Origin of the sequence: Streptomyces sp. F001 (assembly GCF_004187715.1) — a bacterium.
GTDB lineage: Bacteria > Actinomycetota > Actinomycetes > Streptomycetales > Streptomycetaceae > Streptomyces > Streptomyces flavusporus.
Genome location: NZ_QZWF01000002.1, coordinates 448,133 through 505,803, shown reverse-complemented (window position 1 = coordinate 505,803; position 57,671 = coordinate 448,133). Strand labels below are relative to the sequence as shown.

Below are 57,671 nucleotides of genomic sequence, written 5' to 3'. Positions count from 1 at the left end.
GGGTGGCCTCGAAACGGGTGGCGGCGTAGCGGACGCCGCCGCACTGGCCGTAGAAGAACTGGTGCGGCACAGGCTGGACATGGACGAAGCGGGGAAAGCTGCGTTGGTAGGCCCCCGTCACGGCTGCCTTCACTTCGTTGCTGACGGTCAGATTGCGGCAGCCGTGGTCGTTTGCGGGCGTGGTGAGAGTTCCGGCGGGAGCGGGGGAGACAGCCTTGGCCGGAGCAGCGGAGGTGCGCGACGGCGCGGGCGTGGTGGTGACAGCTGTTGGGGGCGTGGTGATGGCCGGGCCGTTCGAAGGGGTGCCTGCCACCACAGAGGCATGCGCGGAAGGCGAAGAGGAGGAGAGGGCACCCGAGCCGGCGTGAGAACCCGACGCATCCTGGCATCCGGTCAACACCAGGACTCCGCCCATCACCGCCATCACCGACGTACCTCTGAGACCAGGCATGGCGGGTCCTCTCTTCGACCGACGAAGCTGATGAAGCCACGACCTGCGTGACCACCGTGACCAGGGTGTGTGCGGCGCCGTGCGGCCGGCCGCACGCTCGTTCCTAGACACACAGGACAGCTCCAGGGTTGCAAGGAGAGGCATGCGGGACAGTCTCGGTTCCATATACGCGTGCGTGCCCGGTGGTTCGCCTCGGCCGTCGTGTCCCGCCCACCTGTCGGGTCGCGGAGACCGCGCGACTGCACGAGGGGAGAACAGTCGGACCGTGATGGGCCGCGGTACCGGCGTGCGCAGTCGTGGCGGCCGCTCCTGATCGGCCCACGCGACGATGCGGACCGGCCGGCGCAGGCGCCGTGCCCACGCACGGCCCGGCCGCGGAGCGTGGACAACGGGGATGAGCCGGCGGTGAAGCTGGCACGTCGGTCCGCCTCGCGGCCGCTCCTGCCGACCTGACCTGCGTCATCCGCGCGCTGAGCCCTGCGAGAACCCCCGCGAACGCCACACACCACTAGTAGATTGTCGCTGCTAAGTATGGCTCTGATTGGTGGAGTTGACGGTCGGGCAGTCTCCCCTCGCCGCTTCACTTCGGCCGGGCGGGGGTGCCATGTCGTCACAGAAGAAGTATCCGGTTGCCTTGAGTGCTGAGGATCGTCAGGCGTTGGTGCGGGTGACCACGACGGGGGTCCGCAGCGCGTCGATGATCAGGCGGGCTCGGGTGCTGCTCGCGTTGGACAGGTCGGTCGGCGAGGTCGATCCGCGGGCGGTGATCGCGGCACGGGTCGGGGTCTCGTGCGAGTCGGTCCGCCTGATCTCGAAGCGGTACGCGGAGACCGGCGGCGATGTGTGGGCCACGGTCGGCCGGAAGGAACGCGCATGCCCGCCGGTGCCCTCCCCGGTGACCGGCGAGGTCGAAGCCCGGCTGATCGCGCTGGCCTGCTCGACGCCGCCCAAGGGACATGCCCGGTGGTCGCTGCGCCTGCTGGAGAAGCACGTCGCGCTGATCGAGGACATCCCGAACCTGGACCACTCCACGATCGGCCGGGTGTTAAAAAAACGGAACTGCGTCTCACCTGAAGAAGTGCTGGACCATCCCGCCCTCCGCGAATGCGGCCTTCGCCGCGGCGATGGAAGACGTCCTGGCGGTTTACCGCCGCCCCTGCGACCCGGCGCGCCCGGTGGTGTGCATGGACGAGAAGCCGTACCAGCTGCTCGGCCACGTCCGCGATCCGCTTCCCCGCGGCCCGGCCGTGACCGCCGCGAGGACAACGAGTACGTCCGCTCGGGGACCTGCTCGATCTTCTGCTGGGTTGCCGCTGCGCGATGGCGACGCGTGGATGCCCAGCCCCGCCGGACCAAGGTCGACTGGGCGCGCCAGGTCGAACACCTGCTGACCGTGGACTATCCCGACGCCGCCACGGTCGTGCTGGTGATGGACAACCTCAACACCCACACCATCGCCTCGCTCTATGAGGCGTTCGACCCGGGGAAAGCCTTCGCGCTGGCACAGCGCCTGGAGATCCACCACACCCCCAAACACGGATCCTGGCTCAACATCGCCGAGATCGAGCTCTCCGCGCTCACCCGCCAGTGCCTGGACCGCCGCATCGACGACCTCGCCGTGCTCAACGCCGAACTCGCCGCCTGGCAGCAGCAGACCAACAGCGACCAGCGCCAAGTCGACTGGCACTTCACCACCGACGACGCCCGCGTGAAACTGCGCCACCTCTACCCAACCGCACAGCAAAACTAAGTTGCGACAATCTACTAGGGGCTTTCGTTTGGATCACTGCTCTGCTTCTTGGGACAGGTGGCCAGAAGGGAGCGGCATGCGGTCGCGGCATGGCCCGCGGCGCCGGCCTGGGCTTGCGGAACTAATCGGTTTCCGCTGGCGTCATGTCGTTTGTGACACAGGGTGGGAGCACGATGGGTGAGGAGCCGACATGGGCAGAGCTTCTGCTGATCTTTGCTCTCGTGGGCGCTATCCCGGTCGTCGTCGGAGGAGCGGTACTCCTCTCACTTGTCGGGCTGACGATGTGGGTGACAGCGCCACTGCGACGGCGCAGGCGTGCAGGCTCCTCCACTGATGACTAGGGCCTGTCTGGCGGATCATGTCGCGGACGCGGGGCTTGGCACGCCCTCCCCCCACTCTCGACTTCGCTCGAGCGGGGGACCCCCATCGCGTCGACTCCCTCCTCCGCCTTGCAGCTGGACGCACCAAGCCCCGCTGACCCGCGCTGATCAGATGCCGTCTCTTTCCCGCGACCTGATCCGCCGGACAGGCCCTAGGCACCTTCCGTTTGGATCACCGGGCGGACCAGAGGAAGATGCCTGCGATATGGGGTGCTGATGGGCACGCACGATCGTGGAATCCACCGCGACCGCCCAGTTCAGGTCCTCATCGGCGTCGGCCTGGGCCATCAGCGCGACAAACACCCGCTCCCAGGTGCCGTTGAAGTTTCCCCAAGGCCGGGTAGTTAGCGTTTTCGCAGGTCACACAAGGGAGTTGAGAAAGTCCTGACACGGAGCAACGGAGCTCGTTGGTACAGGCAGTCGTCCAAGACAGCTTGTTACCGAAGGAGCTCCGTTGCCCGGTCATTGTGTCCTGCCGTCGCCGCTGGCGACCATCACCCGTACGGTCACTGTGGCCGCGGGCCGGTTCGCGCCGGGTCATCTGGGGGAGCTGACGGCGATCGTGCCGTTCGAGCTGGTCGACGCGGTCTTGTCGGAGACGAGGGTCGTGCAGCGGCGGCTGCGGGATCTGCCCTCGCGGGTCGGGGTCTACTTCCTGCTGGCGATGTGCATGTTCCCCGAGGTCGGCTACCGGCTCGTCTGGGCCAAGCTGACGGCCGGCCTGTCGGGGATGCCGGTTGTCCGCCCGAGCACGAAGGCACTCCGTGATCTGCGCCGCCGACTCGGCAGCGCGCCGGTGCGTGCGTTGTTCGAGGTGCTGGCCGGGCCGTTGGCCCGGCCAACCATGCCGGGAGTGCGGTTCGGCCCGTATCGGACAGTGTCGTTCGACGGCTGCAGCTCGATCAAGGTGCCTGACAGCGAACGCAACCGGGGCTGGCTGGGGCGGTGCCCCCACGGCGGGTATCCCCAGGTCGAGCTGATGACGCTGGTCGAGACCGGCACCCGGGCCGTCATCGCAGCGGTTTTCGGTCCCACCCGGGAGGGTGAAACTCCTACGCCACCAGGCTGTTGCACCATCTGAGCCCCGAGATGCTGGTGCTGTGGGACCGGGGCTTCGACAGCAACGACTTCCTCACCGCCGCGCACGCCACCGGCGCACAGGTCCTGGGCCGCATCCGCCAGCGCCGCCGCCCACCAGTCCTTCAAACTCTCGCCGACTCCTCCTACCTCTCGGTCATCGGCGGCGTCCCGGTGCGCATCATCGAAGCCCAGGTGAGTATCACCTGCACCGATGGCAGCACCTTCGAGGGCTCCTACCGTCTGGTGACCACGCTCCTGGACGCCCGCCGCTACCCCGCCGACCGCCTCGTGTGCCTGTATCACGAGCGTTGGGAGCACGAGAGCGCCTACTACGCCTTGCGCCACACCATCCTGCACGGGCGTGTCCTGCGCTCGCACGACCCGGCCGGCGTCGAGCAGGAGGTGTGGGCCGTGCTCGCCCTCTACCAGGTTCTGCGACGCACCATGGTCCAGGCGGCGGAGTCCCAGCCAGGCACCGATCCCGACCGCTGCGGGTTCACCGTCGCCCTCCAGACCGCCCGTGACCTGCTGGTATGCGCGGAAGGAGTCTTCGAGCAGGGCACCGGGGAGATCGGCCGACGCGTCCTGTCGGCGCTATCGCCCGCACGCCGGGGCCGCGTCAGCACCCGCAAGGTGAAGTCCCCCATCTCCCGCTACGCGGAAAGGAAACTGGACGGCCGCCCCGACGCCAGCAAGACCGTGACCTCGACGGTGATCACTCTCCTGCCGCCGCCGGCGCCGGAGCCCGCACTGCCCACGACCACGGTCCCCCAGTACGTCGGCCCCGGCCAGACCAGCAACCGCATGACACGTGTCCTGGCCATCCTGCAGGCAGAACCCGAACGGCTATGGCGCTCAAGGGAGATCGCCGAACTCCTCGGCGACGCCACCCTCGTCGCCACCTATCGACAACTCGCCCGCTGGACCGAGAAGGGAATGATCAAGAGGGTCCGCACCGGGCGCTACGCGGCAGTCACGCGGGAAACGGCCCCCTTGCGTGACCTGCGAAAACACTAACTACCCGGCCGACGGCCCGCATCCGCAACCGGTTGTAGACCCCGCGCCAGTTGCCGTACTTCGGAGGCAGGTGCCCCCAGTGCGTTCCCGTCCGGAACTTGAAGGCGATCGCATCCATCACCTCGCGATGATCACGCCACCGGCCGCCCGCCTCGGCGTGCGGTCCGGGAGTAACGGCTCGATTTGCGCCATTGCGCGTCAGTCAATGGCACATCCGGCCCAACGACCTGCTGATCCAAACGAAACTGACTAGCCATGACCGCCTCCAGCGGCCCACGACGGCGACGGCCCAGGACGCTCGTCCAGGAGGACGAGTGGTGCATCGAGGCCGTGGCACCGGGCCACGCACCCGGATCGGCGGACTGGCGACGACCGCTGCGATGGGGCTGATACGCATGAACTGACCTGCTGCTACGCCCCCTTCACAGCCACCGTCGCAGGGCGGACGCTCCAGTGGGACAGCCTCACCCACATGCCTGCCCCGTCAAGCAAGATCCGGACCATGCGCGGGCCAACTCTCCGCCTGCCGCGAAACCAACGCTCATTTTCCCTGGTCACGTCACCAACCAAGATGTACCACCAGCAGACGAAGAACCTGTCGGTGTCGTACTCGGCGAAGAATCCGGGCTCCTTCCAGACACAGAAAAATGGCGCCTGACCAGGGCAGATGCCCGCCAGGCGCCCTTCTGGGCGCACACCTGAACAGCGAGTCGAAACACGCGGCTTCGCCGGCTCCAGGGCGTGCTCGTCGTCGATGGCCCGGAGAGATGGGCCCCGGTGCCGGGGCGGGTTGTCGCCCCGGCACCGCCGCGTCACTCCTCGCCGCGCAGCCGGGCCGCCAAGGAGATCAGCGGCTCGGTCTCCTCGGTGTGGCCCAGGGCTGTCAGGCTGGAGACCGCCGCGTCGAGGCGGGTGAGGGCGGGGGCGGGGCGTTCCAGGTAGATGCCCTCCACAGCACCCGCGAGGCGGACGCACTCGGCCCACTCGCCGGCGCGGTCGTCATCCGGTCCCGGCTCGCCGAGCAAGGCGAGGGCCTTCTCCAGGGCGGCCAGGGCGTCCTCGTACTCGCCGGCGTAGGCGTTGACCCGCCCGTGTTCGTAGGCCAGGGCGGTGTCCAGGGAGCGGCCGTGGGCCTCGTATGCGGCGGCGCGGGCCTCTTCGGCGATCCGGCCGGCGTCGGCGAGGTAGGCAAGGGCGTCGGCCAGGCCGTCGGGGCCCTGATTCTGGGCCTGGAGGCGGGCGAGTTCGCGCAGGCAGTTGCTGAGCTGCTCGTAGCGCGGGGCCCGGGCGTGGGCGGCGAGTGCCTGGTCCGCGGCCTCACGGGCCCGGCCGAACTCAGCGGACTCGCCGAGGAGTACGGCCGTCTCCGCGGCGATCATGGCGTGGCTGCCCGGGTCGTCGTCCCAGTCGGCCGACTCGGCCGCGAGGGCGACGAGCTCCGCCGTGGCGGCCTTGAGGTCCTCCCCGGCGTGCAGTGCGCGAGCCCGGGTCAGGCGCAGCTGAGCGACGAGCCGGTCGTCCTGCTCTCCGGCGGCGATGTCCGGTTCGGCCAGCAGGGAGTCGAGCAGCGCAATGCAGTCCTCGACGCGGCCCAGGTCGAGGCTGAGCTGGGCCGCGTTGCTGTACGCGCAGAACGCGTCCGTCCGGCTGCCGCGGCGAAGCTCCAGCTCCGCGGAGCGCGTCAGGTGCCGCAGTGCCTCGTCGGGGCGGCCCAAGTACATGCAGGCCTCGGCCAGATCACCGTGGAGGCGGGCGGTGTCGACGGCGTCGGCCGGCCAGTCGGCGGCCAGTCGCAAGCCCTCGGTCAGGTCCGCGTGCGCGGCCTGCGCATCCTGGAGGCCGAGCTGGAGCCGACCGCGCAGTCCGAGTGTGCGGGGCAGGTGCCAGGCGGGGCCATGCGCCTTCAGCCGGTCGAGGAGGGCGTCGATCTCGGTGACCGCGGCCGGCAGATCGCCGGAGATGGCGTGGGTGCTGGCCCGCAGCAGCAGGGCACCGGAGATCTGCCCGGTGATGTCGTGCCGGGTGGCGAACGTGTGCAGCAGGTCCACCTCGGCGAAGACCGGCGCGGCGTGCTCCTTGCTCCCCGAGGTCTGCAGGCGCAGGCCGAGGGCGGTCGCCCGCAGCCGCAGCAGGCGGGCCTCCTGGTACGGGGCGAGGCCGGGCGTCTCCTCGTGCAGGCGGACCATGGACGCGTGGGCGGCGGTCAGCGCGGCGGCCTTCGCCTCGGCTCCGTCCGCGCCCTCCGCGGGGATTTCGGCGGTGGCGAGCAGGGCGCAGGCGCGGGCGAGCGCCGCGTGCCCCGGCTCTCCGGCGTCGTCGTACAGGGCCGCGGCCTCCTCGTGGAGGGCGGCGGCGTCGGCGAACTCGTCCTTCTCACCCGCCTGGCTCGCCTCGTCGGCCAGCAGGTCCGCGCGCAGTTGTACGAGCGGGCCCACGGCCGGGTCGTGAGGGTGGGTGTAGTCGCGGGCGGTGACGAGCGTGCGCAGCCGGGCCCAGCAGGCATGTGCGTCCGGATGCCCCTGCTCGTCCAACGTCCGTGCCTGGCGGATGAGTTCGGGCAGCGAATCGGGGACGGCTGCGGTCGTACGGGCGGCGGGCACGGCAACCGGGACGGCCGGGACCACCGCGTCGAGGCTGCGGGTGCGCAGGGTCAGTTCCAGAGCGTCCAGGAGCGGGGCACGGTCGAGGCGGGCCCTGCGGCGGTCGGTGTGGGCCGTGGTTCCGTTGCGGGCGTCGAAGCGGGCGGCGAGGTCGTCGGCGCGGCCGCGCACCTCGGCGCGCAGGCCCGCCACCGTCCAGGTGCGGCCCGCGTACCCGGCGGCGGGCAGTTCGCCGTGGCCGAGAAGCTCGACGCGCTGGAGGAGGACCTCCACGCCGGTGAGGAAGCCGAGCAGGTCCAGCGGCGAGTCGACCTCGTCGAAAAGGCTCCGGTTCTCGGCGAGCAGTTCCAGGCCGCGTGCCTCGTTGCCGGTCAGCGCGCAGAACTCCAGGTGCCGGCCGACCTCTTGGGACATCGAGGGGTTGCGGCGGCAGCTGCGGTAGCCGGCGAGGTGCAGTTCGCGGGCCCGGTCGGTGCGGCCGGTGCGCAGCAGGGGCAACAGCGCGTACGAGACGGAGCGGGCCGGCTCCTCCTGGCAGGATTCCTTCCCTGCCAGGACGGGCTCCCAGGCGCTCAGCGCCCGCTCGTCGTCGCCCGCCGTGAGGTGGTACAGGGCGCGCTCGCAGATCTCGCAGGCCTCGCAGTCGCTGAGCCGGGTGCGGGTGCGGCCCGCCCACAGCTCGTAGGCGAGGGTGGTGTCCTCGCCCACGTGGGCGGCGAGCTGGTACGCCTGTCCGTAGTAGGGCTGGAGGCCGAGATCGGCCTTCTCGTACCGGTCGCGCATCTCCGTCAGCCACTGGCGCAGGCTGGCCAGCGGTATCTCGGGCAGCTGGCGCAGGGCGTGGCCGACCCACTTGAAACGCCAGAACAGCATGTGGCGCAGGCGGTCGTCGAAGACGTCGGGCTGCTCGTCGAAGAGGGTGAGCAGGCGGGCGAAGACGACGGGCGACTTTCTGGGTTCGGAGCCGTAGGTGTAGGCCTCCTGGAGTTCGAGGAGCGCGTGGACGAGCGGGACGGGCTCTGCGAACTGCTCGGCGGCGTCGACGAGTTCCTCGGCGGTGACGGTGCGGGTTCGGCCGTAGGGGCGCCGGTCGTTCTCCTGGAGCGCCTGGTACAGCTCGTCCGTGTTCTGGGGATGGGGTGCGGTGGGCATCGTCAGCTGTCCTTGCGGAGGGCGTGGGCGAGAAGGTCGAGGAAGGAGCGGTTGATGAGGCTCGATTCGGCGGGCCTGAGCGGGCGCCGGGACAGCATCGCGGCCTGCCCGTAGAGGGCTTCGGCGCTGGTGCGGGCCAGTTCGGGCTCGTCGATGGCGACGGCGGTGCGGACCAGCGGGTTGAGCTGGTTGAGGATCAGCTGGGCCCGCGGTGCCTCCTGGCGCAGGGCGCCGAGGATGTCGCCCCACAGGCCGCCCTCCTGCTCACGGGCGAGCTGGGAGCGGGTGCGCTCGTGCCGGGCCTCGCGGCTGTCGACGAGGAGGGCGGGTGCGGAGGCGGGCTGGAAGGTGCGCAGCGCGACGTCGCAGTCGAAGACGGCGAGGGCGTCGCGGGCCTGGGCGAGATAGGCCGCGGCGGCCAGTTCCGTCTCCCGGTCGACGGGGTCGAGGTGGGCGGTGAGGGTCGCCGGGTCGAGGTCGGCGACGCTTGTCTCGGGCCTGATCTCGGGCAGCCGGTGGACCAGGTCACGATCGTAGGTGTAGCCGCCGTTGACGACGCCGAGCCCGGCGGCCGAGGCGATCGCCGCGACCTGCCGGAACTCCTCCACGCTGGACGTCACGAGCACGGTGCGATGGGTGCGCGCGAACTCGTCGAGGGTGGTGTGCCCGGCGGTGGTCTCGAACGGCAGCCAGGGCAGCAGCATCCGCAGGATCTCGTCGTCGTGCACCGCGAGCGACTTCACGGCCAGGTGGTGGGCCCGGAGGAAGCGGGCGAGCAGGTCCGGGTCGCTGGCGGCGGCCCGGGCGATCCACGCGCGCAGCCGCTCGGCGAGGGCGTCACGGACGGCGGCGAGGGTGTCGTCCTCGTACAGGGACTCGCGGGACGCCGTCGGGCGCAGGCTCTCGGCGTCGACGACGCAGCGGACGAAGAAGGCCCACTCGGGCAGGATCTCCTCGGCCTGCTCGGACAGCAGCATGCCCTTGACGTGCACGCGGTGGCCGTGGCGGCGCCCGGCCGGCACCGTCTCGGGCAGCACGCACGCGACACCCTTCAGACCCACGGCCGGCAGGTCCAGCTCGATGGTGTCCAGCGGCGTGAACCCGAAGACCTCCTCGCCGTACGCGGCCAGCGCACGGGATCGGGCTCCCGGCGTGGGGTACGTACGCGCCCAGGGTGCCGGCTCGGGGTTGACGGACGCGCCCGGGCCGCCTGTGCCGTCGTCGAAGGTCACCGGGTGGCGCAGCAGGGAGCCGAAGTGGCGGGCCAGCGCGTGCACGTGCGCCGGGCGGGTCCACTCGCCCGCGTCGGCGCGCGGTGTCAGCGTGACGGTGGTGCCGGGCCGGGGGCGGGCGGAGGCGGGCAGGGTGCGGACGGTGTAGCTGCCGTCGCCGCGTCCCCGCCACTCCACGGCGGGGGCGTCGGGAGTGCGGGCGGAGCGGCTCAGGACGTGGATCTCGTCCGCGACCAGGAAGCAGGAGAGCAGGCCGATTCCGAACTGGCCGATGAAGTCGCCGCGTTGCTCGGCCAGCCGTTCGGCGCGCTTGCTGCTGCGGCCGATGGTGGCGAGGAAGCTGTGCACATCGGCCTCGGTGAGACCGACACCGTCGTCCTCGACGCGGACCACCGAACCGTCGGCGTACAGGCGGACACCGAAGGCGGCGGCGGGGGCGGCCGGTTCGAGGCCGTGCCGGGCGGTCAGCGCGTCCACCGCGTTCTGCATGAGTTCGCGCAGGTAGACGCGGGGGCTGGAGTAGAGGTGGTGGGAGAGGAGATCGACGAGGCCGCGCAGATCCACCTGGAAGGTGCGGTCGGCGCCGGCCGGGTTCGTGGCGGTGTCGGGCAGAGTCATCGGGCAGTCCGGGGTGCAAGGAGGGGCAGTTGGCGTTCGGGACCGGCAGGCGGTGTGTGCTCGGGTGTGGCGGTGCCGGTGTGCTCGGGCACGGCGGTGCCGGTGTGCGCTCAGGCGCGGCGGTGCCCGCGCGCGAACTGCTTCTCGGGCTCCGCGAAGTAGGTCCAGGGCCACTCGGTGTACGCACCGTCCAGTGTCTGGAAGACACGCCGGACCGTGTGGCGCTCACCGGCCAGCGACAGGGCCATGGCGAACATGTTGAAGTCGTGCTGCCAGCCCGGGCGCCACACATAGGCGGGGTGGAGGATGCTGTGGTCCGCCGCCTCCCGCAACTGCGCCCGGATCTCGTCGGTTTCGAGGTAGTCCCCGCGCTCCGCCTCGACCCACTCCTCGATGTACGCCATGGCGATCACGCAGCCGAGGCGGTGCCCCTGCGGGGCGCGGGCGAACGCCTCCTGGGCGAACGCCAGCGCCTGCCCCGGCTCGCCGCCCCAACGGGGCTGCAACTGCGACACCCATGCGAGATGGGTCTCCAGGTCCAGCGGGTCGCGGCGCAGGGCGGCGTCGAGCCGGGTCCGGTTGACGGCGGAGCCCAGCGACATGCCGCGACCGGAGGTGAGAAGGTGGCGCCACGGGGTGACCCATTCCGGCCGCAACTCGGCGGCCTCGAGCAGCTGCTCCTCGGCGATGCGGAGCCGCTCGTGGAAGACACGCCACTGTTCCTGCGTGACGTTCACGGCACGCTCGGCGGTGCGCGCCTCCCAGCCCCAGCTGATGTAGCGCGTCCCGGATATCAGCAGGGCCGTCGCCCGGTGCTCCTTGTCCTCCTCGACGGCCCGGCCGATCCAGTCCTGCACACCGTCCACATCGGCGAGCTCACCCAGGACCTGGTGGTGGCGGCCGAGATCGAAGGGGGCCAGCGCCGCCTTGACCGCCTCCCAGTCACCCGCGTCGGCCGCCTCCACCAGCGCGAGCACCCGCGCGTCCCCGAGCGCGCGCAGCGTGTACATCCCGTTCCTCTGCCTGCGCGGGACGGGAAGGACGTGCGGATCCGCTGCCGGTCTCTCCGCATCTCTACCGAACAGCTTGCCCAACATGCCGCGCCCTCCCCTGGTCCCGCGTGATCGTCCGGTGCAGCATAAACGGCCCCACTGACACCGCTTCCACAGGGTTTTCACCGGCGCTTCACGGTGCCCGGCCGATCCCGTCCTCTCGCCCCTCCGGTCCCCGACCGGTTCCTGATCGAGTTGTTGTGGGCCCTGGCGGCCGAGCACGCGGCCGGGTACACCAGAGACGTACGACTGTCCTCGAAGGCAGGGTCACCGCGGTCCGGGCGAGCGGTATGAAACCAAAGCCTGTGCGGCGGCGGACGGACTTCGTCATTCCCGTGATCGGGTCTCTGCGTGCGGGGGCGGCCGCACTGGCCCACGCCTGTCCTGAAGCGAGGTGACCCGGCCGCTCCTGGCGCGGCTCCACGACCGGCTCTGCCGCCCGGAGGACGGATCTGGCAGGAAGCAGCCGTGCAACGCCGCCGGCTTCAAGGTGGCGGACGTGGGGCCGTGCTGTCACAGGGCTGGGCATCTCCGTCGCCCGAGGACGGCGTACCCAAGCGCCGCACGACCGAGCACCCCAACCAGCTGCGGGTGCAGCGCCCAGCGGACCACTCGGGGTACAGCCAGGGGCAGGTTCCGGAGTTGGCCGGCAAAACCGACCGCCTGCTGAGTCTGAGGGCGGAGCTGATCACTGGGCCAGGCCATCGGGCATCACGCTCGTGTACCACCAACGGACGAAGAATCTGCTGTTGTCGTACTCGCCGAAGAAGCCGGGCTTCTTCCAGGCACCCGAAGAAAGGCGCCTGACCTGGGCTTTACCCGTCAGGCGCCTTTCACTCAGCCGATTCACGGCTGGGCCCGGCTTGCGCGTTTACGACGTTCCCGCCGACCTCAGCAACGGCCTGGGCGATCGCCGGCCCGATACCGCGCGAGGCGCCGGTGACGACGGCGGTGCGACCGGTGAGATCGAGTCCTGCCCTTTCAGCTCACCTCTGCCGTGGCGGCGTCGCGGTACTGCCGCAGTTCCTGCTTGGCGATGGCCCGCTTGTGGACCTCGTCGGGACCGTCCGCCAGCCGCAGCGTGCGCAGATGCGCGTACATCATCGCCAGCGGGAAGTCCTCGGTCACGCCTGCTCCCCCGTGCACCTGGATCGCACGGTCGACGATCTTCAACGCGATGTTCGGGGCAGCCACCTTGATGGCCGCGATCTCGGTGCGCGCTTCCTTGTTCCCGACCGTGTCCATCAGATACGCGGCCTTGAGCGTGAGCAGGCGGATCATCTCGATGTCGATACGCGCTTCCGCGATCCAGTCCTGGATGTTGGACCGGTCGGCAACCGGACGGCCGAACGTCACCCGGGACTGGGCGCGCCGGCACATCAGCTCCAGCGCCCGCTCGGCCGCGCCGATCGCCCGCATGCAGTGGTGGATACGGCCGGGCCCGAGCCGGGCCTGGCTGATCGCGAAACCCTCCCCTTCGCCCTTGAGTACGTCCTTGGCCGGCACCCGCACATTCTCGAAGGTGATCTCCGCATGCCCCTCGCGATCCGCGTACCCGAACACCGGGAGGTTCCGGATCACGGTGACCCCGGGGGCGTCGATGGGGACGACCATCATCGACTGCTGGCGATGCGGAGCCGCCGTGGGGTCGGTCTTGCCCATCACGATGAGCACCCTGCAGTTCTTGTGCATCGCGTTCGAGGCGAACCACTTACGGCCGTTGAGCACGTACTCGTCGCCGTCACGCTCCATCCGCAACTCGATGTTGGTGGCGTCGGAACTGGCGACACGCGGCTCGGTCATCGCGAAGGCCGAGGCCATCGTCCCGTCGAGCAGGGGCTTGAGGTACTTCTCCTTGTGTTCGTCGGTGCCGAAGAGGGTGAGCACTTCCATGTTGCCGGTGTCGGGAGCGTTGCAGTTGCACGCCTCGGAGGCGATGTGGCTGCGCCCCATGATCTCCGCCAGCGGCGCGTACTCGAGATTCGTCAGCCCAGGACCCCACTCGGGGTGCGGGTGAAAGAGGTTCCACAGCCCGCGCTTTCGCGCCTCCGCCTTGAGATCCTCGATGATCGGGGGCTGGAAGTGCGGGTCACCCGACGCGCGCATCTGCTCGTGGTACACCGCCTCAGCAGGGTAGATGCGCGAATCCATGAACTCGAGCAGATCCGCCTGGTACTTCTTGGCGCGGTCCGACATCTCAAACAGGGACATCCGAACTCCTGACGGGTAGAGAGGCAAAACTCGGTGGGCGCTTGTCGAGGTGACTGGCCACGCCTTCGACGAAGTCGGCCCCGCGGAAGGCCTGGAGCATGACGCCTTCCGCCCGGGTCACGGAATCGGCGTAGGTGCCGTCCGCGTCGCCCTGCAGTTGGCTCTTGATGGTGGCCATGGATGCCGGGGAGCAGCGCGTCGCCAGATCGGCGGCGTACGCGACAGCGGCATCGACCACACTGCCGGTGGGGACCAGATGGTCGAGAAGACCGATACGCAGTGCCTCCTCGGCGTCCACCATGCGACTCGACAGCAACAGGTCCGTTGCCCGGCTGCGCCCCACCAGCCGCGGCAACAGCCAGGAGATCCCGTACTCGGCGATCAACCCGCGCTGCGCGAATGCCGTGGTGAACCGCGCCGAGGCCGAGCCGAAGCGGATGTCGCAGTAGAGCGCCTCCACCATGCCCAGGCCCGCGGCCACTCCGTTGACCGCACCGATCAGCGGTTTGCGCAGGGTCAGCGGTACATCGCGCGGCCGGCGCCGCGCCCTGTCCGCCTCGGAGACCTCGCCGAGCGCCTGCAGCCGCTGGAGGTCGGCGCCGGCGAAGAATCCGCGTCCCGCGCCGGTGACCACGACGGCGCGTACGTCCGGATCGTCCTCGGCTGCGTCGAGCAGCGTGAAGTAGCGGTCCTCGAGTTCGTCGGTCCAGGCATTCAGCTTGGCGGGCCGGTTGAACGTGAGCACCAGCACGGGCCCGCGGTGTTCGGCGAGGACGAGCTCGCCCGGCGCGCCGGTCATGCCTGCGCCGGCAGAGAGCTCTGGTAGCGGCGCATCCCGCGCAGCCACCGGTCGTAGTCCGAGCCCTTCTGCCGGTACATGTCCAGAACTTCTTCATGCGGCAGGATCAGGAAGCGCTCGTCCTCGATCGCGGCGAGGACGGCGTCGGCCACCTCGGCCGGTTCGAGGACGTCACCCGCGGACGTGACGGCCTGGGTGGCCGCTCTCCCCAGGGCGTCCCCGGAGTCCTTCCCGGAATACAGCAGCCTGGTGTTCACCCCCATCGGGCACAGACAGCTGACATGGACCCCGCCATCGCCGTAGGTGACACTCAGCCATTCGGAGAAGGCGACGGCCGCGTGCTTGGTGACGGCGTACGTGGCGGAGCCGATCTGGGTGAGCAACCCGGCCGCAGAGGCGGTGCTGACGAAGTAGCCCTCGCCGCGCTCGAGCCACCGCGGCACCAGCAGCCTCGCCGCACGGATGTGGGCTCGCAGGTTCACATCGATCGAGAGGTCCCAGTCCTGCTCGCCCGCCTCGAGGCCGGGTGCCCCGGCGACACCCGCGTTGGCGAAGTAGAGGTCGACCGGACCGAACGTGCGCTCCGCCAGGTCGATCAACTCCTGGATCTGAGCGGTGTCCGACGCGTCAGCGCCGGCGCTGACGGTGCTTCCCGGATGATCCGCGTTGACTGTCGTGGACACCGCCCGCGCGGTGTCCACGTCGAGATCCGCGACGACGACCCGGGCACCCTCGCGAGCGAGCCGTGCGACCAGCGCGCCGCCGATGCCACCACCGCCACCGGTGACGATGGCGACTCTTTGTGCAACGTTCACAGCGAACCCTCTCCGTGGCGGGGTGTGCGGTGCCGGGCCACGGCCCTCGCGATGCTGCAGTCGTGGTCTCCGCCCACCTGTATAGTTGAAACTGACGTCAGGTTCAACCATTGGGCAGGCGTCACCGCACGGAGAAGGCGCAATCGACCGCCACATCCACAGAGAAAGGGTTGAGAGGAGAGAAGGGAGAAGGCCGGATCAGCAGTGGCCGGGGAACCGCAGGGCGTTCGCCCAGAGCCGGGTGACGGTGGACACGAGTTCCTCGAAGTCCACTGGCGCGCCTTCGCCTTGTCCTTCGCCGAGCACGAAGGCGTTGTAGGCCATGACGCTGACCATGCCCGAGAGCGCACGGGAGGCCATCATCGGATCGACCTCACGGTCTGCGACGCCCCGCGCCTGCAGGTCGGCGATGCCGCGGGCGTTGCGGCGGATGAACGCATCCGAGCGCCGGCTTCGGAACTCTCGGAACTCCGGCTCCACTTGCGCTACCTGCTCAAGCAGTCCCATCAGCTTCGCGTTCCGCTTGTATGCCTCGAGATACGCGCGATTACTCGCCTCGAGTACCGCATACGGATCGTCGGTACCCTGCACCCGGCCCATGCCGGGGTGCAGCATGTCCTCCTGCGCCTCCAGAAGGACGGCGGCAAGCACCTCTTCCTTGTTGGCGAAGTAGGTGTAGAAGGATCCCGCCGCGCATCGGGCCTCTTTAGTGATGTCAGCCAGGCGGGTGTCGAGGTAACCGTCCCGCTCGAACACCTTCCGCGCGGCCTTCACCAGAGCGGCACGCGTCCGCGCTCCGCGCTGCGTCGTCGGCGGCTCGCGAAGTGACGAGAGGGGCGCCATCGGCGGTGCCTGCTCGCTGTCCTCGGGCGCAGTGGTGTCCATCCGCGAAAGTGTACTTGAATCTGACACCAGACTCATAAGTGCGCACGGTGCACGGGCTCGTGCGGCTGTGGCGCACACCGTTACCAGCACCGAAGCCGGCGCTTCGCCTCGGCGTACTCACCGGCGAGGCGCTCGACGACCGCTGCCGCGGGAAGTACCGCCCCGACCGCACCGACGCCCCGACCGGCGCCCCCTATGAGAACCCTGACCATGAGCGGTGCCTTCCGGGGATGTGAGCAGGTGATGCGGTGCGGATCCCACATGCCGGTCTGCTGCGACCGGTCGATCGGTCAGGCGCTGATCCTGAAGCGATCGGCGAGTTGGCGACGGGTGTCGGCGGCGCTGGTGTGCAGCACGCCCCCGATTCCGATCCGCGCCGCTCCGTCGAGGTTCTGCTGCAGGTCGTCGATCATGACTGCCTCCTCGGGGGCGACGCCGAGGCGTTCACATGCGATCGCGTATATCCGCCGGGAAGGCTTGCGGATCCCGACCTCGGCGGAGATGACGACCGCGTCGGCCACGGCGGCGAGGTCGACGCCGTCGTAGGTTCCGGTTCCGAACGAGTTGGACACCAGCGCAACGGGATACCCGGCGGCGCGGAGATCATCGAGCAGAATGAGCATGTCCTGGTCGATCGACATTCCCGCTTGCATCCGGGCCGTGAGCCCTTCGGCCGGTACGTCGGCGCCGTGGGCGCGGAGGCGCTCGGCGAATCCTCGCTCGAAGGCTGCGGCGTCGATACGGCCGGACTCGTGGTCGGCGAGGAGGGTGCGTGATGGCTGGTCCCGGCTGAGGAGGTCCAGCGGCAGCCGAGGATCGCCGCCGAGCGAGGCGCCGAAGTCGGTAAACGCCTGCAGCACACTGGAGGTGATGACCCCACCGAAGTCCACGAGGACCGCGGTTCGTGCCTTCTCCGTCACGCTCGACACCTCAGGCAACCTCGAACAGCCCGGCTGCGCCCATTCCGCCGCCGACACACATCGAGATCACCACGTACCGGACGCCGCGGCGCTTGCCCTCGATCAGGGCGTGCCCCACCAGGCGGGCACCAGTCATTCCGTACGGATGGCCCACCGAGATCCCGCCGCCATTGACGTTGAACCGCTCCGGGTCGATGTTCAATTCGTCGCGGCAGTACAGCGCCTGGGAAGCGAACGCCTCGTTGAGTTCCCACAGACCGATGTCGTCGATGGTGAGGTCGTGCTGCTTCAGCAGCTTCGGAATGGCGAACACCGGACCGATCCCCATCTCGTCCGGCCCGCAACCGGCAACGGCCATACCCCGGTAAACGCCCAGCGGCTCCAGTCCGCGGCGCTCGGCTTCCTTCGCCTCCATCAGTACCGACGCCGAAGCCCCGTCCGACAGCTGCGAGGAGTTGCCCGCCGTCACGCTGGAATGCGCGGTCACCTGACCGTCCGGCAGTACCGGCGCCAGCCCGGCCAGGCCCTCGAGTGTGGTCGACGCGCGGTTGCCCTCGTCCCGGGTCAGGGTCACAGCCTCGTCCCGCACCTCCCCGGACTGCTTGTCCAGGACCTTCTTGACACTGGCGAGCGCGACGATCTCCTGGTCGAACCGCCCGGCCTCCTGCGCCGCCGCGGTGCGCTGCTGCGACACCAGCGCGAACTCGTCCTGGCGTTCCCGGCTCACGCCGTAGCGTTCGGCGACGATCTCAGCCGTCTGCAACATCGGCAGGTAGATGCTCGGCTTGTGCTCGACCAGCCAGGGATCGGCCATGCGGTGGGTGTTCATGTGGTCGTTCTGCACCAAGGAGATCGACTCGACCCCGCCGCCGACAGCGACCTGCATGCCGTCACCGACGATCTGCTTGGCGGCCGTCGCAATCGCCATCAGGCCCGACGAGCACTGCCGGTCGACCGTCATCCCGGACACGGTGTCCGGGAGTCCGGCGCGGAGGGCGGCCTGGCGGGCGACGTTGCCGCCGGAGGATCCCTGTTGCATGGCGCAGCCGAAGATCACATCCTCGACCTCGCCGCCCTCGAGCCCGGCGCGCTGTACCGCGTGCGAGAGGGCATGGGCGGCGAGTTCCTGCGCCTGGGTGTCGTTGAACGCGCCGCGGTACGCCTTCCCGATCGGCGTCCTTGCCGTCGAAACGATGACTGCTTCTCTCATGTCGCCTCACCTCCCGACCGTTTATAGTTGAACTCGGCGTCAAGTTCAATCACGGCACGGTAGGCTGACCGGCCAGTCGGTATGAAAGGTCGAATCATGACCGAGTTGAGCATCTCCACTGCTGCGGGCGTGTTCGACGCGATCGCGGCGGGTCCGCCCGAGGGCCGCCCGGTGCTGCTGCTGCACGGCTTCCCGCAGACGGCCCTCGCGTGGCAACGGCAGATCGCGGCATTGGCCGCGCACGGTTACCGGGTGGTGGCACCCGACCAGCGCGGGTACTCCCCCGGGGTCCGCCCCGAGCGTCCCGAGGACTACCGCATCAACGTCCTGGTCGAGGATGTCGTCGCGATCACAGAGGAGTTGGGCTGGGCGTCGTTCGACCTGGTCGGCCACGACTGGGGCGGCGCGGTGGCATGGTGGACCGCCGATGCCCACCCTGGCCGCGTACGCACCCTGACGGTTGTCTCGACCCCGCACCCCGGCGCTCTGGCCACCACCCTGCGCACCGACCCGGACCAGCGCGAACGATCGCACTACATGATCGACTGGCGCGAAACTCCCGCAACCGAAGAGCGTATGCTCGCAGGCGATGCCAAGGCGCTTCGCGCCGCTTATGCCGGAAAGATCCCACAGGACAGTGTCGAGGCCTACGTGCGGCACCTGTCCCAACCGGGCGCTCTCACCGCGGCGCTGAACTGGTACAGGGCCGGCCGCCCCGACGGCGCGATCGGCGTCATCGATGTGCCCACGCTGTACGTCTGGAGCACGGAGGACAGCGCGTTCGGCCCGGTGGCCGCGCAGGAGACCGGGCAGTGGGTCAACGGGCCGTACCGGTTCGAGACCCTCCAGGGCGTCAGCCACTGGGTCCCCGAGGAAGCGCCCGAGACGCTGAGTCGCCTGCTGCTCGAACATCTGCGAGCGCACGGCGAGTAAGGAACCACCGGAACCACAGCGAATACCCCCGTCTGTCGACTCTCAGAAGAGGTGACCCCATGAAGGCAGCCCGAGCAGCCTGGCGCCGACTCGAGCCCGTACACGCCATGATCTACTTCGCCCCCGAGGGGAGGCGACGGTACGCGGACCTCGGACTCAGCGGACGCGCCGGCTACTTCGCCTCCCGGAGCGCCGCGTTCGGCCGGGCATCTGCCGATCTGATCATCTCGACCTTCTACAACTTCAACCCCGCTTTCGTACGGAAGGCGGTCGACGGAGCCTGGGACACGGCGACGCCGCAGCAGGTGCTGGACGCGCGGCACGCCGCCGCGGGCGAGGCCCTACGGCGGGCCGGGATCCACGAACTCCCCGCTCTGGACGAGGTCCTGGCCCTGACACGCAGGGCCGCCGAGGCAGCCTGCGAACACGCGCAGGGCCGCCCGCTGTTCGCCGCCCATGCCGCGCTGCCCTGGCCGGAGGAACCGGTACTGCAGCTGTGGCACGCCCAGACGCTGCTCCGGGAGTTCCGTGGAGACGGCCATGTCGCGTGCTTGCTGAGCGAGGGGGTCGGGGGTTTGGAGGCCCTGGTTCTGCATGCCGCCACCGGCGAGGTTCCCGTCGACTTCCTCAAGGGAAGTCGCGCGTGGCCCGAGGAGGAGTGGGCCGCCGCCGCGGAGCGCCTGCGCACGCGAGGTCTTCTCGACGGCGACTCCCTCAGCCCGGAAGGCATACGCCTGCGCCAGCACATCGAGGACCGCACCGACCGCCTGGCCCTTCCCGCCTACGCCGCCCTGGGTGATGCGGACTGCGAACGCCTCGCAGAACTGGCGAGCCCGTTCGGCCGCACGGTCGTCGATGCCGGCCTCCTCAAGATCGGCTGACCGAGCCCTTCACAGCCCATCCGCTTCGTGCTCGACCTGCTCGAACTGGCTCACCCAAGTCGACGCCGCCACGCGGGTCCTGACCCCACACCGGCCATCCGGCCCCGGGGCGTCGCCATAGTGCACGCCAGAAGAGACCGCAGGTCAGAGATCCCTTTCCGCAGGCTCCAGAATCGCCACGCACTCCACATGATGCGTCATCGAAAGCGTGTCGCGAAGCGTAGCTTGGGAAGAAGTTGCAGGTCATACGCCGTTTTCTGACCATCAGGCTGGTTACCGGGCAGTCGTAGCGTCGAACGAGCGTCACCGTATCGGGCAGGACCGGGTCCGAGGGAGCCGTCGTCAAGGCCATAGCCGAGGCGCACCACGGCGAGATCCAGGTGGACAGCAGCCCGGGCCGAGGCGCGACCTTCACCCTGCTCATCCCGTACGTCACGCACGCCCTGAACGGCGACCCCCGGAAACAATGAGCCAGAGCAGACAGCGCCGCCACCTCCTCATCGCGGAGGACGAGGCCCACATCGCCTCCTCCCTCTCGGAGCGCTTCACCGCTCACGGCTTCCGCACCACCGTCGTCACCGACGGGGAGACGGCCCGGCGCGCGGCCATGTCGGGCAGGTTCGCCCTGATGGTCCTGGACATCGGACTACCCGGCGAGGACGGCTTCACCGTGGTCACCCGCCTCCGCGCGGCGTCCAGTGCCCTCCCGGTCATCATTCTCACGGCCCGGGACGCCGTCGCCGACACGGTGTACGGCCTGGAGGGCGGCGCCGACGACTACATGACCAAACCCTTCAGCTTCGAGGAACCCCTCGCCCGCGTCCGGCTGCGCCTGCGCCTGCGCCTGCGCGAGACCGACAGCTCCGTCCTGCGCCGTGCCGGAATCGCCCTGGAGACCCGCGCCCGCCAGGCCTATGTCGACGGCCGGATCCTCCAGCTCAGTGCCCGGGAGGCCGCTCTGCTGGAACACCTCATGCGCAACGCCGGCAGCGTGCTCAGCCGGGAGGACCTGCTCTCCGACGTCTGGGGGTACGAGGCGTCCGAGGGCTCCAACGTCGTCGACGTGTACATCCGTTACCTCCGCCGCAAGCTGGGCGCGTCAAGGATCACCACGGTGCGGGGACAGGGCTACCGGCTGGAGGGCGACGAACTCGCGTGACGGGAGCGAGGCGGCACAGCTCTGCCAGGCGCATGCATGCGTACGCCTCCGCCGGATTCGGCGGAGGCGTACGTGTTGATCACTGGGTGCTACCGCCCGGTGCCAGGAGCGACTGAGCCACCGCGCATGCCGAGTGATGCGGCGTCAGTCGTCCCCGTCCACCGCGTTCGTGACCTTGGCCAGGTCGACGAACTTGAAGTCGGTGTTGTCCCGGGCCTCCCCGTCCGCGTCCGTCTCGTCCGGGGTGTTGTGCCCGTCCTGCACCACGAGCAGGCCGTTCGGGTAGCGGGAGCCCAGGGGGGCGTTCAGCACGGCGGCGCCGTCGCACTCCTCGGAGCCGTCGACGGTGCCGGCGGTGATCCGGAAGCCGCTCTCGTACTCGTTGTTGTCGGACACCTCGCGGTCGTACGCGGCGAAGGTGTTGTCGCCCTGGCTGGAGGCGAGCAGGTAACCGTCACCGGAGCCCTCGTCGAGGATGGTCAGGCCCTCGACGTCGGCGGACAGGTGCGTGCCGCCGTAGCCGGGGTCCGCGCCCGCGACACACTCCTCGGTCACCTCGTCGTACGTGGCGGGGACGCCGTACTCCCGAACCTTCTCGATCAGCTTCGGCTTGGCGCCGAGGTCGGCGGGCATCCGCCAGATGCCGACGTCCTCCTGGCCGGCGTATAGGACCTTGTTCACCGGGTCGACGACCATGCCCTCGACCTGCGGGAGGTCACCGGGGTCGGCGCAGGGGGTCCAGGACCGACCGTTGGGGAGGGTGAAGGAGGCCGGCAGGTCGTAGGTGCGGACCTGCTGGTAGGTGACCGCGCCGGTGGAGGTCGCCTTCAACTCCAGCAGGGCCAGCCGGGTGCGGCTGCGCTGGCTCGCGACGGCGTAGGAGCGGCCGGTGGACTTGTCCGTCCAGGTGGCCAGGCCGTAGGGGGTGGTCTGGTTGTTGACCTCGTCGAGGGTCTTGGAGAAGACCAGCGGGGCGTTCGGGTCGGTGATGTCCGTCAGCGGCTGGGCGGCGCCTGGGGTGATCCGGTAGATGCGCAGGTGGTCGCGGCCCCGGTCGGTGACGATGGCGACGTCTGCGCGGCCCGTCGGCAGCGGGAATCCGGAGACCAGGTCCACGTTGTTGAAACGGCCCGGCTTGTCGTCGGGGTGGGGCGGGCGGCGCCGGGATCGACTGCACCTCCTTGCCGGCCAGGTCGTACACGCGCAGGCCACCTTCCTTGGCGGTGGCGATCACCAGGCTGGCGTCCGGGTCGGCGGCGTTGCGCCAGATCGCCGGATCGTCGGCGTCGGCGTTGCCGCCGGCGTCGTCGCCGTACAGGGCCGGGGTCTCGGTGGTGGCGGTCAGGCCCGGAAGCCCGGAGTCGGCCTGGGCCGAGGTGGGCAGGACCGCCACGGCGGTCATGGCCGCGACGATCGCGGCGAGCTGTGTCCCGCGCAGGTTGCGCACAGTACCTCCACGTAGGGGGAAGAGCGGACGAGACCCGGTGGGCAACGCATGACATGTGATCGATGTGATCCCTGCGTCGGGCCGCCAAGATCCTCAGCTCCGAAGGTGAAGCACTTACCGCTACCTGGTGACGTGTTCATGCCCTGATGGTGAGGAATCGGAGCGCGCCTCGCCCGTGGCACGCCCCTGGCCCGCGGTCTCCGGCCAGTGGCTGGAAAGAGGTTCTCCCAACGCTCACTTTCCGTTGGGAATCGGACGAACGTTTCGCTCCTAAGGTGGCGGCGGCCGCCCCCCGGTTCTCCCCGTTCGTTGCATCGAGAGGGACTCCCATGACAGGCACGTCCGCCGGAAGACCGACCACCGGTCCCGGTTTCGAACGACGCACCCTCCTGCGCGGAGCAGCGGTGGCCGCGGCCACATCCGTCCCCTTCCAGGCCCTCGCCGCGCGCACGGCGGCAGCCGCGCCGGTCAAGCTCGAATTCGACGCCGGATACGGCCCGTTGAGCCCGGTGAAGGACCAGGCGACCGGTCTGGAACTGCTCCAACTGCCGCGCGGGTTCGAGTACATCTCCTACGGGTGGACGAACGACCTCATGGACGACGGCGTGCGCACCCCGGGTTCGCACGACGGCATGGCGGCCTTCCGCTACGGCGACAAGGTCCACCTCGTCCGCAACCACGAGCGCGGCGCCGGTCCTGCCTTCACCGCCCCCGCCTACAACCCCGAGGCCGGCGGCGGCACCACCACCCTGGTCTTCGACCCGGACGCCGGCCAGTGGCTGGAGTCCTACGGCAGCCTCGGCGGCACGATCCGCAACTGCGCCGGCGGTCCCACCCCGTGGAACACCTGGCTGACCTGTGAGGAAACCTTCTCCACGACCGCCGGCAAGCGCCACGGCTACATCTTCGAGGTCGCTTCGCAGGGCAAGGGCAACCCCGAACCGTACAAGGCCATGGGCCGGTTCAACCACGAGGCGATCGCCATCGACCCGGCGACCGGCTACGTCTACGAGACCGAGGACCGCGGCGACGCCTCCCTGTACCGGTTCGTCCCGGCAGTCCCGGGCGACCTGTCCAAGGGCGGCCGGCTGGAGGCCCTGCGTATCGGCAGCGCGTCGTACGACACCCGCCTCGACAGCGAGAAGGCGTACGGCACCGTGTCCTGGGTGCCCGTGCAGGACGTCGACCCGGCGACGGACACGGTGCGGCTCCAGGCGCAGGCGAACGGCGCCGCGGTGTTCAGCCGCCTGGAAGGTGCCTGGTACGGCAACGACCGCATCTACGTGATCACCACCGACGGCGGTCCCGCCCGCCAGGGCCAGGTCTTCGAACTCGACCCGGCCACCGACGAGTTCCGGGTGCTCTTCGCCTCACCCGGCGCCGATGTCCTCAACGCGCCGGACAACATGTGTGTCAGCCCGCGCGGCGGCCTGGTGCTCTGCGAGGACGGCGGCGGCACCGAGTACGTCCACGGGCTGACCACCGAGGGCGAGATCTTCCGCTTCGCGGCCAACAACGTTGATCTGCGCGGCGGGACCGCGGGCAAGAACGTCCCGGCGGCCGACAACCGGGGCTCGGAGTGGGCCGGTTCGGTGTTCGAACCGAAGAACGGCAACTGGCTGTTCGTGAACGTCCAGTCCCCCGGCATCACCTTCGCGATCACCGGGCCCTGGACCCAGGGCGCCCTCTAGCTCCGTACTTCGCGGGTCGGTGATTCGTATGGTGTGACCGGTCCGGGGGTGTCCTGGGCCGGTGGTGTGGCGTTGGGTGGGGTGTGACGAAGTCTTCCCGGTCCCCGCGGCCACGGACGGTGCGGCCACGCATGAACTGCGTGGTCAGCGCCGTGGTGGAGAAGCGTCTGGGCGCTCTGCCTGTCGCTGCCGAGTTTCTGCGCCGGCTGGACCTGGCCGGGACCGTCGACCGGTTGTGCCCGGGCCGCGACATCGCTCATGTGACGCATGGCGCGGTCATCGAGACGCTGGTGGCCAACCGGCTGACCGCGCCCGCCCCGCTGTGGCGGGTGGACGACTGGGCCGCGAGTGGGCGGTGGAGGTCTTCGGCATCGAGCCGGAGCTGCTCAACGACGACCGCCTGGGCCGGGCGCTGGACGCCGTCGCCCCGCACCTTCAGGAGATCACCGACAGCGTCGGCGCCCGCGCGATCGGCGAGTTCGGCATCGATGTGTCCACGTTCCACTGGGACATGACGTCCATGTCCCTGCACGGCGCCTACCCGGCCGATGACCAGGACGAGGACTATCACCCAGGTCAGGCACGGGCATCCCAAGGACCGCAGGTACGACCTCAAGCAGATCCAGACCGGCCTGGCGGTGACCGGCGACGGCGGTATCCCGCTGCTGTCGCGCGTCATCGACGGCGGAGCCGCGGAGATCTCCCAGATCACCTCCACCATGAACAGCCTGCGGGCGATAGCAGGGCCCAAGGAGTTCTTGCTGATCGCCGACTCCAAACTCGTCTCCTACCACAACGTCACCGCGCTGATCGCGGCCAGAACGGCGTTCATCGCCCCGGCCCCGGCCTCCATGGTCGACGACGCGGTCTATGCGGCCCTCGACCTCGATGCGGCCACCGTCGTGGACTACGTCCCGGCCCGGGACGAGAACACCCCGGACGACCGGCGGGAGACCTACCGCGTGCTGGAGGACACCCACGTCCTGACGGGACCACGCAAGCGTGACCCCAAGGCAGAAGTCCGCCGGATCCTGGTGCACTCCACCGGCAATGCCAAAGGCCAGCAGCGGGCCCGCGAGAAACGCCTGGCCAAAGCACGCGAAGACCTCGAAAAACTCCAACGAGGCGCCGGCGGGCGCTACTACAACACAGCGGAGAAGGTCACCGCACGCATCGGCGTGATCGCCAAGACCCGGCGGGTGACCGACTGCCTGCGCACGACCGTCACCACCGACACCGCCGGCCGACCCGCCCTGCACTGGCACTTCGACCAGGCCGTGCTCGATGCCGAGGCGGCAGTCGACGGCTGGTACGCGTTGCTGACCACCCTCACCCCCGAACAGGCCGATGCCGCCGAGGTCCTGCGGCGCCACAAAGGCCAGGGTGCCGTCGAGCGCCGCTACGGAAACTTCAAAGGCCCCCTGGCCGTCACCCCGATCTTCGTCCAGGACAACAAGCGCCTCGCCGCACTGGTCACCGTGATCTGCCTGGCCCTGCTGGTGTTCTGCCTGATCGAGCGCCAGGTCCGCCGGGCCCTGGGGGGCGATCAGAAGATGCAGGGCCTGTATCCGGGAAACCAGAGAGTCCGTCCCACGGGACGGATGATCCTCTACCACCTCTCCGGCCTGCGGCTGCGGGTCGGCCATGCCACCGACCCGCCCACCATCGTCATCAGCCGAGGAGTCCAGCTTCATCTCCTCGACCTCCTTGGCCTGGAACCCACACATCCCCGCTGGCCAGAGACCTGAACGAGCTACCCGCGAAGTACGGATCTAGCCTTCGGCCGAGAACGAGGGACGCGTCGAGGACTCCGTACGCCCAGCCCTGCATCGCCAGGTGCGAGGTGTCAGCGGCCTCGACGCGCTCCCACAACGCCCGGCTTCGACCAAGAGCTTCATCGCGCGAACGCACCCACTCGGCGCCCGGCCCACGGGACAGGGAGAGTTGAGGCGAAGGCCGTCACGGCTCGACGATGTTCGCCCCTTCAGTGGCAACCTGTTCGACGGCATGCAGCCTGCGTCGCAGGTGGGCACGCTCGGGCTCGGTCCCGGCCAGGGCGAGTGCCTCCCGGTAGGCGGCCGTCGCCACAAGACCGGCAGTGATCGGGAACGAGGGACCTCCATCACTTGGTCCACAAGGATTCCCAGATCGTTCATTTGTTGGCGGACTGATCGTTTCTGTACCAAATCCACTCACCGGTTGGCCGGAAAGAGCCGCGGGTTCAAACCCCGTCACCCCGACGCCGTTCTCAGCTGGAACAGGCGACGACCTGCCCGATGATGGAGAAGCGCTGCTCACACTCCGGGCAGGTGGCCTCGCCGAAGGCATAAGTCAGGGAACGCGCGACTTCCTCGTGGCCATCAGCCAGGGCAAGGCCGTAAAGGCGCCGGCCGAGACCCTCCAAGGCGCGGGGATCGGCCGGATGGAGAGGGATGGTCTCGACGTCGTCGGAGAGGGCGTAGTCCTCCGCCGTGCTGAAGAAGCCCCGCTCTCCGAGAATCACCCACAGCGACGCGCACCCGTCGGGATCGGGGCACTCGAGCTCGTATTCCTCGCTGACGACACCCCAGATCAAGTCCTGTGCCCAGTGGATGTCGCCTTCCAAATTCAGGACCGCCTCAACCAGATAGCAGTAGTCGTTCCGGTCGGCGGTGACCTGCCGCCACCGGTTTGCGGCGCCGAGTAGGCGTGCGACTTCCGACGCGTACTGGTGCCGCAGCTTCCGAGTCTCGTACCGCTGGTCGGCCTGGACGAGAAGGGCGCCGGCCAGGTGGAGGGCCGAAGCTGCCATGTCGGCGTGGTCGTCCTCCGCCATGTCAGCCAGCATGTGCAACACCAGCGGATCGGCGACATCCAGAGAGCCGTTGTGGTAGAGCTCCGTCCAGAGGTCGCTCCACGCCTGACTGTCCCGGCCCGTGGCGGCACGTTCCAGCAGGGCCCTCAGGCGGCCAGATTCGGCGTCGTCTGCACGAGGAACAGGAGAACTCGTCGTCATCTCCGGTATCCAAGCAGACTGCCGCAAGCACACTTTCGCCGACCTGTCGATTGCTGTGGAGGCGTGCCGGTCGGCATGTCCGGCGACGCTGGGCCGACCGGCCGGGCGAGCCGTTGCAAGTCTGCTCGGTGCCGGAGCTGTTCTGACATCCAACATTGACATCAACGACCACGGACAGCGGTGGCGACCGGCAACCATATGCGGTGCCCGTGCGCGTAGGGGGCCGCAATCACATCGGGCCCTGATCGAACTCCTAATGCGGGTGTCACAGGTTCGAATCATGCCGGGATACTCTCGGCAGGACAGCTTCCCCGCGGAGAGATCGAGGTATGGACACTGCCCCGCGTGGCTCTGGAGGCTGCTTGGCCTTCCGTGTCGCAGTGGCTGCTGCTGCCTTCGTCACTGTGTGGCGGGGGTTCACCGGGCTGATTACCGAGAATTTCGGTAACGACTGTCTCTTCTACTTCGGCGTCACAGGACCGCGAGCCGAGCACTGTTACCGGGCGAACGAACGGGCGGAGGCATGGCTCCCCTGGCTGGTGTCCGCCGCGTGGATCAGCGCGGTTCTGATTCTCTTCCTGCCACGCTGGTTTCTTCCGGGGCGACGCACGGCCGCTGGCATCGCCATCGCCAGCCTGATCGTCGCCGTGGTGCTCGGAGCCCATGCCATAGCCGTCTCTGGGCCATGAGGGGCTACGGCACCGGGCGTGAGTGGTGAGCCAGCCGTACAGCAGCGGAGTACAGCAACCACAGCGGCCGCAGCCAACTGACAACCGCCCTCAACGGTCGCCTGACCGGCCCACCAGACCTCAATACCCTCCCAGCCAGTGGTTCGGGACGAAGAGGCCCGGCGGTTGGTCATCGCCGCATTCGCGGCAGGTTTCCGCGGAGCAGCTTGACGACTTCAAGTGCTCGCCGAGCCTTGTCAGCATCGGAGGTGAGCGCTGCGAAGAGGGCGCAGATCGATACGACGGCCGTGATCAACAATGGGCAAACCGCAAGAAGCCACAGGAAGGACACGGGGATACAACTCCACGACGAACGGAGGTGTCCCGCCGCCTACGGCTCGCCGGTCCGATCCGGCTTCGTAGTGCTGGGAGTTGGTGGCTTCAGCATCCCTGGGCTCGTGAGGTGCGCTTGAGGCTCGGACCCGACCTCGTATTGCGCGCTTCACCAATAAGGATACGCGACCCTCGATCGAAGGCCCGAACGCTCGGGGGTAGTCGTTGTGACAGCAGTACGGAGCGCCGCTGGGGTACCTGAGGCACCGTAGCGTTGGGCCGTCCCTGGGCCGTCCGAGGCCGCTCGATGAGAGCCAATGATGACAAATGACGACTGCTCAGGCGGGCAACTCGCCCTCCTGACCAGCAAAACTGAGGTCACCAAGACCCCCGACAAGACCCAGGGCAAGAAGAGACAAACCTGACGGATCAAGCCCTCAGCCTGCGGGTTCTCCGCGAGTGGGGGGCTTGTTGCTGTGCTGGGGCCGTCGGGCAGACGGGGCTTTCGCGGTAGCGACGGGGCGGGCCCGGCCTTGTGCCGGGCCCGCGTCGGGGTCAGGACTTGAGGAGAGTGACCTCGGTGTTCTGGAAGCCGGTGTCCACGGACACCGGGTAGTCGCGGTCGTCCGCCCTCCCGATGCCGGTCAGGGTGGCGGTGCCAGGCTGGAAGGTGGTGCCGGGTTCCGCGCTGGCGAAGGAGACAGACCACGGCACCGGCGCACCCGGGGTGCAGGAGACGGCCTTGTTCTCGTAGTAGCCGACGGGCGTGCCGCGCTTCTGCGTTTGGACGACGTGGCCGTTGAGGGTGATGTACGCCAGCTTGTTGCAGGTCACCGTGCCGCCGACGGTTATCTGGCCGGTGCGGGTGTCGATGGTGCCCGTCTCGTCGAGGTCCAGGCCGACGACGAGCTCGGCGGGCGGCTCGGGCATGCGGGCGTGGACCTCGCCGCGCGCGGGCAGCGTGGAGCCGTTGCAGTACTGCTCGAAGGTGGCGTCGACTTCGCGTATGTAGCCGTGAGGGCCATAGGCGATGTGGGTGATGGTGAAGGAGCCGGTGCTGGTGCTGCACCACCGGTCGGTCTCTCCGAACTCCAGCTTCGGATCCTCTGGTTGGGCATAGGGCCAGCGCGAGGCGCCGGTGTAGGTGGTGCCCTCGATCAGCTTCTGGCCGTAGGGAGCCTCCATGTGGAGGGACCAGCGCTTGCCTTCGGGCGTGACGACCGTGACGCCAACGGCTCTCTCGCTGGTGGGCCCCGTGACGTCGAACATCTCGACCGCCCCGGCCGTGTACTCGTGGGACTGGCCACCGGACACGAACTCGCCCGGCTCGCCGCTGAAGCTGAGCGTTCCCGACACTGCCTCATGGGCCTGCGCCGCGCCCGTGAACGGGGCCGCCGTCACTGCCAGAGCCAGTGCCGTGGTGAGGACGGCTCCGGCCCGGGCCAGGCGTCCCAGCACGCTGCTTCTCATCAAGCTTCTCCTCCAAGGGGAGTGGTTCCGGTCCTGCGGACCGGGCTGTGGTTACACGCGCGTCACCGAACTCCAGCTGGTGTTCAACTGGATGGGGGGCGGCCTGTTTTCTCCTCAGCAACGCCCCAGGAAGCTAACAGCCGCCACTGACAACGCCACACACCCCTTGGCAAGGGAGTACCGGGGGTCAGGTGACGGCAGCGCCCACGTTCACCTCGGTTTCCGTCTCATTCACGGACGTCCGCTGCCTTGCAGGGCGGTCCCGAGCTGACCCCGGCCGGAGGCCCGAGTCGGTGACGGGGCCGTACAGCAGCGAAGTACTGCAACCGCCACCACCGCAGTAGACCTCTGGCGACCCCAGGTGACCATCTGACCGGCCCGCTGGACCTAAATGCCCTCCCGGCCAGTGGTTCGGGACGAAGATGTCCGTGCCAGATCGTTCGGGGAACCACGGGGAACACCGGGCACCAGGCCAGCGGCCAACCAGACTCCGACATCACTCCACCGCAGATCAGCCAGGCAACCGGCCCTGAATCACCCAAGCTTCCCAAGCTCAGGGCCCGCCCAAGTCACTGGCCGGGTTCCAACCGCTATCGGTGCAGTCTTCTACTGTCACCCTCATGGGGAACCACTTTCAGACCGTTGTCGACCTAGACGCCACTTCTGTAGATGCTCCGGCACTCGCCGCCCGCGGCCTTGACTGGCTCGTCATGGAAGGGATAGTCCGCGCCGAGCGCACCGATTGCGTCCTCGGCGCCCCGTTGGGCCACCCGCCCGGCCCGCTCTGGGCCAACGCTGTCAGCGATGAGGACTGGGAGCCCAGCGATGGACTCAACATCGAGATAGGCCGGACCGTCTTCCACGGTGGACAGGGCGACGCCATGTACGCCGTCTGCCCCCACTGCGCCACCCACACGGACCTGTACACCGATGAGTGGGATGTGATCGAGGGCGCCTGGGAACCCTTCGGGAAGGCCATCGAGACCTGGCACGACACGGGCAAAGCCACCGTCACCTGCCAACGCTGCGGTCGTGCTGGTGACCTGACTGCGTGGACCTGGGCCGACGACTACTACGCATTCGGCTACCTGGGCTTTGAGTTCTGGGACTGGCCGGAGTTCAGCCCCCGCTTCCTCAGCCGCTTCGCAGAGACACTAGGTGGCCATCGCACGGTCCTGGTCGGAGGAAAGCTCTGAAGAGGAACATCACCCGCAGGCCGCAGGCAATGCGCTCCTCGGCCTGCTCTCGTCCCTCTCGGTGGCACTCCACCGGCCGCCCATGAACGCAGGTGAACGGCCCTGTCCGAGGCCCCCGAGGCCACCAACACAGTTGGAAAGCGTGTTGGCCGCGGAGATGAACGCCCGTCCAGGGGCCGTGCAGGCGGCGATGTTGGGGCTCCTTGAAAATGGCTCTGTCCGCAGTTCCGTGAATCCCCAGGTCAGCGAGGGGAACGCGGGTCGCCGACAGCCGCCACGGCCCCAGCACGAGCGGGGTCGGCGCTTCGGGAGCAGGATTCATGACGGGTCCTCACCGGGTTGTCGAGGCTGGGCATGCGTGCCCGAGAGGGGCCGGGATCGCTGGGATCCCGGCCCCTCTCGTTGGCTGTCGCCCGTCCCGGTCAGGCGGCGAGTGTCTCCGCGAGGGCGGCCAGGCCGTCCCGGTAGATGCCCTCGAAGAGAGCGGTCGCCTCGGCATCGGTGACGCCGTCCGGGGTGAACGTGCCCGACCACTCCACCCGGGACCCGTCGCCGCCGCGGTCGACGACCTGGAGCGTGGAGCGGTAGCCCGTGACGGGGAAGGGGGCCTGCGCGATCGAGTAGGTGTAACAGCGGGCCGTCTCGTCGAAGGCTTCGAGACGTTCGACGATAACGCCGCCCTCGGCATTCGTCAGCGTGCGCAGCCGACCGCCCTCGCCCAGCAGGCTCTCCGTGATGTACGGCAACCAGTCAGGCAGGGAGCCGAAGCCGCCGATGAGCTGCCAGACCCGGTCGGCGGGTTGCGGCACGTCGAGGGTGACGCGGGCGGCGGTCACGACGCGTCCTTGACCGGGACCGGCGCGTCGTGCGCGATGATCTTCTGCTCGCGCAGGGACTTCCAGAAGCTGTACGGGACGTCCTGGGCGAGCGCGGAGAAGTCCTCGGCGATACGGCTGGGCCGGGTCGCGCCGGGGATGACCGCGGCGACGGCCGGGTGGGCCAGCACGAACTGGAGGGCGGCGGACTTGATGCCGATGCCGTGCTCCTGCGCGAGCACCTTGATCCGGCCGACCTTGTCGACGATGTGGGCGGGCGCCTCGGCGTACTCGAAGTGGCTGCCGCCAGCGAGGATGCCGGAGCTGTAGGGGCCGCCGACGACGATGTCGACGTCTTGTTCGGCCGCGGCGGGCAGCAGGCGCTGGAGGGCGCGGGAGTGGTCGAGCAGCGTGTAGCGGCCGGCCAGCAGGAACGCGTCGGGGCGCGGCTCGTCCAGGTCCAGCGTCATCTCCAGCGGCTCGACCTTGTTGACGCCGAGGCCCCAGGCCTTGATGACGCCCTCCTCGCGCAGCCGGGTCAGGGCGCGGAACGCACCGGTGCGGGCGCTCTCGTACACGCCGACCCAGTCGTCGCCGTAGAAGTCCTGGGCGATGTCGTGGACCCAGATGATGTCGAGGCGGTCCGTCTGGAGGCGCCCCAGGCTGTCCTCGACGGAGCGCAGCGTCGCGTCGGTGCTGTAGTCGTTGACGATCTTGTTGGGACGGCCGTGCTCGAACAGAGTGCCCTTCTCGCCGAGTTCACGGCTCGTGGGGTCCTCGACCTCGTCGAGGATGACCCGGCCGACCTTGGTGGACAGGACGTACTCGTCGCGCGGCTTGTCGGCGAGGACGTCGCCGAGCCGGATCTCCGCCAGGCCCGCACCATACAGCGGCGCGGTGTCGAAGTAGCGGATGCCCTGGTCCCAGGCGGCCTGCACGGTGGCGGCGGCCTCTTCGTCGGGGATGGCGCGGAACATGTTGCCGAGCGGTGCGGTGCCGAAGCCGATGCGGCCCGGCAGCAGGGAGCGGATGCTCATGGTGGTGCCTCAATCTGTACTGCGTGGGGGTGGTGGTACGAAATGCGGTGCGGGCAGCGCCGTTGGCGGGCGCCGGCCGTGGTGGCTAGTTGAGGGTGTCGGGGTCCGGGCCCGTGCGCATGCCGCGGTCGAGCGCGGTGAGCGCGTCGATCTCCTGCGGGCTGAGCTCAAAGTCGAAGACGTCGAGGTTCTCGCGGATACGGGTTTCCGTGACCGACTTGGGGATGACCACGTTGCCGATCTGCAGGTGCCAGCGCAGGACGACCTGGGCCGGGCTCTTGCCGTGCTCGGCGGCGATCGTGGTGACCGCGTCGTCCTTGAGGACGGCGCCCTGGGCGAGCGGGCTCCACGCTTCGGTGGCGATGCCGTGCCGGGCGTGGAACTCGCGCAGTTCGGCCTGCTGCAGGCCCGGGTGGAGCTCGATCTGGTTCACGGCCGGGACGACCGAGGCGGCACCGAGCAGGCGCTCCAGGTGTGCGGGCTGGAAGTTGGAGACGCCGATGGCGCGGGTGCGCCCGTCGGCGTACAGCTTCTCCAGCGCACGCCACGTGTCGAGGTACAGGTCACGGGCCGGGGTCGGCCAGTGGATGAGGTACAGGTCGACGTGGTCCAGGCCGAGCTTGTCCAGGGAGGCGTCGAAGGCGGCGAGCGTGGCGTCGTAGCCCTGGTCGGCGTTCCACAGCTTGGTGGTGACGAACAGCTCGTCGCGGGCGATGCCGGAGTCGGCGAGCGCCTGGCCCACGCCGCGCTCGTTGCCGTAGATCGCGGCGGTGTCGATGCTGCGGTAGCCGGCCCGCAGGGCGCTGGCGACGGCGGCGGTGGTCTCCTCGTCGGGGACCTGGAAGACGCCGAAGCCGAGCTGCGGCATGGTGACGCCGTTGTTGAGGGTGACGATGGGGATGGAGGTCACGATGTTCTCCCTTGTCCTTGTCGATCTTGCTGGTCGCCGGAGGCGATGGGGGTGTCGTCGGCACGCGGTCAGTGGTGCGCGGCGACGGGCCGCTCGACCGCGGCCGGAGCCTGGGTCGGCGCGGCGGCCGGGGAGTGGCGCTCCAGGGTGCTGGAGACGACGGCGAGGGCCAGGGCCGCGGCGGCGAGGACCGCGCCGACCCAGTTGGGCGAGGTGTAGCCGAAGCCGACGGCGATGACGATGCCGCCGAGCCAGGCGGACAGCGCGTTGCCGAGGTTGAAGGCGCCGATGTTGACGGCGGAGGCGAGGGTCGGTGCCCCGTGTGCGTAGTCCAGTACGCGCTTCTGCAGCGGCGGCACCGTGGCGAAGCCCAGAGCTCCGATGAGGAACACGGCGACGGCTGCCGTGACCTTGTTGTGCGCACCGGCGGTGAACAGTGCCAGGACCACGGCCAGGCCGCCGAGCGCGGTGAAGAGCATCGGCATGAGCTTGCGGTCAGCGAACTTTCCGCCGGTCAGGTTGCCGGCCACCATGCCGAGGCCGAACAGGACGAGCAGCCAGGTCACGGACGACTCCGCGTAACCGGCGACGTCGGTCATCATCGGCGCGATGTACGTGATGGCCGCGAAGACACCGCCGAAGCCGAGCACCGTCATCGCCATGGCGAGCAGCACCTGGACGTTCTTGAACGCGGCCACCTCGTGGCGCAGACGTACGCCCTCTGGCTTGGGCATGTCGGGGACAAGCTTGGCTATGCCGGCGAGGCCGACGACGCCGAGCGCGGCGACGATGAAGAAGGTGGTGCGCCAGCCGGCGCTCTGCCCGACGAACGTGCCGAGCGGCACGCCGACGACATTGGCGACGGTCAGACCGGTGAACATCATGGAGATGGCGCCGGCCTTCTTCTCGGGGGCGACCAGTTCGGCGGCGACGACGGAGCCGATACCGAAGAACGCGCCGTGGGCCAGTGAGGCGACCACACGGCCGATGAGCATGACGGCGAAGACGGGGGCGACGGCCGAGATGACGTTGCCCACGATGAACAGGCCCATGAGCAGCATGAGCATGTTCTTGCGGGAGATCTTGGTGCCGAGGACCGTCATGAGCGGGGCGCCGAACATGACGCCGAGGGCGTATCCGGTGACGAGGAATCCGGCGGTGGGCACCGAGACGCCGAAGTCGGCAGCGACGTCGGGCAGCAGGCCCATGATGACGAATTCGGTGGTGCCGATGCCGAATGCCCCGATGGCGAGGGCCAGGAGCGCGAGAGGCATGGAAGTAACCTTCCGAGGGACGTTGCGGTAGCGCGTTACGAGCGGCCACAATAATTGTATACGCGGGTTAATTGCAAGCGCGGCATAGTGGCGTATGCCTCGCTAGGCTCTGAAGAGACTCTGAAAGGACTCCGAAGGCCCTCAAGGAAGGACGCGTGCCACATGACCGCCACCGACCCCGCGCTCACCGCCCTCGCTCAGGGCTGGTACGCGCTGTCCCTGCTGCACGGCAGGATCGAGTCGCACGTCGAGCGTGCCCTACAGGCCGAGCACGGCCTGAGCGTGCGCGAGTACTCCCTGCTCGACGTCCTCAGCCGCCAGCACGACGGGGACGGCGGCCACCTGCAGATGAAGCAGGTCGCCGACGCCGTCGTCCTCAGCCAGAGCGCCACCACCCGGCTCGTCACGCGCCTCGAGGACCGGGGCCTGCTCTCCCGCTACCTGTGCCCGACCGACCGGCGGGGCATCTACACCAACGTCTCCGATGAGGGCCTCGCCCTACTGGAAGCGGCCCGCCCGACCCACAATGAGGCGCTGCGCGAGGCATTCGAAGCCGCCGCGTCGGAGCCCGACCTGGCCCCGCTCGTGCGGGTCGTCCAGCGACAAGACAGACAGGACAGGTGAGCTGTAGCCATCGCGGTTGCCAACGACGAACAGACCGTCGTGGTCCCGGGCACCGGCACGCTCGACATCGTGATCCCGTCCCTGGCCCGCTCGCTCCCCTCCGTTGACGAACATCGCCGGGCCTTGGAGGCCCAGATCGAGGCCCTGCTGGAGGAACACCCCCTTTCGAACGTCCTGACCTAATTCCGGGAGGCGCGGTCAGGACCGCCGCCACCTTGCTGGTCACCGTCGGCGACGGCACCAGCTTCCCCACCGCCGCCCACCTCGCCTCCTACGCCGGCCTGGCCCCCACGACGAAGTCTTCGGGGACCTCGATCCACGGCGAACACGCCCCCCGAGGCGGCAACCGGCAGCTCAAACGGGCGATGTTCCTGTCCGCGTTCGCTGCCCTGCACGATCCCGCCTCCCGCACCTACTACGACCGCTGCCGGGCCCGCGGGAAGACCCCCACGCAGGCTCTTCTCGCCTTGCCCGCCATCGCATCAGCGTGCTGTTCGCGATGCTCCGCGACGGCACCTTCTACGAACCCAGAACCCCACGCCTCGCTTGACGAAAGACATAGGTGCGCCGTGAAGCGCGTGTTGTTCGAGTGGCGGTGACGCCACCGCCGCCCTGTCGCAGCAGGGCGGTTGAAGCCGAGGGCAGCCCGACCCGGGAGGTTCCGGGGAGGGTGGCAAGCGGCCCTGACAAAGCCGGGACGAATCAGCACTGCCAGATGGTGCGGGTCCGGCAAGCAAGACGGAAAGGAGTACGCGAGGAACCGGCGTCGTCGACAAGCAGGTGTGTCCGCCTGCCCCAGTATCGCGTCCGCGGTCATGGCTGGGTGAGGATCCGGGCCCGGAGGAGTTCGAATGAGGCCCTGCCATACATGGCTCGCTTGAGTGTTTTTACCCTGTTTACATTGCCTTCGACCCCTCCGGAGCTCCAGGGGAGGGTGAGTCCGGCGGTGACGGCGTCGAGGTCCTGGCGGAGGAAGCCAGCGAAACCCTGTATCGGCTTCGGTGCGTCCTGCTCGGCCTGCCGGATCCACTCCAGCAGCAGGTAGCCGCGACGGTGACGCACCAGATCGGCGAAGGCACGGGCGAGATCGCAGGCCCGGGTGATGTCCGGGCAGGCGAGCCGGACCTCCAGGAGCCGCTTGTCCTGGCTCTCGGTGAGCGTCTCCCGGGACCGCATGATCCACGAGGTGATCTTGCGAGGGCTGGGGATGTCGGCCCGGACCGGTTCAGTGGTGCCTGCCCGCAGGGCGGCGAGGTGTTTGCGGACGACCTGGCGGCTGCCCCGGTAGCCGCGTGCCTGGATCTCCAGGAACAGGCGGGTGCCGCTGACCTGGCCCTGGGCCTCGGTGAAGCGGGCATTCAGGTATGCCTTGAACGGCTCCACCACGCCGTTGGGGCGGCGTTCGCAGGCGGAGGCCAGCAGTTCGTCGAGGTCGGTGTCGCGGAAGCGGCGCACGGTCTTGCGGTCGAGGTTCAGCCGGCGGGCGGTGGCGCTGATGGTCCAGCGTTTCTCCAGCAGGCGATGGATGTCTTCGTAGCGGTGGCGGGTGCGTTCGATGATCTGTGTGCGGGGCAGTTCGGCGGGCGGCAACAGCTCCGGCACCTCGGTCACCGTCTCCTCCTCGGCGTGTTTGCGCGGGCAGTTGCGGTGCTGGTGACAGGTCTTCTCCACCGCCGCGGACAGGTTCTGAAGCAAATGCCAGCGATCAGCGACTTCCAGGGCGTCCGGGGCGTCCGGGGCGTCCGGGGCGTCCGGGGCGTCCGGGCGTCCGGGCAGCCTCCTTGACCGCTTTGCTGTAGGCAGTGGCCCGGTCACGGCAGATGATCTCGGCGCCGGGATGGTCGGTGAGCCAGGCCGCGAACGTCTCCGAGGTACGGTCGGGCAGCACGTCCACGACCCGGCCAGCCTCGACGTCGACCAGCACAGTGCCGTAGGTGCAGCCCTTGCGGAAGGCAAACTCGTCCACCCCCAGCACCCCCAGCACCCGCGGCGCGCGGTCCGGCACCGGCGGTGCCGTCAGCAGCCTCAGCAGCCGGGTGCGGCCGGCGGCCACCCGGAGCCGCCGGCACAACCGCGCGGCTGGACGGCCGCCGAACTCGACTGCGATCGACCGCAGCCAGCCCGTCAGCCCGGTGCTGGAACGGCGGTGCCGCTCGGACAGGCCCGGTACCTGCTCGACGAACGTGCGGCGCGAGCAGCTCCTGTGGTCGCAGAAGTACCGGCGCACCCGCAGCCGCACCACGACCAGGCGGGATCCCAACGGCCGTTCATCCAGGGTCCGTTGGTACGAACTATGCACGCGTCGTGCCTGCTTGCGGCAGGCCGGGCACCGGCCCGGACGACCGGTGGACACCGCCTCCACCAGCAGGGTGTCGGAGGAGTCGATGATTCGCTCCACTCGCACATCGATCCCGGGAAAGAGCACATCCTCGACCGTCTTGCTCGCCACGGCAGGAAACACCCTGCCGAAACGATCCCGCGTTCCCGTCGCTGACCTGGAGATTCACGGAACTGCGGACAGAGCCAATTTCAGAGAGCCCCAACAGCGAAGACTGTCCCTCGACAGCTGCCGTCGCGCTGACCATGATGAGCCAATGTCCGAGCACAGTGGGCCAGGCCCCTCCCGCGCACCAGACCCAGACGTCATAGTTCAAAGCTGGCCGGCAACCGTCGCCGCCCTGCCGATTGGTTCCCAGGTCAGCGGACGGGTCTTCGCGCGCCCCCAGTTCGGGGTCTTCTTCATGATCGACGGCGTGCCCAATGCACTGGGTCTCGCAGAAATTACCGCCATGCCGCACCACATGGAACTGCCTGCCGTGGGCGCGTCGGTCGCGGGTGAGGTCATCTGGCACGCAGAGCACAACCGCCAGGTCAAGACCAGGCTCCATGACTGGAACCTGCCGAGCTGCTCCTCTCCGCACACCGGGACCTGCACCACTACCGCACCAGATGCAGCGGGGAGCAGCGGGGCATCACGGTGAGTGCGACGACACCTCATCTGACCCCTGCGACTGCGTCTCAGCAGGTCAACGTCAAAACGGGGACCTGAGCACCGCAGCTTTCCAAGCTGAAGGTCTTCACGGCACCATGGGCCCGCTGACTACAGGGGGTGTCGTGGGGAACAAGGAGACGGAGCAGGCCGCGATCACGCATGTGATGGCCTTGGAGCGAGCCGCCGGCCGCGATCCGAAGGACGTCCGCACGTCGGGTCTCCCGTACGACGTGGAGAGTTCGCCTCGCATGATCGAGGTGAAGGCCTTCAGCCGCACGGCGCGCAGTGAAGCGCTGCCGCTGGAACACCGGCAGGTCGAGGCGGCCAAGGCGAACCCCGAGCACTACTACCTCTATGTGGTCGACAACCTTGCGGGCCCCGACGGGACAGACGTCGGCGTGCGAATCCTGCACGGAGAGGCGCTTCTGGCAATGATCGAGCGAACCCAGCCCCAGATCACGTACTGGCCCACGTTCAGGGCAGCCGAGTACGACCAGGCGGAACGGCTGCTGTGAGCGCTGCGGTACAGCAGCGAAGTACAGCAGCCACCATGACCGCAGCCGACCGCCAAGAACCGTCAGCGGCCGACTGACCAGCTCGCTGGACCTCAATGACCACCCAGCCGAGAGTTCGGGACGAAGAGGCCGTGGGTTCAAATCCCGCCACCCCGACAGTGAGGTACCAGGTCAGGGGCCTGATCCGCATCGCGGGTCAGGCCCCTGAGTGGTTGTGTGTCAGTCCAAGACTGTCCCGCGGACACCGAGGAAGGCACCCGGCTCCAGCTCACCGTGGACACCACGCCCGCGGCGGAACCGGTGCGGTCCTGGCTGGAGACCAGCCGCTCCTCGGGCAAGAACGGCCGCCGGAAGTGAGGCGATCTCCGGGAGCGGTCCGTTCGGCCTCTTCGGGGAATACCGTGAACTCATCGGGAGCACTTCGCACACCGGCCCCGATACCGGTGTCGTTCCTGGTGAGCGACGACACCGGGCAACTGCCTACGCGCAGGGGTCCGGAGACGGGTTCGCACGATGTCCGCGACCACCGACCATCTCCCGCTGCGCGCTGTGCCCTTCAGGGCCCCGACCGCGCGGCTCGCTCTCAAACCCGTGAGTTCCTCCCCGGGGCGAGCCGAGCTGGACGGCGCTTGGTGGCCCCACTCACGTGACCTGAGCCACGAACTCCCCGCGCTGGCCGACGTACTGGACCCGCTGGGGGGACGGATCACCCGGATCGCCGTCAACCCCCGCTACTGGCCGATCATCCCGCCCAGGATCTTCGTCAACGGCCATGTGGTGAAGGTCGGTTGGTTCACCTCGGAGCTCGATCCGCACAAGATCCTGCTGCTGTCCCACACGGCGGGCCGCTGGGACCTCCTGGTGATTCCACCGGAGACCAGTGCCCCCTCGGCCGCCCGGCTGATGGCCGCCGCGAGCGCGAACACCGGCCCGCAGCCGACCGCGTCCGCTCTCATGACGGCAGAACAGGCCAACGACGCCTCCTCGTCGTACGAGGCCAACACCGGACGGCCCGGCCGACTGGTGGCGGGGATGTGACCGTCTGCGTCACCGCCCCGGCCGTAACGAGGCGGCCCGGATCGCGTGGCCACCGCGTTGACACCGACCGTCGCCGGACGTTGGCTTGGCAGCACGGTGCAGGGCCATGCCACTCCGGAACACACGCAAAGCATTCCGCCTACCGCCTCGCCCGGCCCCGGCGGGAACCCGCCTACCAGACGACAGCGAGGCCGGCCATGACCGTTTCACGGACCATCAGGAACCAGGCGCAGACGATGAGGGACAGAATCACGGAGGAGCTCGACCGGGTCACCCGCAACAGGCGAGTGCAGCGCCGGAGCAGGATCGACCGGGCCTCCGGAAGCCTGAAACAGGCCGCGGAGAAGGCCAAGGGTGCCTTCAGGCAGAACGGAAGCGGCCCTCGATGATGTACGACCAGACACGCGCCCGGCAGTCCGCGGGCCAGACCCCGGGCCCCGCCGAACGCCGCAGCCCGAGCCCGTCGCAGCCCCGGCCACGCGTCTCGCCCTGAAGACCGACGGCACCTCCCGTGGACTCCTGGAGGGTGCCTGATGGCCCCGCTCCCGGGATCTGCTGAGCGAACTGCCCGCGCTGACCGACATGTTGACCCCTTGTGGGGCCGCATCACCCGCATCGCCGTCAACCCGAAGTACTGGCCAGTCATCCCACGCCAGGTTCCCGTGGACGGCCACATGTCAAGCTCGGCTGGTTCACCCCGGAAATCGACCTCCACAAACTGCTGCTGCTCTCCTACGGCACCGGACGCTGAGGCCTGCTGATCACCCCGCCCGAGACCGGGGCGGAGTCGGCGGCCCGGCTGATGGCTGCCGCGTCCGACTACGACGGCCCGCCACTGACCGCGAGCGCTCTCATCGCCGCGGACGAGGCATGGGAGTACGAGGGCGGCGCCTCCGCGGTGTCCGCGGCCGTCCCGGAACAGCCCGGTCGGGCCAGCCGCCTGATCGTCGGTATGTGAGGCGGCCGCCATGAACGCCTTCCTGACGGCCGCCGCCTTCCTCGTCCTCATCGCAGCGGCGGCATACGTGATCCACCGGCTCAACATCGAGCACGCCGACAGAATCGCCGTGCACCAGTACAGCGCCGCCCTGCCCGGGCGGCGAGGGCCGTAGCCGCGTTCGACTCGGCCACCGGGATGCTGCGTGCCCTGTCACAGTGCCTCGCCGGCCGGGATGTCCCGGCCGTCGGCCAGGTGCCGGCCTCCCTGGAGTTGCCGCTGTCCGGCCTGCTGGGCACCCTCAACCGGTTACCGACGGCCGCCCAGAAGTGGGCATACGCAGCGAGCGGCTGGGCCGGGGCCATTCCCCTGCACAAGGCCGGGAGAGGTACGTTCGGACGCACTCGCTGCGTGGGTGACGGGTCACTATCCCCCACCGCCGTTACCCGTTGATCTTCATCGGATCCTCCAACGGCACCCTGGTCCATCTGGCGGCGGCGCTGGCTGCGGCGTGGCTGCCGCAGACTCTGCTGCTGCCCGTGCGCCGCAGCGGCGTCGCGGTGGACGATCCGCGGGGTGACCTGGCCGCCACCAGAGGTGCGGGCCGGGGCTCTGCTCGCCGCCAACCCGGACCTCGTACTGCACCACATGCACGATCCCCATCAGGACCGTCTCATGATCGCCGGGATGACGTACTTCCGGGTCAAGCGGCGTCGGTTGCCCGAGCCCTACCGTCGGTTCATCCAGGACCGCCTGGCTCCCGGTGGGAGGGTCGTCGTCGACTGCACCTTGCGCCGGCCCACCACGAGGGTGGACGACCGTTATGTGTTCCAGTTCGGCGCCCTGGGCGACGCCACTCCCGAGGAATACCGTCACGGCGGTCCTCGCGTCGCCGAACTGCTCGCCCGCTACGGTTCCCGGTGCGCCGGTGGAACCCGCCCACCCCCGACGGCGAGAGTCCCGAGGCGGAATGGGGTGCGGAACTGCTGCCGCTTGACCGTGTACGAGTGCGCTTTCGTGAGCACGGGTGAGCTTCGGTGCCTGGCCGTCGGGCGGGGGAGGGGCGTCCGGTCGACGGAACGGGCGTTCTTGCGTCGAATGCGTGACCTTCGCGTGCGGTGGTCGTTGAGTGCGGTGACGGTCTTCGATACGGGTGGGGGTGACGGGGGTTGGGCGGGCTGCGGGAGGTGGCGGCGCCGTTCGTGGTGCCCGGCCCCGCGGGGGTGGCGGTCCGGGACCGCTTCAAGGGCCTGACCACCGACGACGAGAGGGTGCTGCGCCTGGTCGGTGACCACCTGGGCACGCTGGCCTCCCGTGACCTGAGGGTGCGGTGCGCGGACGGTCTGGAGCACGACGCCGGTCGGTGGGCCGAGCGTAAGCGGGAGCTGACGGGTGAGTCGTCGTCGCGGTGGGCGGGTTCGCTGACCAAGGCCACGCATGATCAGTGGGCGCTGGCCCGGCGCGGCCAGGCCGCGCACATCCACAGCCTGGAAGCCGGGATTGACACGGTCACCCGCCGGCTGTCGCTGCCCATCGGGCAGAAGGGAACGAAGCGGGCGGCGGGCGGATACCGCAACGAGAAGGAGTGGTTCGCCAAGTCACGCCGACTGCGGGTGCTGGGAGACCGGATGGAGCGGGAGCGGGCCGACCGGGAGGCCGGACGGGTACGGGTGGTGCGCGGCGGCAAACGGCTGCTGACCACGCGCCACCACCTCGATGCGGCCGGACTCACCCAGGATGAGTGGCGCCGCCGGTGGGAAGCCTCCCGCCGCTTCCTCCAGGCGGACGGCGAGAGCGGGAAGCGGTATGGCAACGAGACCATCCGGGTCAGCCCGGACGGCGAGGTCAGCATCAAGCTTCCGGCCCCGCTCGCCCCCCTCGCCAACGCCGCGCACGGCCGCTACGTCCTGACCGCCCGCGTGGCGTTCGCGCACCGCGGCGAGACCTGGCGCGACCGCGTGCAGGCGAACCGGGCGGTGGCCTACCGCATCCACGAGGACACCGACCGGCAACGCTGGTACCTGACCGCCTCCTGGACCATCCCGCCCGTCCGGGCCGTGCCCCTGGCCACCGCGCGGGCGAACGGCCTGGTCGGCGTGGACACCAACGCCGACCACCTGGCCGCCTGGCGGCTGGATAAGCACGGCAACCCGGTCGGTGAGCCGCGCCGCTTCGACTACGACCTCACGGGCACCGCCGCGCACCGCGACGCCCAGGTCCGCCACGCCCTCATCCGCCTCCTGCACTGGGCCCAGCGGCACCACCTGGCGATCGCGACCGAGGACCTGGACTTCACCGCCGAGACCAGCCGGGAGAAACACGGCCGCCGCAAACAGTTCCGCAAGCTGATCTCCGGGATGCCCGTGGCCCGGCTGCGCTCCCGGCTGCTGTCCATGGCCGCCGAACTCGGCATCCCGCTGATCGCCGTCGACCCTGCCTACACCAGCCGCTGGGGCGCCCAGCACTGGCAGAAGCCCCTCACCGGCAAGAACAGGAAGACCACCCGCCACGACGCAGCCGCCGTGGCGATCGGAAGGCGCGCCCTGGGGCACCCAATCCGGCGACGGACGACACCGCCCCGTACCCACCAGAGCGATGGGTACGGGCATCGGACCGTCCAGGCCGCACCGGAAACCCCGGGACGTGAGGGACCCCGCCCCCGCATCCCCGGACCACGGACACGATCCGTCGACGCCGGACGCGGAGCGAAAGCGGGCAACCAGAACGCCCAACACCGTTCGGGGCGTTCGGCTGAGCATGGGTTCTGGCAGAAGGACTCACTCCCGCTCAGTCTTTAGGAACGGTCTGCACTCCGGCCTCCTCGATGACCTCGCCACCTTCACCCGGCAGCACGGCCTCGACCTGGACCTCCTGCGCTTCGACACGCCGCAACGGCTCAGTCCTGCCGTCGCCGACCTCTACCGCCGCTGGTACGCAGATCGGCCCTCGGGGAGTATCTGAACGGAAATTAGCGGTAGCCGCTGACCCGGATCATGGTCCGGTCGAGATGAGGGCGCTGACGCGGTTCTCGTACTCGCGGCGGGCCTTGCGCTGCGCCGGGACAGTCGGGGTGCCCTGGCCGCCGTCGAGAGGCTGGCAGTGGGCGAGGAGCTGGCGGTGGACGGCCCGGGTGGTGCTGACGCGCAGGGTGTAGCCCTGACCTCGCCGTACGGTAACGCCCTGGTCGAGCGCGGCCCGCTCGGCGGGCTCCAGCTCGGTGGCGCGGAGGAAGTCGGCGACCTTGCCCGGCATGTCGAGGGTGACCGGCAGCTCTGGGGCCGGGACGTCCTCCTGGCCCTCGGCGGTGTGCTCGGGAAGAAGGTCGGCGACGGCCGTGCGGATGGCGCCGCGGCTGACGCCGTGGTCGCGCGCGAGGGCGGCGATGGAGCGGCCTTCCAGGTACGCGGTGCGGACGGCGTCGGTCCTGTCGGCCGCCACGGCGGGGCGGCGCCCACCCTTGCTGCCCCTGGCCTCGGCGGCCCGCAGCCCGTCGTAGGTCAGCTCGCGTTGGAGTTCGCCGGCGGCGGCGAGGGTCTGCACCATGAACTTCACGGTGGACAGCAGCTCGCCGGTGCGCGGGTGGCGGGCGGTGAGATCCATCGCGGAGAACGCGCCGTCGTGGATGCGCAGCGCGAGGCGGCGGTCGCGGTGGAGGACGTCGAGCACGTCGAGGATGTGGCCGGTGCCGCGCACGAGGCGGAACATCTCGGAGATGTGCACGGTGTCGCCCGGCCGCGCGTACGTGAGCAGTTCGCGAAACTTCGGGCGCTGGAGCGGGTGGAGGCGGCTGGAGGTGCCGGGGTCCTCCTCGAAGACGACCGGGTCCTCGATCCCGGCCTCGTCGAGGACGAGGTCCTGGCGGGCGGTCGACTGCTGGTCGGTCGAGACTCGCTTGTAGACCAGGTTCGCCACTCGTGGGCCCCTTACGTATGGAGGAATGGACCCTATCTGTCATCAAACCCTGTCAGCAATCACCATCGGATCTGATTGGATTCGGGCCGCCACGAACCCCTGGCTGCACGGGTTCATTGGACGCGTCGGCCGCCTGTCGTCAAACGATCGTTTGCCGACAGATCGGTTCGGCGCGACGTTACTCCAGTACGTCGTACGTCCCTGCCGGGTTTGTTCCTACTCGGCGCGTAATCGCCCGCGTTGCCGCGGTTACTCTGTGGGTTTCTCCCAGATCGAGACGTGCTGGCGGCTCTCGCTTGTAAACGGCTCTCCCGTCCAGCTGTCCCACCGCTCACGCAGTCGCAATCCGGCGAGTTGAGCCATCAGGTCGAGTTCCGACGGCCAGACGTAGCGGAAGGGGGTCGACGTGTATGTGGCGCGCCCGTCGACGATGTCGATGTAATTCGAACTCGTCGCCTGAGTGGCGACGTCGTAGATGTCGAAGGCGCAGCGCGTCGGGCTCACCTGGTAGGGCACGACGTTCTGCCCGGCTGGGAGCCTTCGCAGTTCGGGCACCATGACCTCGACGACGAAGCAGCCGCCGGACTCGAGGTGAGCCGCAGCGTTACGGAAACACGCCACCTGCTCCTCCTGCGACGTCAGATTCATGATCGTGTTGACGACCAGGTAGGCGACGGAGAACGTGCCGTCCACCCTCGTCGTCGCGAAGTCGCCTATCGTCACATCGATCGGGCCACCACCGGGCTTCGCACGAAGCCGGTCAACCATCGCCCGTGACAACTCGATGCCATGGACCGGCACGCCTCTTTCGGCCAGCGGCAACGCGATGCGTCCCGTTCCAATGCCCAGTTCGAGGGCGCGGCCGTCGGCTGCGAGTCCAGCCAGAACATCGACAGCGGGGCCCACGACCTCCGGGTCGAACAACTCGGCTAGCGACTCGTCGTACGTCGCGGCAACGCTCTCTCCGAAGTAGCCGTCCTCGTCGTCCATGGCGCGGACCGTACTGCCTGAGAGTCCCGGGATGCATGCGAATATTGCCGAGCCCGTCAGGCCCACCGGCAGCAGCTCCCGCAAGGTCCCGACGCTGGCCGCCCATGGTCGGCCCTCCGGCGCGGGAGCCCAGAGCGGATATTCGGTTGCTCGCCTGCGACGTGGTGGATGCAATGTCCGGCATGGTGACTGAGGTCCGCCCGCCGCGACACGATGAGATGGCCGCGTACTACCGCGCATTGCCGTACGCGAACGGATTGCCGAGTTGGGAGCCCGCAGACGCGGCGTGGCACGGCGGCCCCGAGCCATGGCCCCCACAGCGCACACCTGCGAGCGTGGAGCAGCTCCAGGAGTGGGCAGCAGCCGACATCAAGGACGAGGCCTTCCATCCAGTCGCGACGTTCGTCGACGGCAGGTGCGTCGGCGCATCGGCGACCATCTCCTTCGAGGTGACGGTTCCGGGCGGGGGAACGGGGAGGATGGCCGGTGTCACTGCCACCGGGGTGATCGCGACACACCGCCGGCGCGGGTACCTGCGGCAGATGATGCAGGCCATGTTCGAGGCAGCCCTGGAGCGAGGCGAGCCGTTGGCGATGCTCAGCGCGAGCGAGGGCAGCATCTATGGACGGTTCGGATTCTCGCCCGCGACCTACCGCACTCGCTGGGAGCTGGCCCGTCACGAAGCCGCCCTCCTTCCGGCAGAGCCCGATCCCGGGTCGCTGGAGCTGGTTGACGCTGCGCAGGCGAAGAAGGCCTGGCCTGGGGTGCATGCGGAGGTGCGTGCCCACCGCGTCGGGGAACTCAGCCCTCTGCCCGGGCGCTGGGACGGGCTGTCCGACGAAGCAGACGGCACCAACGGGCCGCTGCGCTATCTCACCCACCACGACCAGCACGGCAATGTGGACGGCATCGCCAACTTCCGACTGCCATGGTCCTCGACCACGGACCATGCCGGAACGCTCGTGGTAGAAGCCCTGGAGGCGACCAACCCGGTGGCCTACCGGGCCCTGTGGGGAGTACTGATCGACTTCGACCTCACCAAGACCGTCGTGGCAGCCGGCCGTCCGCGCGACGAACCCCTGCGGTGGATGCTCACGAACTCGCGGGCGATGCGCATCACCCGCCAGACCGACAACCTTTGGGCGCGCCTTCTCGACGTCCCCCGAGCCCTGACGCAACGCTCGTACCTGACGCCCGGCGAGCTGAGGTTCACCATAGACGACGACCGGATGTGCCCGGCGAACAACAGAACGTGGCATCTGAAAGCAGACGGCCCCACGGCGACGTGCGTTCCCACCGACGAGACGGCAGACCTGACCATCACGCTCTCCGCGCTCAGCTCGCTCTACTTCGGGGGCATGTCGGCGCACCACCTGGCGTATGCGGGCGACATCACTCCGCACACCGAGGGCGCAATCGGGCAGCTGGCTCGGATGTTCTGGACCGACCCCGAACCGCACAACTCCTTCGGCTTCTGACGAGGCGGTGCGTGTCGGGTGATGCCTTCGGCTTAAACAACGTCCTTGCTCACGCCTTCGCGTCGTGGTTCCTCCGGCATGGGTGGTCAGGCCGCTTGGCCGTAGCCCTCGGTGCGTGGACTGTCGGGGCATGACCCAGATACGTAACGTGGCTGAAAGGCATTGAGCAAGTACTCCCCGAGTCGAGGAGATCCGGGATCATGAAGCATGCTCCTAGATGACTGGCACCTCACTCAAGACGTTGACGACTTCCTTGCCCGAGCCGAGGGCTTCCTGCGCTCGCGCCCCGCCCTGCACAACACGCCGCTGACGGACATCGAGAAACTGCGGATACGCAGGCCGGATGCACACGGCCCCGTCACCGCCGTCTTCGGCCGGCTGGAGTCAGGAGGCGAGGTCCACGCGGTCTTCTATCTCACTTCGCGCGGACGCCTGGGTCTCACCCCCCTCTCTGTCGAGCAGACCGACGCCCTCGCCGCCCATCTGGCCGTCCTCGGCCACTCGCCCGCCAACGTCATCGCGGACCATGACACCGCCACCGCATACGCCGATTCCTGGCAGCGACACACGGGTGCGGCGCCAGCACTCTTCTGGCGGACGCATCTCTACCGTCTCGGCACACTCACCCCGCCGCAGCCACCCCCGGAGGGCCGGGGCCGTCTCACGGGCGGGACAGACCGCGAACACGTCGTGCGCTGGTGCCGTGAGTTCTGCGTCGACGTCGGGGAGCAGTCCTCCATCGACTTGATCGACGCCGGCTCCTGGGACGACTCGCGCTTCGGCGACCGGCACTTCACCTTCTGGGAGACCCCGGACGGCACCCCCGTCTCGATGGCGGCCGCGACCTCGGTCATCGGCGGCATGGTCCGGATCGACCCCGTCTACACCCCTGCCCACCTCCGGGGCCGCGGCTACGCGGGCGCCGTGACGGTCGAGGCGAGCCGGGCAGCGCTGGCCGCGGGCGCGACGGTCGTCCTGTTCACGGACCCGGACAACCCCACCAGCAACGCCCTCTACCAGCGCATCGGGTATGTCCACGTCGCCGACTTCGCCGGGTACAAGTTCTCCTAAAGCACACCATAAGCCGGGTAAGGGCGTGATCGGCGCAAACGCACCTGCCACGTACGGCTGTGACCGCCGCGAAGCGGCTGACGAAAGCGGTGGCGGGCACTCTGATCAGCCTTCGGGTCGGTGAGGTGACACTCAGTCCTGCTCGCCGTCGTCGTCCTCGTCATCGGTGTGCGGGTTACGCAGCTGCCGCAGGCCCGGCGCGGCCGGCTGGGTGAAGGCGTAGCGGCCGAGGAAGTTGATGTGGTCGTACTGGAGTGGGGAGAGCCGGGCGAGCAGTTCGTCGGTGACGGGGAAGCCGTCGGCGGCCAGCTGTTTGACGGCGGCGTCGATGTAGAGGCTGTTGAACAGGACTACGCAGTTGAGGGCCAGTCCGAGGGCGCCGAGCTGGTCCTCCATGCCCTCGCGGTAGTGCTGGCGTAGTTCGCCGCGCTGTCCGAAGAAGATCTTCCGGGCGAGGCGGTGGCGGGCCTCGGTGACGTTGAGCTGGGCGCCGATCATGCGCCGGTATCCCTCGTCGGAGACGAACTGGAGCAGGTGCAGGGTCTTGAAGATTCGTCCGTAGTGGGCGAACGCGTCGCCCAGTCCGGTCGGTTTGCCGTCGCGGGAGAGCATGCGGATGAGGTCGTGTCCGCGGACCTCGCCCAGGGTCAGGGAGCCTGCCACGCGGAGCATGTCGCCCCAGTGGGCGCGTATCCGGTCCAGGCGGATGGTGTGGTTGGAGACCGGCTGGAGCGGCCCGTAGTCGGCCGCGGTGTTCGTCCGCCACAGCCGGGCGTCGGAGATGTCGGCGATCCTCGGCGAGAACTGGTAGCCGCAGATCGCGAACAGGCCGAAGACGATGTCGGAGTACGACGCGGTGTCCGTGATGACGGTCTCCGGCTTCGGCCCGCCGTCGCGGGCGTGGATGGCGTCCAGGATGAACAGCGAGTCGCGCAGCGTGCCCGGCACGACCACCCCGCCCAGCCCCATCACCTGGTCGTTGACCACGTTCAGCCAGGTGGCACCCTTGTGCCGCAGCCCGAAATACCGGGGGTTCGAACTCGCGTACAGGGTCTTCACTGGCACGGTGAAGCGGACCCCGTCGGCGGAGGCGACCAGGCCGCCGCCCCACGCCCTCACGACGTCGATCTTTGCCTGGGCCTCGATATGAACAGGCCGTTCGCCACCGAGATGTTCTCCGCCCGGAAGTAGCCTTGATCGACCTGGACCAGACGGCCCCGGCTGAGCGCCGGGACGTCTGGCTTGATGACCGGTGTGAACCCGACGTTGCACGCTTCCGTCAGCAGGACGGCGCACAAACTGGTGGTGAAGCCTTCCATGTGCGAGTCGGCGCCGGAGATGTGCGTGAAGGCGTCTGCCATCCCGGTCAACTCGGCGACCTCCAGCAGCAGCTCGGGGAAGTCGACCTTCGGCAGCATGCCGTTGACCAGCTGCCGGAACGGCGGCATGAGTTTGGGCTCCTCCGCCTTGCCGAGCTTGCCCAGCTTCAGCTTCCCGCCCACTACCTCCAGTGCCGTGTTGCCCGGCAGCCCGGCGGCGACCTGGACGTACGCGGCGTGCAGCGCGGAGGCGAGTTCGGCGAGGTGTCCGGCCGGTTCGCTCTCCAGACCGAGCGCGGTGAGCACCTTGGGCTCGGCGGCCGTCCACTTCTCCCCGGCCAGCAGCTTGGCGCGGGGGTCGCCCCACCGGTCGCCGTCCTTGGCGAACACGTCCCGCCGGCGCAGCGAGCGGTGCAGATGCTCCAGGATGCAGAACGAGTACGCGGCCTTGTCGACCAGGCCGTGCGGCACGTTGGGGTTGGCGAACACCAGCCGCCGCCACGAGCCCGTCACCAGATCGATGGCGACCTCTTCGGCGCCGACCTTCTTGCGGGCGATCAAATCCGGGAGCCGCTTGAGGGCCTGAACGACGGGGGCGCCGGCTTCGACGGCGCCGAAGTCGATGACCTCGACCAAAAGGCGGATGAAGCCACGCACCGTGCCGTAGCGGGCGACCAGCTCGGCCCGCCATTCCGCGTCGTCGTCCCCGTCGCTGTCCGGGACCACCGAGGCGATCGTGACGAGCGCCTCGGCCAGCTGCTCGCGCGGCACGACCTGCTCGATTGCGGACCACGCGTCGACCACGGAGACGAGCTCGCCGGTGTCGGTCGCGGGCGGCGTCGTCATCAGCACGTCGACCGCTGCGGCGACCTTCTTCGCGGCCTTGCGCAACTGGGGCAGGGCCTTGAGCTTGGCGTCGTTGCCCATCCGCTCGGCCTTCGCCAGCAGCTTGGTGGCCATCAGTGCATGCAGCAGATCGAGCGCGTCATCCACCGTCGCGGTCTCCAGGTGCCGCACGGTCGCCAGCAGCGTCGCGGTCTGCCGCGTGACCTCCAGCCGCTTCAGCGTCGGCGCCTTCGAGGTCAGCCCGTACCGGGCCAGCCCGGTCATCCGCGCGGCCGGAACCCGTCCGGCGTCCACCGCGCCGGCTCCCAGGCCCCGCACCTCGCGGACGCGGTCCAGGGCCAGTTCCATAGCCTTGCCAGACACCCGCATCGGGCCCAGCCGCAGCCGCTCCAGCTCCGACACCCGCTTCTTCTCCGGCACCTCCAGCAGCCGGACCATCTCGGTCCGCAGCTCGTACGGCACCACCTCATACAGCGCGGCGTGCAGGCGGTCGTTCTCCTCCTGGCGGAGCGCGGCCACCATCCGGGCCAGCGACGTCACACCCGGCAGCAGCACCCGGTTGTTCACCAGCCACACCACCGCCCGGTCGAACAGGGCCCGCGGCCCCTCCAGCGACGACCACACCCGCGCCGCCAGAAACTCCCGCAGCTCCGCCTCCCCAGCCGCGAAGTCCCGGTAGCCGTAGGTGTCGCGGATCTCCCACGCGTGTTCGTACACCGTCTGCGCGCGCGTCCCGTACTCGGCGAAATGCTCATCGTCGAGACCGAGCTGCTCGGCGACGAACCGCACCACGGAGGCCGGTACCGCCGTGGGGTCCTCGGTCAGGAAAGTGCCGAGCATCCGCACCGTGCCCCACTGCACCGCCCACCCCAACCTCGTAGCCGAACGGCGCTTCGCTCGAGCGAGCTCCAGGGCCCTGGTGTCCAGGCGGAAGAACTGTTCCAGCTCCCCGGGTGAGGGTTCCGTGGCGAACCGGCCGTAGCGGGCCTCTTGCTCAGCAGACAGGTATTCAACAGGCATGACCAGGAACGTAGAGCCCGCTGACCAGGCAAAACGGGCACGTCACCGAACCGGAATCAAGATCGCTCCGCTACCGCTAATTTCCGTTCGGATACTCCCCGAGGGCCAGATCGTGGCCTGCCCGCCAACCGCCTCCTGGTCGAGTCGTTCCTCCTGCTCGACCCCTGGCTGGCCCTGCGCACCGGCTCGGCGCCGTACTGGGCGGTCTTCGGCACCGAGATGTTCCGGGCGGGCCTCGAAGCGTACTTGGACGCCACCGACCGCTACGACGAGATCCGGGTCCTGCTGTGCAACCACGGCACCGAGTCCATCGGGCTGGCCAGCGCCGAGGACTGGCAACGCACTGCGGCCCGCGCCCGCAAGATCGGGGTCCTGACCGGCACAGAGGCCTCCGTATACCCCCGCGACTTCGCCAGCCTGGTCCGCACGCTCTGTCCGCTACCGCTGCCCCTCGCCGCCGAGGACGCTGCTGCGGCCCTCAACGCCCATGACGAGATCATCTGGCACCCGACGAACTGACCCCTGGCGGTACGACGAGTGGTACTGCGTGACGAGGACCGGGCGGGGTAGGCGGAGATCAAGCGGACTCATGACGGGCAGGAGCCGAACGGCGATTGCGGTGCTCCGCCTTGGAGGCTGATGACCATGCCGCCCGAGACGCACGCTGGTACCACCAGCCGCCAGGCGCGACCAGGCGAACCCCATGAGGAGCCGGACCTGGTACGCCAGTACTTGACCCAGATCGGGTCCATTCCCTTGCTGACCGCTGCTGAGGAGGTCGATCTGGCCAAGCGTATCGAGGCCGGAGTGTACGCCGATGAGCTGCTGCGGGAGGCAGAAGCCGACCGGCGCGAACTCGCCCCGGAGTGGCGCCGGGATCTGGAGGCGGTGGCGCGTGACGGACAGTGCGCCAAGGACCACATGATCCGTGCCAACCTCCGGCTCGTCGTGGCGATGGCCAAACGGCATGCGCGCCGTGGCCTGCCCTTCCTGGACACCATCCAGGAAGGGAACATGGGGTTGATCCGGGCGGTGGAGAAATTCGACTACACCAAGGGCTACAAGTTCTCGACGTACGCCACCTGGTGGATCCGGCAGGCCATCGAACGCGGACTGGCCCAGCATGCACGCACCGTCCGGCTGCCTGTGCACGTGGTGGAGAACCTGTCCAAACTCGGCCGCGTCGAACGCCGGATGCTGGGGAGGCTGGGGCGCGAGCCGACGGTGGAAGAAGTCGCTGCGGAGACCGGGTTCTCGGTCGAGAGGGTCGCGGAACTGCGCCGTGTGGGGCGTGAGGCGATCAGCCTCGACACCCCTGTGGGGGAGAGCGGCGAGACCGTGGTCGGCGACCTGATCGAGGACACCGAGGTGTTGCAGGCCGTCGACGTCGTGGAGTATCGCGCGCTCGCAGCACAACTGCGAGCGATCATCGGAACGCTCCCGCCGAGAGATGCCATGATCCTCACCCTGCGGTACGGCCTGCACGACGGCCGACCGCGCTCGCTCACGCAGATCGGCGAGCACCTGGGGCTGACCCGCGAGAGGGTGCGCCAGCTCGAGAAGCAGGCGCTGGCAGAGCTACGTGCTCCCGAACGCCACGAGCCCCTCCTCGAATGGGCGGGATAGGACAAGCGCGCGGAAGGGGAACAAGCCGTGTCCGACACCGACCAGGTCCGCATCCGGGACGAGGCCCTGCCTCTGTCCGATGCGGCGTCGCTGGACCCGCTGCTGGAACGTATCGGCGATGCCCGCTATGTGCTGCTGGGCGAGGCCTCCCACGGAACGGCCGACTATTACCGGGTACGTGATGTGCTGACCCGTCGGCTCATCGAGGAGAAGGGCTTCTCCTTCGTGGCAGTCGAGGGCGACTGGCCCGACTGCCAGGCCGTGCACTGCTCGGTCGTCGGGGCGCCGGGCTCGCCCGAGGATCCCGGAGACGTGCTGGCGGGTTTCCGGCGCTGGCCCGCGTGGTTGTGGGGCAACACGGACGTGGCCGCCTTCGCCCGGTGGCTGCGCCGGTACAACGAGGAGCGGCCGCCGGAGCGGCGCGTCGGCTTCCTCGGACTGGACGTCTACAGCATGTGGGAGTCGCTGCACGCGGTGCTCGACCACCTGCGCGAGCACGACCCCGACCGGGTGGGCCCTGCGCTGGAGGCATACCGCTGCTTCGAGCCGTATGCCGAGGACCCGCAGTCCTACGCGGTGGCGACCCGCATCCTGCCCGAGGGCTGCGAGGCACAGGTGGTGTCCCTGCTCACCGAGCTGCGGCAGCGGACCGCGCAGACGGCGGTGCCGGACGGCTCCCTCGCCGAGTTCGCCGCGCGGCAGAACGCGGAGGTGCTGGCCGGCGCCGAGCGCTACTACCGGGCCATGCTCAGCAGCGGCCCCGAGTCCTGGAACATCCGCGACCACCACATGGCCGACACCCTGGACCGTCTGATGGAGCGCTACGGTTCCGGCGCCAAGGCAGTGGTGTGGGAGCACAACACCCACATCGGGGACGCCCGCGCCACGGACATGGCCGACAGGGGCCTGGTCAACGTCGGCCAGTTGGTGCGTGAACGCCATATGGGCGACGGCGTGGTGCTGGTCGGCTTCGGTTCGCACTCCGGCACCGTGATCGCCGCGGACGAGTGGGGAGACGTGCCGAGGATCATGGATGTTCCGCCCGCGCACGCCGGCAGCCTGGAGGACCTGCTGCACCAGGCGCTGCCCGGACAGCGGGCGCTGTTCGTCTTCCCCCACGTGCAGTTGCAGAGGCCGCCCGTCACCGGCCGGCGCGAGTGGTTCCACCAGGAGCGCGGCCACCGGGCCATCGGCGTCGTCTACCAGGCGCAGTACGACCCCGTGGGCAATTACGTACCCACCGTCCTGGCCCAGCGCTACGACGCCTTCTGCTACCTCGACCGCACCGACGCCCTCACCCCACTGCGCCCCGGCGAGCCGGCCCCGCGTCGGCCGGCGACGCCCGCCGTCAGCTCTTCCGGCCGGCCGGTTCGCGCACCTTCCGGTAGCCGCCCGCATCGGTCATCGCCGTGCTGATGCGCCTGCGGTCACCCTCGGGGTATCCGGCGTCGGCGAGGACCTCCGCGATCTTCGCGGGCCCGGTCTGCCGTACCTTTCCTGCGGTCGGCCAACGGCGGTCGCGCAGGGCCATGAATGTGCGTACGGCTGTCTCGGGGTCACTCCGGCGTCGGTCAGTGCTGCCGCTGCAGCAGATGGAACGGTGCGTGCGGCTTCCTTCTGCCGCGCGGCTACCCGTACAGATCGCATGCACACAGCATCCGAGGACCGCCTTCACCCTCAAGTGCGCCTCGGCGGTTTGATCCACCCCAGCGACCGCTCCACAGCTCGTTGCCAGTTGTCGTACTCCGACTCCCGACGCTCAGGGTCCATGTCCGGCAGCCACTGGGCGGCCCGGTGCCAGTTGCGGCGCAGGACTTCCAGATCCGGCCAGAAGCCTGCGGCGAGCCCGGCGGCGTAGGCGGCGCCGAGGGAGACCGTCTCGGCGACCATGGGCCGCACCACGGGCACGTCGAGTACGTCGGCGACGAACTGCATGAGCAGGTTGTCCGAGGTCATCCCGCCGTCCACCTTGAGCTGCTTCAGGGCGACGGAGGAGTCGGCGTTCATGGCGTCGACGACCTCGCGGGTCTGCCAGCCGGTGGCCTCCAGGACGGCTCGGGCCAGATGTCCCTTGGTGATGTACGAGGTGAGGCCGACGATGACCCCGCGTGCGTCGCTGCGCCAGCGGGGTGCGAACAGACCCGAGAACGCGGGGACGATGTAGCAGCCGCCGTTGTCCTCGACGGTCCGTGCGAGGGTCTCGATCTCGGGGGCGCTGCTGATCAGTCCCAGCCGGTCACGGAACCACTGGACCAGCGCGCCGGTGACGGCTATCGAACCTTCCAGGGCGTAGACGGGGGGCTGGTCCCCGATCTTGTACGCGACGGTCGAGAGGAGTCCGTGCCGGGACCGCACCATGTCGGTCCCGGTGTTGAGCAGTAGGAAGCTGCCCGTTCCGTAGGTGCACTTCGCCTCGCCCGGGGAGAAGCAGGTCTGGCCGAACAGGGCGGCCTGCTGGTCGCCGAGGGCGGCGGTGATCCGGATCCCCGGAAGGACGGTGCGGGCATCGCCGTAGCTCTCGGCAGAAGGCCGGATTCCGGGCAGCATGGGGCGGGGCACCCCGAAGAACGTCAGTAGCTCCTCGTCCCAGGTGAGGGTGCGGATGTTCATCAGCATGGTGCGGCTGGCGTTGGTGGCGTCGGTGATGTGCAGGCCGCCGTCCGCACCGCCGGTGAGGTTCCAGATCAGCCAGCTCTCCATCGTGCCGAACAGCACCTCGCCGTCCTTGGCGCGCTGCTCGAGTCCGTTGACATGGTCGAAAAGCCATCGGATGCGCAACGCCGAGAAGTAGGTCGAGGGCGGCAGGCCGCACCGCTCGAGGAAGAAGTCGTCTCCGGGCCGGTGTCTGAACTCCTCGACGAGCGGGGCTGTGCGGGTGTCCTGCCAGACGATCGCCCTGCCCAGCGGGGCACCGGTGAGCCGGTCCCAGAGCACCGTCGTCTCGCGCTGGTTGGCAAGGCCGATGGCGACGACGTCTCCGGCGGCGATACCGGCGACGGACAAGGCCTCGGGTACGACGCGCTGCAGATTGCGCCAGATCTCGAGAGCGTCGTGCTCGACCCATCCGGGGCGAGGAAAGTGCTGCTGATGCTCCCGCTGGGCAACCGACACCAACCGACCGTGGTGGTCGAACAGAATGCATCGGGTGGAGTTGGTGCCCTGGTCGATGGACATCACATACCGTTCGACCATGATCGGGTCTTCCTTCCGATGTATCGAGGGGCGGTGGGACTACCAGCGGGCCGCGCCCAGGTCTCTGGAGATCGCCCGTGCGGCCTCGCGCAGCAGGGTGACCAGGCTGGAGCGGGGGCGGCCCTGGTTGTCACAGATCCGCTCGACCGGGCCGGACAGTCCGATGGCGCCCACCACAAGACCGCCGTGCCCCCGGATCGGCGAGGCGAGGCCGGCTTCGCCCATGCTCATTTCCTGGACCTCGGCGGCCCATCCCAGTTCCCGGACCTCGGCGAGCGCCCGGGTGAGTTGTTCCCGGGCGACCAGGGTGTGCCGGGTGTACGCCTCCAGCCCGGATTCCAGGGCCGACTCCACGGGCTCGGTCCCGAAGGCCAGCAGCACCTTGCCGAGCGAGGAGGCGTGCAGGGGCAGCAGCGCGCCCACGTCCAGGGTCTGGAGTGTGTCGTCCGGCCGGAACACGTGGTGGACGATCAGGACCTTGCCCTCCAAGGGGGTGCCCAGACGGACCGCTTCCCCACTGCGGGCGGCGAGAGCATCGGCCCAGTTGATCGAGCGTGACCGCAGCTCGTTCACGTCGAGGTAACTGGTGCCGAGGTGCAACAGGGCTGCCCCGAGCTGGTATTTTCCGGTCGCCTCGTCCTGCTCCACGAAGTCCACGTGCTGCAGTGTGCGCAGAATGCCGTGGGCGGTGCCCTTCGCCAGCCCGAGCGAGGACGCCACCTCGCCGAGACCGAGTCGACGGGGCCCACCGGCGAGCAGACGCAGGATCGCCGCCGCCCGTTCGATCGACTGAACCGGGCCGGCCATAAGGCGAGCGTAGCCCCGCCATGGAGCGTCCGCTGTACGTGCAGGGCGCCACTTCATCAGCGGATGGGCGCCGGCGTTCGGTAATGCCGACCGCCTTTCGTTGACCGGCCTCGCTTCGCTCTTTAGCGTGCAACGAGGCCCAGCTGCGCGCTGAGGCTTGGCGTCCGGCCCACAGCGCTCACGGAGGGAGAGCAGATGGCGGTACAGCTCAATACATCGCCTCGGGCGGCATGCGCAATGGTCTGTCCGCTCCCGCACGTCCCGGGGGCGGTCTCGGTCGTGCGCGGACGCGTGCGGGCGCTGCTCGCAGACTGGAACGTCTT

General features: G+C 69.1%; 48 protein-coding genes and 5 pseudogenes (2 of these 53 running past the window's edge). 25 read left to right on the top strand and 28 right to left on the bottom strand.

Annotated elements, in window-relative coordinates:
* Positions 1-313, bottom strand: the 5' portion of a protein-coding gene (locus StrepF001_RS45500; RefSeq protein WP_165396211.1) for a hypothetical protein. 197 nt of this gene lie to the left of the window's left edge; the window shows 313 of its 510 coding nt (coding positions 1-313); it begins with the start codon at positions 311-313; its stop codon lies beyond the left edge, outside the window.
* 772 nt (positions 314-1,085) lie between these two features.
* Here StrepF001_RS45500 and StrepF001_RS09970 point away from each other — a divergent pair.
* A complete protein-coding gene (locus StrepF001_RS09970) occupies positions 1,086-2,201 on the top strand; it encodes a transposase (protein WP_240797356.1) in 1,116 nt (371 codons plus the stop codon).
* A 590-nt stretch (positions 2,202-2,791) separates the two neighbouring features.
* Here StrepF001_RS09970 and StrepF001_RS47385 read toward each other — a convergent pair.
* Positions 2,792-2,902 (bottom strand): annotated as a pseudogene (locus StrepF001_RS47385) (IS5/IS1182 family transposase); the annotation flags it as partial.
* Between the two features lie 133 nt (positions 2,903-3,035).
* Between StrepF001_RS47385 and StrepF001_RS09960 the strand changes: the two are divergent.
* Together StrepF001_RS09960 and StrepF001_RS09955 are read left to right on the top strand one after the other, a co-directional pair.
* Positions 3,036-3,662 (top strand): transposase domain-containing protein, encoded by a 627-nt coding sequence (locus StrepF001_RS09960; RefSeq protein WP_129797936.1) that lies wholly within the window; start codon positions 3,036-3,038, stop codon positions 3,660-3,662.
* 8 nt (positions 3,663-3,670) lie between these two features.
* Positions 3,671-4,678, top strand: coding sequence for a transposase (locus tag StrepF001_RS09955; RefSeq protein ID WP_206306803.1), 1,008 nt, complete (start codon positions 3,671-3,673; stop codon positions 4,676-4,678).
* A gap of 812 nt (positions 4,679-5,490) precedes the next feature.
* On the opposite strand, the gene StrepF001_RS09945 is transcribed toward StrepF001_RS09955, so the two are convergent.
* The 9 genes from StrepF001_RS09945 to StrepF001_RS09900 all read right to left on the bottom strand — a co-directional run bounded on the left by StrepF001_RS09945 (position 5,491) and on the right by StrepF001_RS09900 (position 18,172).
* Complete coding sequence (locus StrepF001_RS09945) at positions 5,491-8,430, bottom strand: hypothetical protein (protein ID WP_129797933.1); 2,940 nt, start codon at positions 8,428-8,430, stop codon at positions 5,491-5,493.
* Positions 8,431-8,432: 2 nt separating this feature from the next.
* Complete coding sequence (locus tag StrepF001_RS09940) at positions 8,433-10,280, bottom strand: HSP90 family protein (protein ID WP_129797932.1); 1,848 nt, start codon at positions 10,278-10,280, stop codon at positions 8,433-8,435.
* Positions 10,281-10,390: 110 nt separating this feature from the next.
* Positions 10,391-11,377, bottom strand: a complete 987-nt coding sequence (locus tag StrepF001_RS09935; protein ID WP_129797931.1) for a hypothetical protein — start codon at positions 11,375-11,377, stop codon at positions 10,391-10,393.
* 936 nt (positions 11,378-12,313) lie between these two features.
* Entirely contained in the window at positions 12,314-13,543 is a 1,230-nt protein-coding gene (locus StrepF001_RS09925; protein WP_129797930.1) for an acyl-CoA dehydrogenase family protein, read from the bottom strand.
* Positions 13,530-14,342 carry an enoyl-CoA hydratase-related protein gene (locus StrepF001_RS09920; protein WP_129797929.1) on the bottom strand — a complete coding sequence of 271 codons (813 nt, stop codon included), beginning with the start codon at positions 14,340-14,342 and terminating at the stop codon, positions 13,530-13,532. Before StrepF001_RS09920 ends, StrepF001_RS09925 begins: the two co-directional genes overlap by 14 nt.
* The gene (locus StrepF001_RS09915; protein ID WP_129797928.1) at positions 14,339-15,157 is read right to left on the bottom strand and encodes an SDR family oxidoreductase; all 819 of its coding nucleotides are present in this window, start codon (positions 15,155-15,157) and stop codon (positions 14,339-14,341) included. The genes StrepF001_RS09920 and StrepF001_RS09915 overlap by 4 nt, the downstream gene beginning before the upstream one ends.
* Positions 15,158-15,355: 198 nt before the next feature.
* On the bottom strand, positions 15,356-16,042 hold the full coding sequence (locus tag StrepF001_RS09910) for a TetR/AcrR family transcriptional regulator (protein WP_129797927.1): 687 nt from the start codon (positions 16,040-16,042) through the stop codon (positions 15,356-15,358).
* A 290-nt stretch (positions 16,043-16,332) separates the two neighbouring features.
* Positions 16,333-16,962 (bottom strand): HAD family phosphatase, encoded by a 630-nt coding sequence (locus StrepF001_RS09905; protein WP_240797355.1) that lies wholly within the window; start codon positions 16,960-16,962, stop codon positions 16,333-16,335.
* Between the two features lie 10 nt (positions 16,963-16,972).
* Entirely contained in the window at positions 16,973-18,172 is a 1,200-nt protein-coding gene (locus StrepF001_RS09900) for an acetyl-CoA C-acyltransferase (RefSeq protein ID WP_129797925.1), read from the bottom strand.
* A 96-nt stretch (positions 18,173-18,268) separates the two neighbouring features.
* On the opposite strand from StrepF001_RS09900, the gene StrepF001_RS09895 reads away from it, so the two are divergent.
* The 4 genes and pseudogenes from StrepF001_RS09895 to StrepF001_RS09880 all read left to right on the top strand — a co-directional run bounded on the left by StrepF001_RS09895 (position 18,269) and on the right by StrepF001_RS09880 (position 21,145).
* The gene (locus tag StrepF001_RS09895; RefSeq protein ID WP_129797924.1) at positions 18,269-19,105 is read left to right on the top strand and encodes an alpha/beta hydrolase; all 837 of its coding nucleotides are present in this window, start codon (positions 18,269-18,271) and stop codon (positions 19,103-19,105) included.
* Between the two features lie 59 nt (positions 19,106-19,164).
* The gene (locus tag StrepF001_RS09890) at positions 19,165-19,986 is read left to right on the top strand and encodes a hypothetical protein (protein WP_129797923.1); all 822 of its coding nucleotides are present in this window, start codon (positions 19,165-19,167) and stop codon (positions 19,984-19,986) included.
* 320 nt (positions 19,987-20,306) lie between these two features.
* Positions 20,307-20,456 (top strand): annotated as a pseudogene (locus tag StrepF001_RS50000) (ATP-binding protein); the annotation flags it as partial.
* Positions 20,453-21,145 carry a response regulator transcription factor gene (locus StrepF001_RS09880; RefSeq protein ID WP_129797922.1) on the top strand — a complete coding sequence of 231 codons (693 nt, stop codon included), beginning with the start codon at positions 20,453-20,455 and terminating at the stop codon, positions 21,143-21,145. The pseudogene StrepF001_RS50000 and the gene StrepF001_RS09880, both read left to right, overlap by 4 nt.
* A gap of 144 nt (positions 21,146-21,289) precedes the next feature.
* On the opposite strand, the pseudogene StrepF001_RS09875 reads toward StrepF001_RS09880, so the two are convergent.
* A pseudogene (locus StrepF001_RS09875) lies at positions 21,290-22,547 on the bottom strand (phytase).
* Positions 22,548-22,921: 374 nt separating this feature from the next.
* Here StrepF001_RS09875 and StrepF001_RS09870 point away from each other — a divergent pair.
* A complete protein-coding gene (locus tag StrepF001_RS09870) occupies positions 22,922-24,283 on the top strand; it encodes an alkaline phosphatase PhoX (RefSeq protein WP_129797921.1) in 1,362 nt (453 codons plus the stop codon).
* A gap of 256 nt (positions 24,284-24,539) precedes the next feature.
* Here the strand turns inward: StrepF001_RS09870 and StrepF001_RS47375 are convergent, their stop codons facing one another.
* Complete coding sequence (locus StrepF001_RS47375) at positions 24,540-24,788, bottom strand: hypothetical protein (RefSeq protein ID WP_240797354.1); 249 nt, start codon at positions 24,786-24,788, stop codon at positions 24,540-24,542.
* Positions 24,789-24,831: 43 nt separating this feature from the next.
* Between StrepF001_RS47375 and StrepF001_RS09860 the strand changes: the two genes are divergently transcribed.
* On the top strand, positions 24,832-26,031 hold the full coding sequence (locus StrepF001_RS09860) for an IS1634 family transposase (RefSeq protein ID WP_129797920.1): 1,200 nt from the start codon (positions 24,832-24,834) through the stop codon (positions 26,029-26,031).
* 211 nt (positions 26,032-26,242) lie between these two features.
* On the opposite strand, the gene StrepF001_RS49440 is transcribed toward StrepF001_RS09860, so the two are convergent.
* The gene (locus StrepF001_RS49440; protein ID WP_276322806.1) at positions 26,243-26,371 is read right to left on the bottom strand and encodes a hypothetical protein; all 129 of its coding nucleotides are present in this window, start codon (positions 26,369-26,371) and stop codon (positions 26,243-26,245) included.
* Between the two features lie 160 nt (positions 26,372-26,531).
* Positions 26,532-27,278, bottom strand: coding sequence for a hypothetical protein (locus StrepF001_RS09855; protein ID WP_129797919.1), 747 nt, complete (start codon positions 27,276-27,278; stop codon positions 26,532-26,534).
* Positions 27,279-27,640: 362 nt separating this feature from the next.
* Here StrepF001_RS09855 and StrepF001_RS09850 point away from each other — a divergent pair, with 362 nt between their 5' ends.
* Positions 27,641-27,967, top strand: a complete 327-nt coding sequence (locus StrepF001_RS09850; protein ID WP_129797918.1) for a hypothetical protein — start codon at positions 27,641-27,643, stop codon at positions 27,965-27,967.
* Positions 27,968-28,834: 867 nt separating this feature from the next.
* On the opposite strand, the gene StrepF001_RS09845 is transcribed toward StrepF001_RS09850, so the two are convergent.
* Positions 28,835-29,749 (bottom strand): hypothetical protein, encoded by a 915-nt coding sequence (locus StrepF001_RS09845; RefSeq protein WP_240797353.1) that lies wholly within the window; start codon positions 29,747-29,749, stop codon positions 28,835-28,837.
* A 620-nt stretch (positions 29,750-30,369) separates the two neighbouring features.
* On the opposite strand from StrepF001_RS09845, the gene StrepF001_RS09840 reads away from it, so the two are divergent.
* On the top strand, positions 30,370-30,945 hold the full coding sequence (locus StrepF001_RS09840; protein WP_129797916.1) for a hypothetical protein: 576 nt from the start codon (positions 30,370-30,372) through the stop codon (positions 30,943-30,945).
* A 422-nt stretch (positions 30,946-31,367) separates the two neighbouring features.
* On the opposite strand, the gene StrepF001_RS09835 is transcribed toward StrepF001_RS09840, so the two are convergent.
* From StrepF001_RS09835 to StrepF001_RS09820, 4 genes are all read right to left on the bottom strand, one after another.
* Positions 31,368-31,781 (bottom strand): SRPBCC family protein, encoded by a 414-nt coding sequence (locus StrepF001_RS09835; protein ID WP_129797915.1) that lies wholly within the window; start codon positions 31,779-31,781, stop codon positions 31,368-31,370.
* On the bottom strand, positions 31,778-32,797 hold the full coding sequence (locus StrepF001_RS09830) for an aldo/keto reductase (protein ID WP_129797914.1): 1,020 nt from the start codon (positions 32,795-32,797) through the stop codon (positions 31,778-31,780). The genes StrepF001_RS09835 and StrepF001_RS09830 overlap by 4 nt, the downstream gene beginning before the upstream one ends.
* Before the next feature lie 85 nt (positions 32,798-32,882).
* The gene (locus StrepF001_RS09825; protein ID WP_129797913.1) at positions 32,883-33,707 is read right to left on the bottom strand and encodes an aldo/keto reductase; all 825 of its coding nucleotides are present in this window, start codon (positions 33,705-33,707) and stop codon (positions 32,883-32,885) included.
* A 68-nt stretch (positions 33,708-33,775) separates the two neighbouring features.
* The gene (locus tag StrepF001_RS09820) at positions 33,776-34,981 is read right to left on the bottom strand and encodes an MFS transporter (protein WP_129797912.1); all 1,206 of its coding nucleotides are present in this window, start codon (positions 34,979-34,981) and stop codon (positions 33,776-33,778) included.
* A 162-nt stretch (positions 34,982-35,143) separates the two neighbouring features.
* On the opposite strand from StrepF001_RS09820, the gene StrepF001_RS09815 reads away from it, so the two are divergent.
* Positions 35,144-35,605 (top strand): MarR family transcriptional regulator, encoded by a 462-nt coding sequence (locus StrepF001_RS09815; protein ID WP_129797911.1) that lies wholly within the window; start codon positions 35,144-35,146, stop codon positions 35,603-35,605.
* Positions 35,606-35,623: 18 nt separating this feature from the next.
* Positions 35,624-36,155: pseudogene (locus StrepF001_RS09810) on the top strand (transposase); the annotation flags it as partial.
* Positions 36,156-36,418: 263 nt separating this feature from the next.
* Here the strand turns inward: StrepF001_RS09810 and StrepF001_RS09805 are convergent.
* Together StrepF001_RS09805 and StrepF001_RS09800 are read right to left on the bottom strand one after the other, a co-directional pair.
* On the bottom strand, positions 36,419-37,300 hold the full coding sequence (locus StrepF001_RS09805; RefSeq protein ID WP_129797910.1) for a transposase: 882 nt from the start codon (positions 37,298-37,300) through the stop codon (positions 36,419-36,421).
* 10 nt (positions 37,301-37,310) lie between these two features.
* Entirely contained in the window at positions 37,311-38,054 is a 744-nt protein-coding gene (locus StrepF001_RS09800; RefSeq protein ID WP_129797909.1) for a transposase, read from the bottom strand.
* Positions 38,055-38,719: 665 nt separating this feature from the next.
* Between StrepF001_RS09800 and StrepF001_RS09790 the strand changes: the two genes are divergently transcribed.
* From StrepF001_RS09790 to StrepF001_RS09770, 6 genes and pseudogenes are all read left to right on the top strand, one after another.
* Positions 38,720-39,112 (top strand): DUF3883 domain-containing protein, encoded by a 393-nt coding sequence (locus tag StrepF001_RS09790; protein WP_129797908.1) that lies wholly within the window; start codon positions 38,720-38,722, stop codon positions 39,110-39,112.
* Between the two features lie 216 nt (positions 39,113-39,328).
* Positions 39,329-39,469 carry a hypothetical protein gene (locus StrepF001_RS45495; protein WP_165396186.1) on the top strand — a complete coding sequence of 47 codons (141 nt, stop codon included), beginning with the start codon at positions 39,329-39,331 and terminating at the stop codon, positions 39,467-39,469.
* A gap of 156 nt (positions 39,470-39,625) precedes the next feature.
* Positions 39,626-40,150 carry a DUF5994 family protein gene (locus StrepF001_RS09785; protein ID WP_240797352.1) on the top strand — a complete coding sequence of 175 codons (525 nt, stop codon included), beginning with the start codon at positions 39,626-39,628 and terminating at the stop codon, positions 40,148-40,150.
* A 489-nt stretch (positions 40,151-40,639) separates the two neighbouring features.
* Positions 40,640-41,108, top strand: a pseudogene (locus tag StrepF001_RS09775) (DUF5994 family protein).
* Positions 41,109-41,118: 10 nt separating this feature from the next.
* Positions 41,119-41,262: a hypothetical protein gene (locus tag StrepF001_RS45490; RefSeq protein WP_165396185.1), complete on the top strand. Its 144-nt coding sequence runs from the start codon at positions 41,119-41,121 to the stop codon at positions 41,260-41,262.
* Positions 41,263-42,256: 994 nt separating this feature from the next.
* Positions 42,257-43,885 (top strand): IS200/IS605 family element transposase accessory protein TnpB, encoded by a 1,629-nt coding sequence (locus StrepF001_RS09770; RefSeq protein ID WP_129797905.1) that lies wholly within the window; start codon positions 42,257-42,259, stop codon positions 43,883-43,885.
* 193 nt (positions 43,886-44,078) lie between these two features.
* Here StrepF001_RS09770 and StrepF001_RS09765 read toward each other — a convergent pair whose 3' ends face one another.
* Both StrepF001_RS09765 and StrepF001_RS09760 read right to left on the bottom strand, forming a co-directional pair.
* Positions 44,079-44,999: a recombinase family protein gene (locus StrepF001_RS09765; protein WP_129797904.1), complete on the bottom strand. Its 921-nt coding sequence runs from the start codon at positions 44,997-44,999 to the stop codon at positions 44,079-44,081.
* A gap of 249 nt (positions 45,000-45,248) precedes the next feature.
* A complete protein-coding gene (locus tag StrepF001_RS09760) occupies positions 45,249-45,989 on the bottom strand; it encodes a class I SAM-dependent methyltransferase (protein ID WP_129797903.1) in 741 nt (246 codons plus the stop codon).
* Between the two features lie 182 nt (positions 45,990-46,171).
* Between StrepF001_RS09760 and StrepF001_RS09755 the strand changes: the two genes are divergently transcribed.
* Positions 46,172-47,467, top strand: a complete 1,296-nt coding sequence (locus StrepF001_RS09755) for a GNAT family N-acetyltransferase (RefSeq protein WP_165396209.1) — start codon at positions 46,172-46,174, stop codon at positions 47,465-47,467.
* A gap of 207 nt (positions 47,468-47,674) precedes the next feature.
* Positions 47,675-48,538, top strand: a complete 864-nt coding sequence (locus StrepF001_RS09750; protein ID WP_129797901.1) for a GNAT family N-acetyltransferase — start codon at positions 47,675-47,677, stop codon at positions 48,536-48,538.
* 132 nt (positions 48,539-48,670) lie between these two features.
* Here the strand turns inward: StrepF001_RS09750 and StrepF001_RS49435 are convergent, their stop codons facing one another.
* On the bottom strand, positions 48,671-49,657 hold the full coding sequence (locus tag StrepF001_RS49435; RefSeq protein WP_276322805.1) for a transposase: 987 nt from the start codon (positions 49,655-49,657) through the stop codon (positions 48,671-48,673).
* Positions 49,654-51,723, bottom strand: a complete 2,070-nt coding sequence (locus tag StrepF001_RS09745; RefSeq protein WP_276322804.1) for a DUF4158 domain-containing protein — start codon at positions 51,721-51,723, stop codon at positions 49,654-49,656. The genes StrepF001_RS49435 and StrepF001_RS09745 overlap by 4 nt, the downstream gene beginning before the upstream one ends.
* Positions 51,724-51,969: 246 nt before the next feature.
* Between StrepF001_RS09745 and StrepF001_RS09740 the strand changes: the two genes are divergently transcribed.
* The 3 genes from StrepF001_RS09740 (at position 51,970) to StrepF001_RS09730 (ending at position 54,765) form a co-directional block, all read left to right on the top strand.
* Complete coding sequence (locus StrepF001_RS09740) at positions 51,970-52,242, top strand: hypothetical protein (RefSeq protein WP_129797900.1); 273 nt, start codon at positions 51,970-51,972, stop codon at positions 52,240-52,242.
* Positions 52,243-52,368: 126 nt separating this feature from the next.
* Positions 52,369-53,349: a sigma-70 family RNA polymerase sigma factor gene (locus tag StrepF001_RS09735; protein WP_129797899.1), complete on the top strand. Its 981-nt coding sequence runs from the start codon at positions 52,369-52,371 to the stop codon at positions 53,347-53,349.
* A gap of 27 nt (positions 53,350-53,376) precedes the next feature.
* Positions 53,377-54,765 carry an erythromycin esterase family protein gene (locus StrepF001_RS09730; protein ID WP_129797898.1) on the top strand — a complete coding sequence of 463 codons (1,389 nt, stop codon included), beginning with the start codon at positions 53,377-53,379 and terminating at the stop codon, positions 54,763-54,765.
* A 261-nt stretch (positions 54,766-55,026) separates the two neighbouring features.
* Here the strand turns inward: StrepF001_RS09730 and glpK are convergent, their stop codons facing one another.
* Together glpK and StrepF001_RS09720 are read right to left on the bottom strand one after the other, a co-directional pair.
* On the bottom strand, positions 55,027-56,541 hold the full coding sequence (glpK, locus tag StrepF001_RS09725) for a glycerol kinase GlpK (protein ID WP_129797897.1): 1,515 nt from the start codon (positions 56,539-56,541) through the stop codon (positions 55,027-55,029).
* Between the two features lie 39 nt (positions 56,542-56,580).
* Positions 56,581-57,348: an IclR family transcriptional regulator gene (locus tag StrepF001_RS09720; protein ID WP_129797896.1), complete on the bottom strand. Its 768-nt coding sequence runs from the start codon at positions 57,346-57,348 to the stop codon at positions 56,581-56,583.
* A 195-nt stretch (positions 57,349-57,543) separates the two neighbouring features.
* Between StrepF001_RS09720 and StrepF001_RS09715 the strand changes: the two genes are divergently transcribed.
* Positions 57,544-57,671: the start of an ATP-binding protein gene (locus StrepF001_RS09715; RefSeq protein ID WP_129797895.1), read on the top strand. It continues 298 nt past the right edge of the window; 128 of the gene's 426 nt are visible here — the first part of the coding sequence; the start codon lies at positions 57,544-57,546; the stop codon falls past the right edge of the window.

Bases quoted from the DNA above. Each gene is read 5' to 3' on its own strand.
- StrepF001_RS09935 (WP_129797931.1), bottom strand. From the start codon at position 11,377: ATGTTGGGCAAGCTGTTCGGTAGAGATGCGGAGAGACCGGCAGCGGAT.
- StrepF001_RS09855 (WP_129797919.1), bottom strand. From the start codon at position 27,278: ATGACGACGAGTTCTCCTGTTCCTCGTGCAGACGACGCCGAATCTGGC.
- StrepF001_RS09870 (WP_129797921.1), top strand. From the start codon at position 22,922: ATGACAGGCACGTCCGCCGGAAGACCGACCACCGGTCCCGGTTTCGAA.
- StrepF001_RS09735 (WP_129797899.1), top strand. From the start codon at position 52,369: ATGCCGCCCGAGACGCACGCTGGTACCACCAGCCGCCAGGCGCGACCA.
- StrepF001_RS09890 (WP_129797923.1), top strand. From the start codon at position 19,165: ATGAAGGCAGCCCGAGCAGCCTGGCGCCGACTCGAGCCCGTACACGCC.
- StrepF001_RS09745 (WP_276322804.1), bottom strand. From the start codon at position 51,723: ATGCCTGTTGAATACCTGTCTGCTGAGCAAGAGGCCCGCTACGGCCGG.
- StrepF001_RS09910 (WP_129797927.1), bottom strand. From the start codon at position 16,042: ATGGACACCACTGCGCCCGAGGACAGCGAGCAGGCACCGCCGATGGCG.
- StrepF001_RS09840 (WP_129797916.1), top strand. From the start codon at position 30,370: ATGGGGAACCACTTTCAGACCGTTGTCGACCTAGACGCCACTTCTGTA.
- StrepF001_RS09880 (WP_129797922.1), top strand. From the start codon at position 20,453: ATGAGCCAGAGCAGACAGCGCCGCCACCTCCTCATCGCGGAGGACGAG.
- StrepF001_RS09720 (WP_129797896.1), bottom strand. From the start codon at position 57,348: ATGGCCGGCCCGGTTCAGTCGATCGAACGGGCGGCGGCGATCCTGCGT.
- StrepF001_RS45490 (WP_165396185.1), top strand. From the start codon at position 41,119: ATGAACGCCTTCCTGACGGCCGCCGCCTTCCTCGTCCTCATCGCAGCG.
- StrepF001_RS09760 (WP_129797903.1), bottom strand. From the start codon at position 45,989: ATGGACGACGAGGACGGCTACTTCGGAGAGAGCGTTGCCGCGACGTAC.
- StrepF001_RS09900 (WP_129797925.1), bottom strand. From the start codon at position 18,172: ATGAGAGAAGCAGTCATCGTTTCGACGGCAAGGACGCCGATCGGGAAG.
- StrepF001_RS09925 (WP_129797930.1), bottom strand. From the start codon at position 13,543: ATGTCCCTGTTTGAGATGTCGGACCGCGCCAAGAAGTACCAGGCGGAT.
- StrepF001_RS09845 (WP_240797353.1), bottom strand. From the start codon at position 29,749: ATGAGAAGCAGCGTGCTGGGACGCCTGGCCCGGGCCGGAGCCGTCCTC.
- StrepF001_RS09940 (WP_129797932.1), bottom strand. From the start codon at position 10,280: ATGACTCTGCCCGACACCGCCACGAACCCGGCCGGCGCCGACCGCACC.
- StrepF001_RS09895 (WP_129797924.1), top strand. From the start codon at position 18,269: ATGACCGAGTTGAGCATCTCCACTGCTGCGGGCGTGTTCGACGCGATC.
- StrepF001_RS09820 (WP_129797912.1), bottom strand. From the start codon at position 34,981: ATGCCTCTCGCGCTCCTGGCCCTCGCCATCGGGGCATTCGGCATCGGC.
- StrepF001_RS09955 (WP_206306803.1), top strand. From the start codon at position 3,671: ATGCTGGTGCTGTGGGACCGGGGCTTCGACAGCAACGACTTCCTCACC.
- StrepF001_RS09920 (WP_129797929.1), bottom strand. From the start codon at position 14,342: ATGACCGGCGCGCCGGGCGAGCTCGTCCTCGCCGAACACCGCGGGCCC.
- StrepF001_RS09755 (WP_165396209.1), top strand. From the start codon at position 46,172: ATGGTGACTGAGGTCCGCCCGCCGCGACACGATGAGATGGCCGCGTAC.
- glpK (WP_129797897.1), bottom strand. From the start codon at position 56,541: ATGGTCGAACGGTATGTGATGTCCATCGACCAGGGCACCAACTCCACC.
- StrepF001_RS09860 (WP_129797920.1), top strand. From the start codon at position 24,832: ATGACCAGGACGAGGACTATCACCCAGGTCAGGCACGGGCATCCCAAG.
- StrepF001_RS09815 (WP_129797911.1), top strand. From the start codon at position 35,144: ATGACCGCCACCGACCCCGCGCTCACCGCCCTCGCTCAGGGCTGGTAC.
- StrepF001_RS09750 (WP_129797901.1), top strand. From the start codon at position 47,675: ATGCTCCTAGATGACTGGCACCTCACTCAAGACGTTGACGACTTCCTT.
- StrepF001_RS09785 (WP_240797352.1), top strand. From the start codon at position 39,626: ATGTCCGCGACCACCGACCATCTCCCGCTGCGCGCTGTGCCCTTCAGG.
- StrepF001_RS09830 (WP_129797914.1), bottom strand. From the start codon at position 32,797: ATGAGCATCCGCTCCCTGCTGCCGGGCCGCATCGGCTTCGGCACCGCA.
- StrepF001_RS09945 (WP_129797933.1), bottom strand. From the start codon at position 8,430: ATGCCCACCGCACCCCATCCCCAGAACACGGACGAGCTGTACCAGGCG.